General features: G+C 69.5%; 53 protein-coding genes (2 of these 53 only partly in view). 35 read left to right on the plus strand and 18 right to left on the minus strand.

Going from position 1 to position 56,235, the window contains the following annotated elements; genetic code table 11:
• The 3 genes from AC1RQF_RS00975 to AC1RQF_RS00985 all read right to left on the minus strand — a co-directional run.
• Nucleotides 1-425, minus strand: partial view of an IclR family transcriptional regulator gene (locus AC1RQF_RS00975; RefSeq protein WP_492871075.1) — the 5' portion only. Its footprint begins 319 nt before the window's first position; only the first 425 of its 744 coding nucleotides appear in the window; its start codon is at nt 423-425; its stop codon lies beyond the left edge, outside the window.
• A gap of 441 nt (nt 426-866) precedes the next feature.
• Entirely contained in the window at nt 867-2,180 is a 1,314-nt protein-coding gene (locus tag AC1RQF_RS00980; RefSeq protein WP_273995846.1) for an MFS transporter, read from the minus strand.
• Between the two features lie 141 nt (nt 2,181-2,321).
• Nucleotides 2,322-3,500, minus strand: a complete 1,179-nt coding sequence (locus AC1RQF_RS00985) for a M20 aminoacylase family protein (RefSeq protein ID WP_492871076.1) — start codon at nt 3,498-3,500, stop codon at nt 2,322-2,324.
• Nucleotides 3,501-3,664: 164 nt separating this feature from the next.
• Between AC1RQF_RS00985 and AC1RQF_RS00990 the strand changes: the two genes are divergently transcribed.
• Entirely contained in the window at nt 3,665-4,567 is a 903-nt protein-coding gene (locus AC1RQF_RS00990) for a LysR substrate-binding domain-containing protein (RefSeq protein WP_273995848.1), read from the plus strand.
• Here the strand turns inward: AC1RQF_RS00990 and AC1RQF_RS00995 are convergent.
• From AC1RQF_RS00995 to AC1RQF_RS01010, 4 genes are all read right to left on the minus strand, one after another.
• Entirely contained in the window at nt 4,500-5,444 is a 945-nt protein-coding gene (locus AC1RQF_RS00995; protein ID WP_492871077.1) for a LysR substrate-binding domain-containing protein, read from the minus strand. The genes AC1RQF_RS00990 and AC1RQF_RS00995 overlap by 68 nt on opposite strands.
• Nucleotides 5,445-5,523: 79 nt before the next feature.
• Nucleotides 5,524-7,653 (minus strand): phosphocholine-specific phospholipase C, encoded by a 2,130-nt coding sequence (locus AC1RQF_RS01000; RefSeq protein WP_273995850.1) that lies wholly within the window; start codon nt 7,651-7,653, stop codon nt 5,524-5,526.
• A gap of 33 nt (nt 7,654-7,686) precedes the next feature.
• Complete coding sequence (locus tag AC1RQF_RS01005) at nt 7,687-7,884, minus strand: hypothetical protein (RefSeq protein WP_273995851.1); 198 nt, start codon at nt 7,882-7,884, stop codon at nt 7,687-7,689.
• A 50-nt stretch (nt 7,885-7,934) separates the two neighbouring features.
• Entirely contained in the window at nt 7,935-9,941 is a 2,007-nt protein-coding gene (locus tag AC1RQF_RS01010) for a LamG-like jellyroll fold domain-containing protein (protein ID WP_492871078.1), read from the minus strand.
• A 217-nt stretch (nt 9,942-10,158) separates the two neighbouring features.
• Here AC1RQF_RS01010 and pepE point away from each other — a divergent pair, with 217 nt between their 5' ends.
• Nucleotides 10,159-10,890, plus strand: a complete 732-nt coding sequence (gene pepE, locus AC1RQF_RS01015; protein ID WP_273995853.1) for a dipeptidase PepE — start codon at nt 10,159-10,161, stop codon at nt 10,888-10,890.
• A 133-nt stretch (nt 10,891-11,023) separates the two neighbouring features.
• Nucleotides 11,024-11,317, plus strand: a complete 294-nt coding sequence (locus tag AC1RQF_RS01020) for a DUF4148 domain-containing protein (RefSeq protein WP_273995855.1) — start codon at nt 11,024-11,026, stop codon at nt 11,315-11,317.
• A gap of 129 nt (nt 11,318-11,446) precedes the next feature.
• On the opposite strand, the gene AC1RQF_RS01025 is transcribed toward AC1RQF_RS01020, so the two are convergent.
• Entirely contained in the window at nt 11,447-11,791 is a 345-nt protein-coding gene (locus tag AC1RQF_RS01025) for a hypothetical protein (protein ID WP_273995856.1), read from the minus strand.
• Between the two features lie 899 nt (nt 11,792-12,690).
• Here AC1RQF_RS01025 and AC1RQF_RS01030 point away from each other — a divergent pair.
• A complete protein-coding gene (locus AC1RQF_RS01030; protein ID WP_273995857.1) occupies nt 12,691-12,840 on the plus strand; it encodes a hypothetical protein in 150 nt (49 codons plus the stop codon).
• A gap of 80 nt (nt 12,841-12,920) precedes the next feature.
• On the opposite strand, the gene AC1RQF_RS01035 is transcribed toward AC1RQF_RS01030, so the two are convergent.
• The 4 genes from AC1RQF_RS01035 to AC1RQF_RS01050 form a co-directional block, all read right to left on the minus strand.
• The gene (locus AC1RQF_RS01035) at nt 12,921-14,720 is read right to left on the minus strand and encodes a chloride channel protein (RefSeq protein ID WP_492871079.1); all 1,800 of its coding nucleotides are present in this window, start codon (nt 14,718-14,720) and stop codon (nt 12,921-12,923) included.
• A gap of 7 nt (nt 14,721-14,727) precedes the next feature.
• Nucleotides 14,728-15,147 (minus strand): MarR family winged helix-turn-helix transcriptional regulator, encoded by a 420-nt coding sequence (locus AC1RQF_RS01040; protein ID WP_273995859.1) that lies wholly within the window; start codon nt 15,145-15,147, stop codon nt 14,728-14,730.
• A 347-nt stretch (nt 15,148-15,494) separates the two neighbouring features.
• Entirely contained in the window at nt 15,495-16,982 is a 1,488-nt protein-coding gene (locus tag AC1RQF_RS01045) for an aldehyde dehydrogenase (protein WP_273995860.1), read from the minus strand.
• 18 nt (nt 16,983-17,000) lie between these two features.
• Nucleotides 17,001-17,573 (minus strand): thioesterase family protein, encoded by a 573-nt coding sequence (locus AC1RQF_RS01050; protein ID WP_492871080.1) that lies wholly within the window; start codon nt 17,571-17,573, stop codon nt 17,001-17,003.
• A gap of 306 nt (nt 17,574-17,879) precedes the next feature.
• Between AC1RQF_RS01050 and AC1RQF_RS01055 the strand changes: the two genes are divergently transcribed.
• Complete coding sequence (locus tag AC1RQF_RS01055) at nt 17,880-19,010, plus strand: porin (RefSeq protein WP_492871081.1); 1,131 nt, start codon at nt 17,880-17,882, stop codon at nt 19,008-19,010.
• A 46-nt stretch (nt 19,011-19,056) separates the two neighbouring features.
• Nucleotides 19,057-20,457: an FAD-binding oxidoreductase gene (locus tag AC1RQF_RS01060; RefSeq protein WP_492871082.1), complete on the plus strand. Its 1,401-nt coding sequence runs from the start codon at nt 19,057-19,059 to the stop codon at nt 20,455-20,457.
• A 54-nt stretch (nt 20,458-20,511) separates the two neighbouring features.
• On the opposite strand, the gene AC1RQF_RS01065 is transcribed toward AC1RQF_RS01060, so the two are convergent.
• The 3 genes from AC1RQF_RS01065 to AC1RQF_RS01075 are packed head-to-tail and all read right to left on the minus strand — an operon-like array spanning nt 20,512 to nt 24,645.
• Nucleotides 20,512-22,644 carry an acetate--CoA ligase family protein gene (locus AC1RQF_RS01065; protein WP_492871083.1) on the minus strand — a complete coding sequence of 711 codons (2,133 nt, stop codon included), beginning with the start codon at nt 22,642-22,644 and terminating at the stop codon, nt 20,512-20,514.
• A gap of 51 nt (nt 22,645-22,695) precedes the next feature.
• Complete coding sequence (locus AC1RQF_RS01070; protein WP_273995865.1) at nt 22,696-23,853, minus strand: acyl-CoA dehydrogenase family protein; 1,158 nt, start codon at nt 23,851-23,853, stop codon at nt 22,696-22,698.
• A gap of 3 nt (nt 23,854-23,856) precedes the next feature.
• On the minus strand, nt 23,857-24,645 hold the full coding sequence (locus AC1RQF_RS01075; RefSeq protein ID WP_273995866.1) for an enoyl-CoA hydratase/isomerase family protein: 789 nt from the start codon (nt 24,643-24,645) through the stop codon (nt 23,857-23,859).
• A 145-nt stretch (nt 24,646-24,790) separates the two neighbouring features.
• On the opposite strand from AC1RQF_RS01075, the gene AC1RQF_RS01080 reads away from it, so the two are divergent.
• The 7 genes from AC1RQF_RS01080 to AC1RQF_RS01110 all read left to right on the plus strand — a co-directional run bounded on the left by AC1RQF_RS01080 (nt 24,791) and on the right by AC1RQF_RS01110 (nt 32,000).
• Nucleotides 24,791-25,960, plus strand: a complete 1,170-nt coding sequence (locus AC1RQF_RS01080; RefSeq protein ID WP_492871084.1) for an ABC transporter ATP-binding protein — start codon at nt 24,791-24,793, stop codon at nt 25,958-25,960.
• 101 nt (nt 25,961-26,061) lie between these two features.
• Nucleotides 26,062-27,171: an ABC transporter substrate-binding protein gene (locus AC1RQF_RS01085; protein WP_273995869.1), complete on the plus strand. Its 1,110-nt coding sequence runs from the start codon at nt 26,062-26,064 to the stop codon at nt 27,169-27,171.
• Between the two features lie 25 nt (nt 27,172-27,196).
• Complete coding sequence (locus AC1RQF_RS01090) at nt 27,197-28,075, plus strand: ABC transporter permease (protein WP_492871085.1); 879 nt, start codon at nt 27,197-27,199, stop codon at nt 28,073-28,075.
• 20 nt (nt 28,076-28,095) lie between these two features.
• Nucleotides 28,096-28,890 carry an ABC transporter permease gene (locus tag AC1RQF_RS01095; protein WP_492871086.1) on the plus strand — a complete coding sequence of 265 codons (795 nt, stop codon included), beginning with the start codon at nt 28,096-28,098 and terminating at the stop codon, nt 28,888-28,890.
• A 46-nt stretch (nt 28,891-28,936) separates the two neighbouring features.
• On the plus strand, nt 28,937-29,656 hold the full coding sequence (locus AC1RQF_RS01100; RefSeq protein ID WP_492871087.1) for an NAD(P)H-dependent oxidoreductase: 720 nt from the start codon (nt 28,937-28,939) through the stop codon (nt 29,654-29,656).
• Nucleotides 29,657-29,701: 45 nt separating this feature from the next.
• Nucleotides 29,702-30,340, plus strand: a complete 639-nt coding sequence (locus tag AC1RQF_RS01105; protein ID WP_273995873.1) for a MarC family protein — start codon at nt 29,702-29,704, stop codon at nt 30,338-30,340.
• Nucleotides 30,341-30,392: 52 nt separating this feature from the next.
• Nucleotides 30,393-32,000, plus strand: a complete 1,608-nt coding sequence (locus AC1RQF_RS01110) for a 5-guanidino-2-oxopentanoate decarboxylase (RefSeq protein ID WP_492871088.1) — start codon at nt 30,393-30,395, stop codon at nt 31,998-32,000.
• A gap of 74 nt (nt 32,001-32,074) precedes the next feature.
• On the opposite strand, the gene AC1RQF_RS01115 is transcribed toward AC1RQF_RS01110, so the two are convergent.
• A complete protein-coding gene (locus AC1RQF_RS01115; protein ID WP_273995876.1) occupies nt 32,075-32,731 on the minus strand; it encodes a TetR family transcriptional regulator C-terminal domain-containing protein in 657 nt (218 codons plus the stop codon).
• 259 nt (nt 32,732-32,990) lie between these two features.
• On the opposite strand from AC1RQF_RS01115, the gene AC1RQF_RS01120 reads away from it, so the two are divergent.
• The 6 genes from AC1RQF_RS01120 to AC1RQF_RS01145 all read left to right on the plus strand — a co-directional run bounded on the left by AC1RQF_RS01120 (nt 32,991) and on the right by AC1RQF_RS01145 (nt 38,412).
• Complete coding sequence (locus AC1RQF_RS01120) at nt 32,991-33,776, plus strand: ABC transporter ATP-binding protein (protein ID WP_443111506.1); 786 nt, start codon at nt 32,991-32,993, stop codon at nt 33,774-33,776.
• Nucleotides 33,777-33,841: 65 nt separating this feature from the next.
• The gene (locus AC1RQF_RS01125) at nt 33,842-34,639 is read left to right on the plus strand and encodes a transporter substrate-binding domain-containing protein (protein WP_492871089.1); all 798 of its coding nucleotides are present in this window, start codon (nt 33,842-33,844) and stop codon (nt 34,637-34,639) included.
• Between the two features lie 31 nt (nt 34,640-34,670).
• Nucleotides 34,671-35,387: an ABC transporter permease gene (locus AC1RQF_RS01130; RefSeq protein ID WP_492871090.1), complete on the plus strand. Its 717-nt coding sequence runs from the start codon at nt 34,671-34,673 to the stop codon at nt 35,385-35,387.
• Between the two features lie 37 nt (nt 35,388-35,424).
• A complete protein-coding gene (locus AC1RQF_RS01135) occupies nt 35,425-36,120 on the plus strand; it encodes an ABC transporter permease (RefSeq protein WP_273995882.1) in 696 nt (231 codons plus the stop codon).
• A gap of 61 nt (nt 36,121-36,181) precedes the next feature.
• Nucleotides 36,182-37,369: a pyridoxal phosphate-dependent aminotransferase gene (locus AC1RQF_RS01140; protein ID WP_492871091.1), complete on the plus strand. Its 1,188-nt coding sequence runs from the start codon at nt 36,182-36,184 to the stop codon at nt 37,367-37,369.
• A gap of 32 nt (nt 37,370-37,401) precedes the next feature.
• On the plus strand, nt 37,402-38,412 hold the full coding sequence (locus AC1RQF_RS01145; RefSeq protein WP_273995884.1) for a M14 family metallopeptidase: 1,011 nt from the start codon (nt 37,402-37,404) through the stop codon (nt 38,410-38,412).
• Nucleotides 38,413-38,502: 90 nt separating this feature from the next.
• Here the strand turns inward: AC1RQF_RS01145 and AC1RQF_RS01150 are convergent, their stop codons facing one another.
• A complete protein-coding gene (locus tag AC1RQF_RS01150; RefSeq protein ID WP_273995885.1) occupies nt 38,503-39,645 on the minus strand; it encodes an HPP family protein in 1,143 nt (380 codons plus the stop codon).
• A 347-nt stretch (nt 39,646-39,992) separates the two neighbouring features.
• On the opposite strand from AC1RQF_RS01150, the gene AC1RQF_RS01155 reads away from it, so the two are divergent.
• A complete protein-coding gene (locus tag AC1RQF_RS01155) occupies nt 39,993-40,928 on the plus strand; it encodes a LysR family transcriptional regulator (protein WP_492871092.1) in 936 nt (311 codons plus the stop codon).
• A gap of 260 nt (nt 40,929-41,188) precedes the next feature.
• Here AC1RQF_RS01155 and AC1RQF_RS01160 read toward each other — a convergent pair whose 3' ends face one another.
• The gene (locus tag AC1RQF_RS01160) at nt 41,189-41,539 is read right to left on the minus strand and encodes a VOC family protein (RefSeq protein WP_273995888.1); all 351 of its coding nucleotides are present in this window, start codon (nt 41,537-41,539) and stop codon (nt 41,189-41,191) included.
• A gap of 258 nt (nt 41,540-41,797) precedes the next feature.
• On the opposite strand from AC1RQF_RS01160, the gene AC1RQF_RS01165 reads away from it, so the two are divergent.
• The 15 genes from AC1RQF_RS01165 to AC1RQF_RS01235 form a co-directional block, all read left to right on the plus strand.
• Nucleotides 41,798-42,937 (plus strand): LLM class flavin-dependent oxidoreductase, encoded by a 1,140-nt coding sequence (locus AC1RQF_RS01165; protein WP_273995890.1) that lies wholly within the window; start codon nt 41,798-41,800, stop codon nt 42,935-42,937.
• A 70-nt stretch (nt 42,938-43,007) separates the two neighbouring features.
• Nucleotides 43,008-44,201 (plus strand): acyl-CoA dehydrogenase family protein, encoded by a 1,194-nt coding sequence (locus tag AC1RQF_RS01170; protein ID WP_273995891.1) that lies wholly within the window; start codon nt 43,008-43,010, stop codon nt 44,199-44,201.
• Between the two features lie 10 nt (nt 44,202-44,211).
• Entirely contained in the window at nt 44,212-45,972 is a 1,761-nt protein-coding gene (locus AC1RQF_RS01175) for an FAD-dependent oxidoreductase (RefSeq protein ID WP_492871093.1), read from the plus strand.
• Nucleotides 45,969-46,487, plus strand: a complete 519-nt coding sequence (locus AC1RQF_RS01180) for a flavin reductase family protein (RefSeq protein WP_492871094.1) — start codon at nt 45,969-45,971, stop codon at nt 46,485-46,487. Before AC1RQF_RS01175 ends, AC1RQF_RS01180 begins: the two co-directional genes overlap by 4 nt.
• Nucleotides 46,488-46,504: 17 nt before the next feature.
• Nucleotides 46,505-47,542: a 2Fe-2S iron-sulfur cluster-binding protein gene (locus AC1RQF_RS01185; protein ID WP_492871095.1), complete on the plus strand. Its 1,038-nt coding sequence runs from the start codon at nt 46,505-46,507 to the stop codon at nt 47,540-47,542.
• Nucleotides 47,543-47,594: 52 nt separating this feature from the next.
• A complete protein-coding gene (locus tag AC1RQF_RS01190; RefSeq protein ID WP_492871096.1) occupies nt 47,595-49,238 on the plus strand; it encodes a FadD3 family acyl-CoA ligase in 1,644 nt (547 codons plus the stop codon).
• A 72-nt stretch (nt 49,239-49,310) separates the two neighbouring features.
• On the plus strand, nt 49,311-49,538 hold the full coding sequence (locus tag AC1RQF_RS01195; RefSeq protein WP_492871097.1) for a hypothetical protein: 228 nt from the start codon (nt 49,311-49,313) through the stop codon (nt 49,536-49,538).
• A 408-nt stretch (nt 49,539-49,946) separates the two neighbouring features.
• Nucleotides 49,947-50,183, plus strand: a complete 237-nt coding sequence (locus AC1RQF_RS01200) for a FitA-like ribbon-helix-helix domain-containing protein (RefSeq protein ID WP_492871098.1) — start codon at nt 49,947-49,949, stop codon at nt 50,181-50,183.
• Nucleotides 50,170-50,586: a type II toxin-antitoxin system VapC family toxin gene (locus tag AC1RQF_RS01205; RefSeq protein WP_492871099.1), complete on the plus strand. Its 417-nt coding sequence runs from the start codon at nt 50,170-50,172 to the stop codon at nt 50,584-50,586. The genes AC1RQF_RS01200 and AC1RQF_RS01205 overlap by 14 nt, the downstream gene beginning before the upstream one ends.
• Nucleotides 50,587-50,810: 224 nt before the next feature.
• On the plus strand, nt 50,811-51,707 hold the full coding sequence (locus tag AC1RQF_RS01210) for a VOC family protein (RefSeq protein WP_273995898.1): 897 nt from the start codon (nt 50,811-50,813) through the stop codon (nt 51,705-51,707).
• A gap of 5 nt (nt 51,708-51,712) precedes the next feature.
• Nucleotides 51,713-52,603 (plus strand): CoA transferase subunit A, encoded by an 891-nt coding sequence (locus AC1RQF_RS01215; RefSeq protein ID WP_273995899.1) that lies wholly within the window; start codon nt 51,713-51,715, stop codon nt 52,601-52,603.
• Between the two features lie 10 nt (nt 52,604-52,613).
• Nucleotides 52,614-53,411 carry a CoA-transferase subunit beta gene (locus AC1RQF_RS01220; protein ID WP_273995901.1) on the plus strand — a complete coding sequence of 266 codons (798 nt, stop codon included), beginning with the start codon at nt 52,614-52,616 and terminating at the stop codon, nt 53,409-53,411.
• 8 nt (nt 53,412-53,419) lie between these two features.
• Nucleotides 53,420-54,340, plus strand: coding sequence for an enoyl-CoA hydratase (locus tag AC1RQF_RS01225; protein ID WP_492871100.1), 921 nt, complete (start codon nt 53,420-53,422; stop codon nt 54,338-54,340).
• Complete coding sequence (locus AC1RQF_RS01230; RefSeq protein WP_273995905.1) at nt 54,337-55,425, plus strand: NAD(P)H-dependent flavin oxidoreductase; 1,089 nt, start codon at nt 54,337-54,339, stop codon at nt 55,423-55,425. Before AC1RQF_RS01225 ends, AC1RQF_RS01230 begins: the two co-directional genes overlap by 4 nt.
• Before the next feature lie 25 nt (nt 55,426-55,450).
• Nucleotides 55,451-56,235, plus strand: partial view of an enoyl-CoA hydratase family protein gene (locus AC1RQF_RS01235; RefSeq protein WP_492871101.1) — the 5' portion only. Its footprint extends 31 nt past the window's final position; the window shows 785 of its 816 coding nt (coding positions 1-785); its start codon is at nt 55,451-55,453; the stop codon falls past the right edge of the window.

The raw sequence follows: 56,235 nt of genomic DNA on the forward strand, positions 1-56,235 counted from the left end.
AGCGCTTTGCCGGCCGCACTCGCATGCAGGAACATGAATCCGCCAGGCGCGTCGCTGTAGCGAATCTTCTGGCGCGACTCCATGACATCCAGATAGACCACGCGATGACCGGCCAGCGCGGCAAGCGCGGCTGTCTCGCCCGTTGCGTCGCGCAACGCGCTGAGCAGCGGTTGAAACTGCAGCGTCAACGGATCCTCGCTGCAGATATCGCGGGCGACATGCAGCAAGCGCTGCGTCGGGTAGTAGCCGGCCTTCACGCCAGGGGCGTACAGGTAGCCTTTTGCAACCATGGTCTGCAACAAGGCATGACAGCTCGACAACGGAATCCCGGTGCGCCGCGCGATCTCGCTGTAGATCATCGGTTGGCGCACTTCCGCAAAGAGATTGATCACGTCGAAGACGCGCACTGCTGTTTTCACATCCATGAGAGCATTATCGACAGGTTGATAAACTGATGACAAGAGTTCAAGGGTATACGCCTATCTGGGCATCGCCGGATAGTACGGGCTGCCCGCGGTGACAGCGAGTGTGTTCTGAGGGGGGATGACGCGCTGCGCGGCGTCTGGATGAGGCATTGGCGCAGCGTGTTGTTTCCACGGCGGCGGGCGAACGATACGACTCGTGCCGCTTGATGTGCTGGGCACGAGTGTTACTGCCCGAGGAAGCGGATGGTGTCGAGCCGCCGCGCCTCGATTCGCGGCGTGGCGCTCGCCAGCACGACGCGCCCGTGGTGTATCTGACGGATGATCACATCCATTCGCGCCCGGTAGGCCGACCGATGCGATTCGAATCCGCCAACTCCAGTATCAGGACGCCTGCCGTCAAGTATCAGGCAGGCGTCGAGCCGGGCATCACTCGGGCGCCGCTCAATCCAGCGCGCGCCCCGCATACTCCTTCAGCCCATGCAGCGCGACGAGCGTCAGCACCCCGCAGCCGATCGCATACCACGCCGGCGCGTTCGGATTGCCGGTCGCGGCGATCAGCCAGGTGACGAAGAACTGCGCGAAGCCGCCGAAGATCGCGACCCCGAGGCTGTACACGAGCGCGCCGCCCGTCGCGCGCACCCGGCGCGGAAACAATTCGCCGAGGATCGCGCCGCAGGCGCCGATGTTGATCGCATGGACGAGCGCGAGCGCCGCGACGATCGACAGCAGCGAGCCCGCGCCCGGCCAGCGGTTGAGCGCCACGAAGGCCGGGTAGATCGCGATCATCAGCACGATCCGCGTCCACCAGACGATCCGGTTGCGGCCGTGGAGGTCGGACAGGTAGCCGCCGAGCGGCGTCGCGAACGTGAGCACCGCGCCCGCGACGCAACCGGCCGTCATCGACAGCCAGACGGGCAGGTGCAGCACCTGCACGCCGTACAGCGCCATGTAGAACACGATGATGTAGTGGATCGAGGTGCCGCCGATCGTGATCCCGAGGCCGACCAGCACCGCGCGCCGATGGCCGCGCAGCACGTCGACGAGCGGCAGCGGCGCGGCGTCGGGCGTCGCCGCGCCCGGGATCGGGGCGGCGGGCACTTCCTCGACGGTGCGGCGCAGCCAGTAGCCGATCGGCACGAACAGCGTGCCGATCACGAACGGCACGCGCCAGCCCCAGCTTTCGAGCTGCGCGTTGCTCAGCAGCGTGGTCAGCGCGACGGCGGTCAGCGCGCCCGCGAGCGCGGCGAAGCCCTGGCTCGAATACTGGAACGACGCATACAGGCCGCGCCGGTGCTGCGGCGCCTGTTCGAGCAGCAGCGTGGTCGAGGCGCCGACCTCGCCGCCCGACGCGAAGCCCTGCAGCAGCCGCGCGACGACGAGCAGCACCGGCGCGGCGAGGCCGACCTGCGCGTAAGTGGGCGCGACGGCGATCAGCGCGGTGCCGAGCGCCATCAGCAGCAGCGTGACGATCATCGCGCGCTTGCGGCCCACGCGGTCCGCGTACATGCCGATCACGATGCCGCCGAGCGGGCGCGTGACGAAGCCGACGCCGAAGCTCGCGACCGCGAGCATCAGCTGGCCGAACGGCGAATGCACGGGAAAGAACAGCTTGCCGATCAGGATCGCGAAGAAGCTGTAGACGGTGAAGTCGTAGAACTCGAGCGCATTGCCGACGGCGGCGGCGGCGATCAGGCGGCGCCGGCGGGCGGCGGACGAGGCGGCGGGCGCGGCGGGCGTGCAGGCGGTGGTGTCCATGATTCCTCGCGGGGCGGGCAGGGGACGGGCCCGCGCAGCCCGATGCGGGCGCGCGGACATGACGCTAAAACGACGACGATGCGGGTGCGGGCCGCGCGACCCGGGGCCGGGCGGCGGGCGCGGAGGCTGCCGGAGGCAGGCTCAGGCGAGCCAGGCTTCGGTGAGCCGCACCCAGTAACTCGCGCCGATCGCGAGGATCTCGTCGTTGAAGTCGTAGCCGGGGTTGTGCACCATGCAGCCGCCGCGGCTGCCCGTGCCGTTGCCGATCAGCGCGTAGCAGCCGGGCCGGGCTTCGAGCATGTAGGCGAAGTCCTCGCTGCCCATGAGCGGCTCGGCTTCCGCCTCGACCCGCTCGGCGCCGAGCATCTGCCGCGCGATGTCGCGCGCGAACGCGGTCGGCTCGGGATGATTGACGAGCGCCGGATAGCCGTAGTCGTAGTCGACCTCGGCGCGCACGCCGAAGCTCTCGGCCTGCGCGCGCGCGAACGCGTCGATGCGGGCCGCGAGCAGCGCGCGCACGTCGGGATCGAGCGCGCGCACCGACAGCTTCATCACCACGGTGTCGGGGATCACGTTGAAGGTTTCGCCCGCCTGCACGCTGCCGACCGTGATCACGGCCGCCTGCTGCGCGTTCACCTCGCGCGCGACGATGGTTTGCAGGCCGATCATGATGCTGCCCGCCGCCGACATCGGATCGCGCGCCGCGTGCGGCATCGCGCCGTGTCCGCCGACGCCGCGCAGCGTGATCGTCACGCGGTCCGACGAGGCCATCGACGCGCCGGTGCGGAACGCCATGTCGCCCGCGGCGCGGCCGGGCATGTTGTGCATCGCGAAGATCGCGTCGCAGGGAAAGCGCTCGAACAGGCCGTCGTCCATCATCGCCTTCGCGCCGCCGAAATTCTCCTCGGCCGGCTGGAAGATCAGGTTGAGCGTGCCCGAGAACGCACGGGTCGCGGCGAGGTGGCGCGCGGCCGCGAGCAGCATCGCGGTGTGACCGTCATGGCCGCACGCATGCATGCGGCGCGGCACCTGGCTCGCATACGGCAGGCCGGTGGCCTCGCTGATCGGCAGGGCGTCCATGTCGGCGCGCAGCCCGAGCGTGCGCGCGCCCGCGCCGGCCCGCAGAACCCCGACCAGGCCGGTCTTGCCGAGCCCGCGATGCACCTCGTAGCCCCAGCCGTGGAGCAGGCCGGCGACGAGTTCGCTGGTGCGGGTCTCCTCGAACGCCAGTTCGGGATGCGCGTGGATGCGGCGGCGCACCTCGATCAGCTCGGGGGCGATGTCGGCGATGCCGGGAATCACGGGGTTGACGGACAGCATGCTTGTCTCCTTCGTTGTATCGGCGCGGTTGAAATCCGACGCACGTGTCGACGAAGCATATAAAGTTCTGTCGCGCACCATAAGCTGATAAATTCCGATGGTGCCAACCCTGGGTTGCCTCCCCATGAACGCCGCGCGCGGCGTTCGCCACCGCGATTCGTCCGATGAAATACCACCAGCTCAAGGCTTTCGTGACGGTTGCCGAGGAAGGCAGCATCCGCGCCGCCGCGCGCGCGCTCAATCTGTCGCCGGCCGCGCTGACCAAGGCGATCAAGGAGCTGGAGCAGGCGCTCGGCGTGTCGCTCGTGGTGCGCACCGCGCGCGGCGTGCAGCTGACCGCGTTCGGGCAGCAGCTGCAGGTGCGCGCGCGTCTGATCGTCGCCGAGATGCAGCGTGCGCGCGACGACATCGAGCAGGCGCAGGGCGCGGCGACGGGCGCGGTCGCGGCGGCGATCACGCCGGCCGCCGCCGTCTCGATCCTGCCCGACGCCTATCAGGCGTTCCGCCGCCGCTTCCCGCTGACACAGGTCAGTTTCTTCGAAGGTTTTCCGGGCGTCGCGCTGCCGCGCCTGCACGACGGCACGCTCGATTTCGCGGTCGCCGTGGTGATGCCGGAGCGGCTCGCCGCCGAGTTCGACCACGCGCAACTGTACGCGAGCCGGCTGCGCATCGTCGCGCGGCGCGCGCATCCGCTCGCGCGCTGCACCTCGCTTGCCGATCTCGTCGACGCCGACTGGCTGCTCAATCCGTCGCCCGAAAGCTCCTCGCAGATGCTGTGCCAATGCTTCGAACAGCACGGGCTGCGGCCGCCGCATCGGGTGGTGGAATGCCCGAGCTTCGCGGTCGCGCACAGCCTGCTGCTCGGCTCCGATCTGATCGCGGCGGTGCCGGAGCAATTGCTGTCGATCGAGTGGGCGCGCGGGCAGCTCGCGGTCATGCCGATCCGGGAAGCGATCCCGCCCTTGTCGGTGCAGGTGGTGACGCGGCGCGACAGCCCGCTCACGCCGGCCGCGGCGATGCTGCTCGACTGTCTGCGCGACGCGGCGCGCCGGCACGGCTTGGCGTGAACGGCGCGCGCGGCGCATTCGCGCTGGGCACGCAGGCGAGGAACGTGTCGATGAGCCGGGCGGCGCGGCGCGCGTCGAGGCAGTACAGATACTCGTGCAGCATCGGCGCCGGCGGCGCGAGCGGCACGGCGCGCAAGGCCGGATCGCCGGGCACCTCGCCGCGCGGCAGCACGCTGACGCCGAGATTCAGGCGGATCGCCTCGTAGATCGCCTCGCGGCTGCCGATCACGGTGTGCGGCGGCAGTTCGAGGCCGACGCGCGCGAGCGCGGTCTCGAACACGTGCCGCGTCATCGAGCCGGGCTCGCGCAGCAGCAGCGCGCAGCCGACCAGTTGCGCGAGATCGACCTGCGCATGACGCGCGAGCGCATGATCCGGGTGCATCACCGCGACGAGCGGATCCGAGGCCACGAGCCGGCGCGTCACGCGCGGGTCCTCTTCGAGCCGCGACGACACCGCGAGATCGATCCGGTATTCGAACAGCGCCTGCAGGATCTGCTGCGAATTGCCGATCTCGAGGCTCAGCTCGACGGCCGGGAAGCGCTCGCGGAACGCGGCGATGCTGCGCAGGATGTAGTAGGGGCCGGTCGCGCCGATCCGCAGGTTGCCGCTTTGCAGGCTGCCCGCGTTGCGCAGCAGGAAGTCGACGTCGCTGCCTTGCTGCGCGAAGCGCTCGGCGTGCGGCATCAGCGCGACGCCGACGTCGCTCAGCTCGAGCCGGCTGCCGCGCCGATGGAACAGTTCGACGCCGTAGCTTTCCTCGAGCTGGCGGATCCGGCCGGTGACGGTCGGCTGGCTGAGCTTCAGCTGGCGCGCGGCGGTGGTCACGCTGCCCTGGCGCGCCACCGCGAAGAAGGTGATCAACAGGTCGCCGAGCATGGGCGATCACGGCCTCTCGCGTGGATAAACCGCCAGTGTGACGCCCGTTTGTGACAGCCGATCGCGACCGGCCGCGTCCTCAACTGCCGAGCGCCGGATCGGAGCGGCCGTCCTTGCCGGTTTCCAGGCGACCGGCGAAGCGCCGCGAGAAGCCGCCCTGCGGCGCCGTGACGGTGAAGTCGTACCAGTTGTCCTGGCCGGCCAGCGGCCAATGCTGGTCGAGCTGCCGCCCGGCCGGCACCGTGAAGCGCCACGGGCCGTCCTTGCGGTACGCGTTCGGCGTGACCGTGAAGGCGGCGTCCGCGGCGCCGGTGTTGAGCATCGTCAGGTACAGGTGCGCGTTCGCGATGTCGTAGCAGACGCGGATTTCCGGCCCGCTCGCACCCGCCGCCGAGCTGGCCGACAGGTCGCCGCGAAACGCGCGATGGAAGCCGTTCGGCCCCAGCACCCACAGGTCGTAGCGGCCGCGATCGCTCGCGAACGCCTCCCAGCGATCGGCCAGTTCCTTGCCCGGCTCGACCGCGTAGCGGCGCGGCACCCGGTCCAGGTGTAGGCGGTCGTACACGTGGAACACGGCGGCCGCCTGCCCGGTGTTGCGGAAGATCAGCCACAGCGCGCGGCCCGGCGCATCCTCGCGGCTGCTCACGTGCAGCTCGTAGGGCAGCGCGCGCGACGGGCGCTGGCCGTCGTTCTGCGCGGGCAGGCGTTGCGCGGCGGTCGACGGCAGCGGCACCGGGTTTTTCGCCTCCTGGCTCTTGCGGATGTCGTCGGCCGCCTTGCGCGGGCGGTTCGGCAGCGTCGCGAGGCCCTCGTTCGGCGTCACGAAATTGAAGGCGGACATCAGGTCGCCGCAGATCGCGCGGCGATACGCGCTGATGTTGGTCTCGGCGACGTCGAAGCGCTTTTCGAGGAAGCGCAGCACCGAGGTGTGGTCGAACACCTGCGAGTTGACCCAGCCGCCGCGGCTCCACGGCGACACCACGTACATCGGCACGCGCGGGCCGGGGCCGTACGGGCGGCGGTCGACGTGATACTCGCCGCGCGTGTCGACGGTCGATTTGCCGGCGAGCGTATCGCCGTCGTAGGCGGGCGCGCAGGGCGGCGGCGCGTGATCGAAGAAGCCGTCGTTCTCGTCGAAGTTGACGAGCAGCACGGTCTTGCTCCACACCGTCGGGTTCGCGGTCAGCGCGTTCAATACTTCCTGCGTGTACCACGCGCCCTGCACCGGGCTCGACGGCCCGGGATGCTCGGAATAGGTTGCGGGTGCAACGATCCACGATACCTGCGGCAGCAGGCCCGACGCGATGTCGTCCTTCAGCGCCTGCAGGAAGCCGCCGTCCGGCATGGTGTTCGACACGCCCTTGAGCAGCGGGCTGACGGTCTCGTCGTTCGGCGTGTACGGCGGATACGGCGAACCGTTGGCCTGGTTGCCGCGCCTGCGGTTCGCGTCGCGGTAGGCCTGGAAGCCGGCGAGCGGATTGTCGGTGTAGTTGTCCGGCATGTTCTGGTACACCTTCCAGCCGATCCCCTTGGCCTGCAGGCGTTCGGGATAGGTGGTCCAGGTGTAGTTGGCCTTGCCGTCCAGCGATTCGCCGATGTTGTCGATCGACGGCCCGCCGCGCGCGCCGCCCGGGTCGTTGGTGCCGGTCCAGTGGAACAGCCGGTTGGTGTTGGTGCCGCCGTGGAACGAGCAGTGATAGGCGTCGCAGAGCGTGAACGCGTCGGCGAGCGCGAACTGGAAGTCGAGTTCCGTTTTGGTGTAATGGCCCATCGACTGCGGCTGCTTGTAGGTCGGCCACTGGTTCATCCGGCCAAGATCCCACGCGCTCTGCGCATCCGGGTAGCTGTGCGGCGTGCCGCTGACCCGTTGTGCGTTGCCGATGTTGCTGTCGAGGTAGTAGGGCAGCACGACGCGGCTCGCGCCCTTGCTGTCGGTATAGGTCTGCTGCCATACGTCGCGGCCGCCCGCGAGCGGGATCGGGAAACGGTCGCCGAAGCCGCGCACGCCGTTGAGCGTGCCGAAGTAATGGTCGAACGAACGGTTCTCCTGCATCAGGATCACCACGTGCTCGACGTCGCGGATGCTGCCGGTCGCGTTGTTCGCGGGGATCGCGAGCGCGCGGCGGATCGAATCGGGGAACGCGGCGAGCGCCGCCGTGGCGGCGGCGCTCGTGCCCGCCAGCTTGAGGAAATTGCGTCGGCTGTTCATGTCGGAGTCTCGGTGCGGTTCGGGACGGCGCGATCAGGGCGCGCAGCGCAGGTTCGGCGTGCTCGCGGGCGTTTCGCCGGGGGCGGTGGGCTGCTGCGGGGACGCATCGCCGTTCGGCTTGCCGGGCGGCGCGGTGTCGTCGTCGCCGCCGCAGGCGGCCAGCGCCGCGCAGACGAGCGCCGCCGCGTACCAGCGCGTGCCGCGCGGCGTCAGGGAAAGCAGGGAAGGCATCGGTCGGGACCTTTCTCGATGAAGTCGGAGGGCGGAAGTCATGGCGGGTGTCACGGGTTCAGCGACGACAGCGGCTGGCGCGACGCATTGATCGACGTCAGCTCGGCGAGCGACAGGCGGCGCGTCCACATCGCGAGATCGTTCAGTTCCATCACGCCGCGCAGTGCGTCGGGGTTGTTGCCGTAGTAGTTGTGAGTGGCGTCGTCGTTGATGCCCCAGGTGCCGGTGCCGAGCCCCGCGAGCTTCGTGACGTCGGTGTTCGCGATCGCGCGGTTCTCGACCTTCTGTGCGCCGAGCACCGGATCGAGCACGTAGGCGCTGAACAGCCGGGCCCGCGCGTCGATCGACAGCGCGACGTAGACCCATTGGTTCGCGCTGAACTTCAGGCCGTTGATGTCGTCGCGCCGGCCGCCGCTGCCGAGGTTGAAGCGCAGCTCGCACGCGCCGAACAGGCCGATCGCGATGCCCGCGTTCGCGCCGGACGTGTAGTTCTTGTTCGCGATGACGGGTTCGCCGCTGCCGTTGCCCTGCGTGCAGTCCGAGCGGAACCAGAAACCGAGCGTGAATTGCGGCTGCTGCGCGAGATCCGGGCCGGTATGCGTGAGCTTGTACGAGTCGATGCGCGAATCGACGCGCAAGGACTGGCCCGCGAAATTGTCCGCGCCGGCGCTGCCGCCGTCGGACGCCGCGCTCCAGGGGCCGAGCGTCGATGCCCGGCGCAGGTCGGCCGGCGGCCACGCGTCGAAGCTGTAGTAGAGCGCGAGCGCGTCGCGCAGCGTCGGCGCGAGCGGCACGGGGGCGACATAGTCGATGCGCGCCTGGTAGGCGACCGGCACGCCGTCGCGCACCAGCACGTAGTCGAAGCTGTGAGGGCCGTCCTCGATGCCGAAGTGGCCGTCCGTGTAGCGGGTGGTCGCGGGATCGAGCGTGGCGAGCCGCTTGCCGTCGCGCCACAGCGTCATCGGCGTGTTCGTGGCGGCGGGATTGCGCCAGCTCAGGTCGAGCGTGTCGCGGTAGCGGCTGACGGTGCTGGCGAAGCCGCGCGCGCCGAGCGCCGCGCCGATCAGCGGCGTGCCGGCGAAGCGCGCTTGCGCCGGGTCCGCCGCGATGCCGAAGTGCGCGAGCACGGTGGGGGTGATGTCGGTTTCGCTCGGCAGTGCGCTCAGCGCCGCCTCGGTCACGGGCGCGGGCGCGCCGGGCGAGGCGAGCGGATTGAAGGCGGTGCCGAGCGCGATGAAGGCGGTGCGGTTGTCGACCGAGGCGATCGGCGTGGCCGAGCCGGTCGCGTCGAGCCCGTGCGCGGTGGTGACCACCACGAGCCAGGTTTCGCCGGGCGTCGCGGCGCGGCGTGCGGCCACCTCCGCGAGCAGGTCGCCGAGCGCCGTGTCGACGCGTTGCAGCGCGAGCGCATAGCGGCCGTCCTGGAACCCGGCGGCGGCCGCCGCGACGGCGGGCGCCGCGTAGTGCGCGAACACGAGGTCGTAGCCGCCGCGGATCAGCTTCGTTGCGTTTTGCGTCACGCAGGCTTCGGCCTGCGCGCAATCGACCTGCGTGCTCAGGTCGCCGCGCCGCGCATCGGCTTGCAGCAGCGCGGCCAGCGTCGCGGTGCTCGTCACGGCGCCCAGCCGGCGCGTCGCGCCGCCGTCGGCCGTGCGCAATGCATGGAACAGGGTCGGCGCGGCGAGCGAGCCCGCCGACGCATCGTCGGCGACGCCGTGCCGATCCTGCCAGGTTCCGCTCAGCACGCTCGCCCAGCTCGGCCCGTCGACGGGCGCCTGCTCGGTCGGCGTGCCGGGCGCGCCGCCCGTCGCGCTGGGCGTCAGCGACAGCGTGGCGAGGTTCGGCAGTGTGCGCTGCACCAACGCGCGCTGCACTGCCGTGTAGGTCGCGCCGTCGACGCCGACCAGCAACACTTTCGCGCGCGGCGGCGTGGAGACGGGCGGCTGCGCGTCGGTGCGCGCGCCGCTTGTCACGCCGTCGTCGCCGCTGCCGCACGCCGCGACGAGCACGCTCATCGCGAGGCAGCCTGCGAGCCCCATCCATCGTATCCGGGCCATGTCCCCATCCTGTTGGAATCCGCGGCCGGACGGAGATCGCCCGGCTTACAGAGCAGCGAGGATAAGCATGCGGAGCGTCATGAAAATGACAGGAAGCAGAAAGAAATCGATGGATGGGTCGGAATTTTTTACGCGCGAGCCCGGCAAAGGCGCCGGCGCGCGCAAGCACGGGGTGATTCGATGCGATGATGCGGGCCGTTACTTTGTGGAGACAGACATGTCGCAGCGAGTGGTGTTGATGAGCAGTTCCCGTACCGATGCGCGGGGGTATCTCGAACACGCGGCCGAGCCGCTGCATGCGGTGCTGCGGCACGAAGCGCGCGAGGTGCTGTTCGTGCCGTACGCGGACGTCGCGCTCGATTTCGATGCCTACGAGGCGAAGGTGCGGGAGGCGCTGGCGGCGTTCGGCTATCGCGTCACGTCGATTCACCACGCGGCGGATCCGCTGGCCGCGCTCGAACGGGCCGAGGCGATCGCCGTGGGCGGCGGCAACACGTTCGCGCTGCTCAAGCGCCTGTACGACGCGGGGCTGGTCGAGGCGATGCGCGCGAAGGTCCGCGCGGGCACGCCCTACATCGGCTGGAGCGCGGGCAGCAATGTCGCGTGCCCGACGATCCGCACCACCAACGACATGCCGATCGTCGCGCCGCCGACGCTGGACGCGCTGGGCCTCGTGCCGTTCCAGATCAATCCGCATTTCATCAGCGGCAAGCCGGCCGGCCATCATGGGGAGAGCCGAGAGGAGCGGCTGGGCGAGTTTCTCGAGATCAATGCGCCCGAGGCGGTGCTCGCGTTGCCCGAAGGCTCGGCGCTGCTGAGCGACGGGGTGCGCGGCACGGTGCTGGGCGCGCGCGGCGCGCTGCATTTCCGGCGCGCGACGCCGCCGGCGGCGCTGGCCGAGCATCACAGCTTCGACCTGGCGGACATCGTCGGCCCGGCCGCGCGCTGAAGGTGCCCGGCGCGCGCCGGGGGGCGCCGATCATTGCAAATTTGTCATCGTGGGCTCATCGGACCGTGTCGATCGCCAGCCAGAATGGCCTCACTCGCACAACGAAGCGAGGAACCCACCAGGAGAAATCGCCATGCAAAAATCGGCAAAACTGATCGCGCTCGCCGCTTCGCTCATGCTGTCCGCCGCGGCGTTCGCCGAGCTTCCGCCTTCCGCGCAGCCGGGCCCGAACGGCTCGAAGACCCGCGCGCAGGTACGCGCCGAACTCGTCGACGCGCAGCACCACGGCGTGATTCCCGCCAAGAAGACCGACTATCCGCCGAGCGCGGACACGATTCAGCAGAACCGCCGCAACCACGCGATCGCGAAACATGACGGACAACTGATCAAGGAGCCGACCGGCCAGGAATTGAACGCGTCGAAGTGATGCGTGTTGATGCGGTGCGCAAAACCCGTTGGGGAATCGTTGCCGGAAACGAAACGGGCCCCGCGATGCGGAGCCCGTCGGGGCGGGGCGGAGGGCGTGTCGAGACCCGTCCGCCACCGGCGAGGCGGCTTACAGACAGGCGTTGATGTCGCTCGTCGCGCCGCCTGCGCCGCCGCCCGTGGCGCGGAAGCCGACCCAGGTCGCGGCATTGCCCGAGCGGGCGGGGCGCACCAGCGCGGCCGAGCCGTTAGGCGGCTGCTGGCCCGGCACGTAGACGTCCTTGGCGAGATCGTTGGCCAGGACTTCCTGCGAGATCACCTGCTGCTGGGACTTGTCGGCCCACGACTTCGCGATGCAGGCAGCCACGTCCTTGGCGGGCTTTTGGCTTTGTCCCACGCTCTGAACGTCTGCGGGCGGCTGCGCGGCGCATGCGGAAAGCGCCACAGTCAATGCGATAAGCGGTAGATATTTCACGTTATCTCCCTAGGGTTGTGGTTCGTGAGTGGGATTCAATCGGTGCTGCGATATGGTCTGATCGCGAACGACAAACGATGTTCCGGACAATCGGAAACAAGTTGTTAGCGCGCTTGCCAGGCAAGAAGACCTGTGTGCCCTGATCGCTGGTCCGGCGACGTGGCATGGTGGACGATCGTGCCGTGTGCAACGGCCGTGTCGATTGATGTGACGGATGCGACGAAACGGGCTGGAACCGTCAGCCTACGCCATGTGGACTCTATGGCCGCTTGGCGTAGGGAGCGTGCTGAACGGTGGCCCCGTCGCGTTGTCAGAATCCATCATGGCAAAAAATAACGCGCCTGACTGTTAAGCAGGTTTAAATACTGCCCGCACATTGTCATAGATTGTTTGACGCGGTAGCGAATCCGAACTTAAACTCGGACTATTACGAATTAGGGGCATTTGCCTTGGACAGCAGCAGTCGTCGATTTCCGAACAGTTTCCCCGCCTGACCGGCAGAACGCCCGCCTATCGCCGCCGTTCCGCCAGCAGGCAGACGGTGCGCGCCGAAGTTCGAACTTCCCGTTTTTGCACCCGAGTATCGCCAGACGCCGGACATGCGCTCGCGCATCCGGCGCGTTGTCGCGCAAGCCCGATCCTTGCGCGGCGAGCTGCGCCCGCCTGCCGCGCCGCCGAGCGTGGACAGTCGATCCGATCGGACCATACAACCTGGAAGGAGCCGCCATGCCCGGTAGTGACAGTGACCCTTATCCCTTACGCCGCTTGAACCCTTTGCGCGCGTAACGGCGCCCCACGGTTTCCGCCCGTCATCTGTCCAGCCTGCCTGGCGATGTGTGTCGTGATCCCGCCGGGTTGCCGGCCGCGCGATCCATCCGTTCGAATCACGGAGGTCTACGATGCACTTCGCTCTTCTCGTTTCCGATCTGCCGCACGTCGCCGAATCGCGTGCCTACTACGATTCCCTGCTGTCGCTCGACGGCGGCGCGCCGCGGCGCCGGAGCCTGTTCGCGGCATGCCGCGACGCGCTCAAGGCGCTGTTCCACTGATCCCGCAGTACGCTGATTGACCCGGGCCCGCCGGTGTTGCCGCCGGCAGGCCGTTTGCCTTTGGTCGCGGCGCGCCGCGTTCAGCCGCGGCCCGGGTCCGATGGCGTCGTCGCGCGTCGTCTCATGAGGCCGGGCGTGAACGCGCGCAGCCGCTCGCGCTTCAGTTCGTCGTCGAAATGCAGGCGCGCGGGCTTGACGAGGTCGCTGCGCGACACCATGCCGACGAGCCGCATCGAGGTCGCATCGGCGACCACCGGCAGGCGTTCGAGGCCATCCACCGCCAGCCGCGTCGCGACGAGCCGGCAACTCTCGGCCGGCAGGGCGAAAGCGGGCGCGGTCCCGATCAGCGCCTCGCTGACGCGGGCGTCCGGCGCGAGCGTCGCGCAGGCGCGCATCAGGCCGTCGCGCGCCAGCATGCCGAGCAGCACGCCGTCGCGTTGCACCGGATAGGCGCGATGCATCTGGTCCGCGCCGAAGAAGCGCTCGCGCGCGTCGTTCACCGGCAGATCCGCGTCGATCGCGGTGATCGCGTGCGACATCACTTCGGCGACGTCATGGCGTTCGAGCGGATCGACGCCATATTCCCGATAGATATGATGGCCGCGCCGCGCGATCTTCTCGGTCATGATCGAGCGCTTCATCACGGCGGTCGCGAAACCGTGGGCGGCCAGCGTGGCCGTCAGCAGCGGCAGCAGCGCCTGGGTGTCGTGCGTGAGGCCGAAGGCGAACACGATCGCGGTCAGCGGCGCGCCGAGCGTGGCGCCCAGCGTCGCCGCCATGCACACGAGCGGCCACAGCGCGGGATCGCCGCCCGGCAGCCACGGGGCGAGCAGGGTGCCGAGCCCGGCGCCGAGCATCAGCAGCGGCGCGAGCACGCCGCCCGAGGTGCCCGAGCCCAGCGCGAAGACCCAGATCACCGCCTTGACGACGAGGATCGCGAGCGCGATCCGCAAGGCGAGGTGCTGATGCAGCAGGTCGCCGATCACGTCGTAGCCGACGCCGAGCGCGCGCGGCGCGATCCATCCGCCGACGCCGACCACGAGGCCGCCCAGCGCGGGCCACCACATCCAATGCACGGGCAGTTTGGCGAAGCCGTCCTCGATCCGGTACAGCGCGGCGGACAGCCCGCTCGCGAGCGCGCCCGACAGCACGCCCGCGATCAGGCATGAGCCGAGCGCGAGCGCGGTGGGCGGCGCGGTTTCGAGCGGGAACAGCGGACCGGCGCCGAAATAGAGCGTGCGCGCGAAGCCGGCGACGGCGCACGCGAGTGCGACGGGCAGGAAACTGCGCGGCCGCCATTCGAACAGCAGCAGCTCGACGGCGAGCAGCACCGCCGCCACCGGGGTGCCGAACACGGCGGTCATGCCGGCCGTCGCGCCGGCGACGAGCAGCGTCTTGCGTTCGGCCGCGGTGACGGAGAAGAACTGCGCGCTCAGCGAGCCGAGCGCGCCGCCCGTCATGATGATCGGGCCTTCCGCGCCGAACGGCCCGCCGCTGCCGATCGCGATGCCGGACGCCAGCGGCTTCAGGATCGCGACCTTGGGCGACATCCGGCTCTTGCCGAACAGGATCGCCTCGATCGCTTCGGGAATGCCGTGGCCGCGGATCCTGTCCGAGCCGAAACGCGCGATCAGGCCGACCACGAGGCCGCCCAGCACCGGCACGACGATCACCCACGCGCCGAGGGTGTGGCCGGCGGGCGAGCGCTCGGCGAACGACCATTGCTGGAAGAAGAACAGGTTCGTGAACAGGCGGATCAGGTTGAGCAGCACGATGGCCGCGGCGGTGCTGAGCAGGCCGATGCCGGCGGCGAGCAGGGCGACGCGCGGCAGCGCGGCGTTGGTGGCGTAATCGCGCCGATGGGAATGAGCGGGGTTCATGGACGCATCAGAAATCGATCTGGGGAACCTGGAATGCGCCGCGCAGCGACTTCAGCTCCGCGCGATGCAGTTCGGCCAGGCGGGCGAGGAGCTTCTCGCCGGCTTTTTGCAGGTGGACCTCGACCTGCCGGCGGTCGGTCTCGCTCGGCCGGCGGCGCACGAGCCCCAGCGCCTCGCAGCGCGAGACCAGCGCGACCACGCCGTGATGCTGCGCCTGCAGGCGCTCGGCCAGTTCGCCGACGGTGGCCCACTCCCGCTCCGGATAGCCCTTGATGTGCAGCAGCAGCAGGTATTGCAGCGGCGTCACGCCTTCGCTTTGCGCGGCGCGCTCGGAGAAGCGCTCGAAGCGGCGCATCTGGTAGCGGAATTCCGACAACTGCTCGAAATCCGTCTTGCGAAGCTCACGCGCGGAGGGGGGAGACGTCATGATGGCGCAACCTGTCCTGAACCGGAAACCGCGAATATATCATGATTTGATATATTGACTCAGGCGGGTTGCGCGGCGTGCCGCTGGGCGTCCGGTGTGGGCGGATGCGTCGAGATGCGGCGATACAGGTCGGTCGCGATACCCGCCAGGCGTTCGTCGTCGTTCACGACCGGATCGTCGGGGCGGTGATGCGTGATCGGCGGACCGATCCCGGGCGCGTCGGGCCGGCACCGCGCGGCGAACACGACGCCATCGCCCGGCAAAGCCCCGCGATGCCGCCTTGGCCGAAGCCCGCATGACGGTCGGTGATGCAAGGCCCGCGCCCTCGCGTTCGCGGAACGCATGCCTTATCGCAGCCGGATGATCGTCGACTTCAACTCCGTGTACTTCTCGAGCGCATGCAGGGAATTGTCGCGGCCGTTGCCCGATTCCTTGAAGCCGCCGAACGGGAAATTCATGTCGTCGGTTTCCTCGTAGCCGTTCACCCATACCGTACCGGCCCGCAGCCGGCGCGCGGTTTCATGCGCGGTCGCGAGGTCGGCCGTCCATACCGACGCCGCGAGCCCGTAGCACGTATCGTTCGCAAGCGTGACGGCCTCGTCGAGATCGTCGAATGCCGTCACCGCGAGCACGGGGCCGAAAATCTCCTCGCGCACGATGCGCGCGTCGGCGCGCGGACAATCGAACACGGTCGGTTCGATATACAGCCCGCCGCTCGCCGTGCGCACGCGTTCGCCGCCCGCGAGCAACGTTGCCTCGCCGCGCCCCGCATCGATGTATTCGAGGACGCGGTCGACTTGTGCGGCGTCGATCAGGCTGCCCATCCGCGTCATGGGCGAGAGCGGATCGCCGGGCGCGTACTCGGGCGCGATCGCGAGCACGCGCGCGAGGAAGGCGTCGCGGATCGCGCGATGGACGAGCAGCCGGGAGCCGGCGGTGCACATCTGCCCGGTGTTGTAGAACACCGCGTGCGCGACGGTGCGCGCCGCGCGTTCGAGATCGGCGCAGTCGGGCAGCACGATCTGCGGCGACTTGCCGCCGAGCTCGAGCCACGCGCGCTTCAGGTTTGAATCGGCCGCGCAGCGCGCGACCTGGCGGCCGACCGCGGTTGATCCGGTAAACGCGATGCAGTCGACATCGGGATGGCGCGCGAGCGCCTCGCCCGCGTCGCCGAAGCCCGGCAGCACATTGAGCACGCCGGCCGGCAGGCCGGCTTGCGCCGCGAGCGCGGCGAGCCGCAGCGCACTCAGCGGCGATTTCTCCGACGGCTTCAGCACGACGCTGTTGCCGGCCGCGAGCGCGGGCGCGCATTTCCACATCGCGATCATCGCCGGGAAATTCCACGGCACGATCGCCGCGACCACGCCGACCGGCTCGCGCGTGACGAGGCCGACGAGATGCGGGTCGGTTGGCGCGACTTCGCCGCCGATCTTGTCGATCGCCTCCGCGAACCATTCGATGCAATACGCGCTGGCGGGGATGTCGACCGCGGTCGTGTCGCCGATCGGCTTGCCGGTGTCGAGCGTTTCGAGCAGCGCGAGGTCGCCCGCATGCTCGCGCACGAGTGCGGCCCAGCGCAGCAGCACACGCTTGCGCTCGCGCGGCGTTGCGCAGCGCCACGCGCCGGCGTCGAACGCGCGCCGAGCAGCGTGCACCGCGACGTCGGCGTCGGCTTGCCGACAGCGTGCGACTTGCGCGAGCGTCCGGCCGTCGACCGGGCTCACGCTCGCGAAGGTCGCGCCGTCGTGGGCATCGCGGAACGCGCCGTCGATGAACGCGCGGGATTCGATCTCGAGATAGTCGGCGCGGATGCGCCAGGCGTCGTGGGTCTGCATGGCGGGCTCCGGGAGCGATCAGCGGGATGCGGTGCGGCGGATCGCGATCGCGCGACCCGCGTGAGGTTCGCGCGGCGTGCGCGCATGCTCGGCATGAATGGCGGCGAGATGGCGGCGAAGCGGCTCGGGAAACGGCGTCGACCGCTTCGCGCGCCGATCGACGTGCGTCAGCAACTGTTCGCCGGTCGCGAGCAGCGCGCCCGTCGTTGCGTGATGCATCGAATGGAACACGTGCAGGCGCCGGTCGTCGAGGTCCAGCAGCTGCAGCGTGAGCCTGAGCGGCTCGCCGAGCATCGCCTCGCCGAGATGCCGGAGATGCGTTTCGGCCGAATAGATCGAGCAGCCGGCCTCGCGATAGTCGTCGTCGACGCCGAAGTAGCGGAAGAACGCATCGCTGTTGTCGCCGAACACGAGCAGGTAGCAGGATTCGCTCATGTGGCCGTTGTAGTCGACCCATTCGGGCTGCACGACGCAGCGGTGCAGTTCGAGCGGCGTCGCGATCGGCGCGTCCGGGTCGTACGGGCGCGCCTTTTGTCCTTCGTAAGCCGAGCGCAGGCGCGGCTCGGCGTCGGGGCTGAGTGGGTTCGTCATCCAGTGCACTCCGAAGTTCGGGGCGCCCGCGCATCGTTCGTACGCTGCGCACGAAATAGGCGGTTCGCGGGTTGCCGGATGATGGTATTCCGGGTTGAACGTTTTTTCAATAAAGACGTGACCCATGCAGGTAAACACCTGTGCCGATTCACGATCCATCGGATTGAACATTCATTCAACAAAATCTATACTCGCCAGCGCCGCGATGCCGTTTCCGATCTGGATGCGAATGGGGATGCGAAGCAGGCGGGCGGCATTTCCCGAACGACGAAATCGATCCGCCCCGCGGGGCCTGGAGACACCGGAATGAAGAAACGCTTCCTGCTGGCCGGCATGATGTCGGTGATGGGCTATGTTTCAGCGCACGCGCAGGGCAGCGTGACGCTGTACGGGATCATCGACGGCGGCATCACCTACGTGAACAACGCGGGCGGGGCGCGTGCCTACCTGTTCGACGACGGCGTGTCGTACGGCAACCGGCTCGGCTTGATGGGCACCGAGGACCTCGGCGGCGGCAACAAGGCGGTGTTCAAGCTCGAGAACGGCTTCCGGCTCGGCACGGGCAAGCTGAACCAGGGCGGTGCGCTGTTCGGCCGCCAGGCCTACGTCGGCCTCGGCAATGACTGGGGGACGCTGACCTTCGGCAACCAGTACGACTTCGCGTTCGATTTCACGGCTGCGTTCAACGTCAGCGCGTTCGGGAGCGGCTACGGCGTGCACCTTGGCGATGTCGACCGGCAGAGCGGGGACCGCCTCGCGAACGCGGTGAAATTCGTCAGCAACAGTTATCACGGGCTCGTGGTCGGCGGCCTGTACTCGTTCAGCAACGACGCAGGCAGCTTCCACGACGGCAGCGCCTGGAGCGTCGGCGCGACCTACACGCACGGCGATTTTTCGGCGGGCGGCAACTACACGCGGCTCAATGCGCCGCGCGGGCTCGCCGGGCTCGACCCCTATGCGCAGATCGGCGTGACGACGATGCTGGGCCGGACGGTCGCCACGGTCGATCCGGCGACGGGCGCCGTCACCGATCTGCATGCTTCGACGCCGTTCTCGATCGATTCGCAGTCGATCTTCGGGATCGGCGCGTCATACGTGTTCGGCAAGCTGACGATGAGCGCCGACTTCAGCAACACGATATTCAAGGGCTACGGCCAGTCGTCGACAATGCGCGTGTACGAGGCGGGCGGCGTCTACCAGGCAAGCGCGCCGCTGTCGCTCGTCGCGGGCTACCAGTACACGACATTCGAGGGCCATCACTGGCACGAGGTCGCGCTGGGCACGCATTACACGTTGTCGAAGCGCACCGACGTCTATGCCGCCGTCGACTGGATGCGGGCGTCGAACGGCGTCGACGCGGTGATCGGCTACAGTTTCACGCCATCGGCGAGCCGTACGCAGGCTGCGGCACGCGTCGGCATGCGCCATAATTTCTGATCCATTTTTCTTTCTCACGGGCCGGGTCCGGCCGGCCCCGCCGATCATGTCCGATCTGTCCTCCAACGGCGACGTCCTCGTCGCGCTGCGCGCCGCGTTGGGCGCCGATTGCGTGAGCGAGGGCGAGGCGATCGCCGAACGCTATTTCACGAACTACGGCGAAGCGCCGGGCGAGCGGCCGCGTGCGGTGCTGCGTCCGCGCGGCGTCGACGGCGTGAGCCGGGCGCTCGCGATCTGCACCGCGTACCGGCAGACGATCGTGCCGCAGGGCGGGATGACGGGGCTCGCGGCCGGCGCGGCGCCGGGCGCGCGCGAGATGGTGCTGTCGCTCGAACGACTGGCGGGCGTCGTCGAGATCGACGCCGACGCGGCGACCCTCACCGCCTGGGCCGGCACGACGCTGCAGGACCTGCAGCAGGCCGCGGACGACGCGGGCTTCACGCTCGGCATCGACCTCGGTGCGCGCGGCTCGTGCCAGATCGGCGGCAACGTCGCGACCAACGCGGGCGGCAATCGCGTGATCCGCTACGGCACGACGCGCGAGCAGGTGCTCGGCCTCGAAGTCGTGCTGGCGGACGGCACCGTGTTGAGCGCGCTGAACAAGATGCTGAAGAACAATGCGGGCTACGACCTGCGGCAGATCTTCGTCGGCAGCGAAGGGACGCTCGGCGTCGTCACGCGCGTCGTGCTGAGGCTGCATCCGCGGCTTGCCGAGGCGTCCACCGCGCTGTGCGCGGTGCGCGACACGGCCGCCGCGCTCGCGCTGCTGCGCGAGGCGCGCGCCGCATGCGCGGATCTGCTGAGCTTCGAGGCGATGTGGCCGGCGTTCTACGGCTTCGTGTCCGCGCATACGCCGGGTGTCGGCGCGCCGCTGCCGGTCGACGGCGGTGTCAAGGTGCTGATCGAATGCGCGGGCGCCGCCCCGGCATGCAGCGGGCAAGCAGCGGGGCGTTTCGAGGGCTTGCTGGGCGACTGGCTCGAACGCGGGCTGATCGACGATGCCGCGCTCGCGCAGAGCGCGGCCGACGCGCGGGCGTTCTGGACCCTGCGCGAAGGGCTGGCGATCGACGCGCTGCCGGGCCTCGTGAATTTCGACGTCGGCATTCCGCCGCGCGAGACGGCGGCCTTCATCGACGCGTGTCACGGCGCGCTGACAACACGCTGGCCGGGCGCGCAGGTGTTCTTCTTCGGCCATCTCGGCGACAGCAACCTGCACGTGTGCGTATCGGCGCCCTATGCCGCGGGCGAGGGTGCGCACGACGTCGATGCGATCCTCTATCCGCTCGTCCGCGACGCGGGCGGCTCCGTGTCGGCCGAGCACGGGATCGGTCGCTACAAGCGCGACTGGCTCGGCTGCTCGCGCAGCGACGCCGAGATCGCCGCGATGCGCCGGCTCAAGCAGGCATTCGATCCGCTCGGACTGCTCAATCCCGGCAAGGTGATCTGAGCGGTCCGGGTTGTAGCGGTGGTCCGTGCGGCATGCCGCACGGACCTTGGCGCGTCAGGCGTCGAGCCGCACCAGCGCGTCGACGGCTACCGCGCCGCGCTCCATCGCCAGCAGCGGGTTGACGTCGAGCTCGATGAGCGTGTCCGCATGCGCTTCGGCGAACCGCGCGATCGCCATCACGTTCGCGACGACGGCATCGAGATCAGCCTTCGCGCGGCCGCGATAGCCGTTCAGCAGCGGCCCGAGCTGCAGGCCGAGCAGTGCGTCGCGCACCTCGCTTTCACGTACCGGCAGCAGCAGCGTGGCCGTGTCGCGGATCAACTCGACCAGTACGCCGCCCGCGCCGAGCACGAGCGCGAGCCCGAAATTCGGTTCGCGCCGCACGCCGACGATCAGTTCGAGCAGCGGCGCATCGGCCATCCGTTCGACGAGGATGCGCTCGACGCTCACCTGCGGCGCATGGCGCGCAACCTGCGCGATCATGCGCTCGACGGCGTCGGCGACGGCTTCGGGCGAGGTGAGCTTCAGCGTGACAGCGCCGGCCTCGGTCTTGTGCGGCAATTGATCGCTGACGACCTTCGCGCAAACGGGAAAACCGAGCCGCCGCGCGGCGGCCGGCGCATCGGCGGGCGCGACGCACTCGGCGGCCGGCACCGCGAGCCCGTGCGCGGCCAGCATCCGTTTGCTCGCCCATTCGTCGTGGAGACGCGCGGCGCCGCCAACTCGGGGCCCGTTGCCGGCCCGCAGCACGGGCAGCGCGTTCAGCCCGTCGGCATCGAGCACGCGGCGGCGCGTGTCGCCGTAGCGCATCGCCGCGCCGAGCGCGTCGATACCGTCGGCCAGGCCCTGCAGTGGCGCGATGCCGGCCGCGGCCAGACGCGCCGCATGGTCGGGCGGCGTCAGTTCGGGAAACACCGAGATCACCGCGCCGACGACGCCGTGCTGACGCGCCGAGGCCGCGAAGGCGTTCGCCGCGATATCGCACAGCGGCCGTTCGCCGGTCGCTTCCTGCGGATAGTCGAGGATCAGCGCGGCGGCGCCCGGACGCCCGGCGAGCAGTGCGTCGCAGCACGCGCGCATCTTGCCGGGATCGCCCCAGGGCGTCGTCGTGAAGTCGAGCGGATTCGCGATCGTCGCGTATGGCGGCAGCACCGTGCCGAGCAGGTCGCGGCCCGCCGCGGCGACGGGCGGAAAGGCGATGTCCCGCGCCTCGCCGAGATCGGCGACGAGCCCCGCGTCGCCGCCCGAGGTGGCAAGCGCGGCGAGCGTGCGCCGCTCGGGCACGCCGGCGATGGCGAGCAGCTTCAGCGTCTCGACGAGGCCGACCGGGTCCTTCACGCGGATCACGCCAAGCCGGCGGAACAGTGCGTCGTACAGCGCGTCCGAACCGGCGAGCGAACTCGTATGACTGAGCGCGAGTTGCGCGCCGAGCGTCGACGCGCCGCTCTTCAGCGCAACGATCGGCACGCCGCGCGCGAGCGCGCGCGTCGCGGCCTCGCTGAATGCGCGCACGTCCTTCAGCCCTTCGAGATGCACGCCGATCGCGCGGATGCGCGGATCGTCGACGAACGCGTCGACGAGGCGCGCGATGTCGACCGACGCCTGGTTGCCGACGCTCGCCAGATACGCGAACGGCACCGATCGCGCGCTCATCGACAGGTTGTACGCGAGATTGCCGCTTTGGGTGATCACGGCGACGCCCGATGCGACGCGGGGCGCGCCGTGCGCGACGGGCCACAGCGCGCTGCCGTTCAGGCCGTTGATCAGCCCGTAGCAGTTCGGGCCGAGCACGGCCATGTCGCCGGCCGCGTCGACGAGCGCCTGTTGCAGCGTGGCGCCGGCGTCGCCCGATTCGGAGAAACCCGACGCATAGACGATCGCGCCGCCCGCGCCGCGCTCGGCGAGCGCGCGCACGACGTCGAGCGCCGGTCGTGCGGGCACCGCGACGAACGCCGCGTCGGGCGGCGCGGGCAGGCCGGCGACGCTTGCATGGCAGGGCACGCCGTCGATGTCGGCGTGATGCGGGTTGACGAGCCAGATGTCGCCGGCATAGCCGAAGTCGCGGCAGCGCTTCACGGCGCCCGCGATGCCGCGCCCGCCGATGAACGCGAGGCTGGCCGGTTCGAGCAGGCGGCGCAGGTTGGCCGCGGCGGCGCGGCGGTCCCGGAGTGCGGGAGTGGAGGTCATGTTGGTCCTTTCGGAACGCGCGCGGGCCGGCGGCGGGCGCGACGTTCCGCGTCAGCTGTAGCGTCGGAGGATTTCCTTGGACAGGATGTGCCGCTGGATCTCGGACGTGCCTTCCCAGATGCGCTCGATGCGCGCATCGCGCCAGAAGCGCTCGATCGGCAGCTCGTCCATCAGCCCCATGCCGCCGTAGATCTGCACCGCGTGATCGGTCACGCGGCCGAGCGTCTCGGTTGCCAGCAGCTTCGCGAGCGCGGCGTCGCCGTCGGTCATCGTGCCCTGGTCGAGCTTTTGCGCGGTGTAGAGCGTGACGAGCTCGGCCGCGCGGATCTCGGCCTGCATGTCCGCGAGCTTGAACGACGTGCCCTGGAATTCGCCGATGCGCTTGCCGAACTGCTGGCGCGTCGCGGCCCATTCGGCGGCCATCTCGAACGCGCGCTGCGCGCGCCCGACGTTGTTCGCGGCAACCATCACGCGGCCGGCCGTCAGCCATTCGTTTGCAAGCTCGAAGCCGCGATGCTCGTCACCGAGGATCTGTGCGGCGCTGACGCGGCAGTCGGTGAAGAAGATCTCCGACTGGTGGTAGCCGCGCAGGCTCGTGCAATGCGGGCCGCGCCGCACGGTCATGCCCGGCGTGTCCTTGTCGATCAGGAAGCAGGTCACGCGCTTGCGCGGGTGGCCGCGCACTTCCTCCGTGCCGGTGACGGCGAACAGGATCACGAAATCGGCCGTGTCCGCGTGGCTGATGAAGTGCTTGCTGCCGTTGATCACGTAGTCGTCGCCGTCGCGCACAGCGCGCGTGCGGATGCCCATCGCGTCGGAGCCGGCGCCGGGCTCGGTCAGCGCGAAGCAGTCGACGCGCTCGCCGCGCACGCTCGGCTTCAGGTAACGCTCGATCTGTTCGCCCCGGCAGGCCATCAGGATCTTGCTCGGCCGCGCGACGAACACATGCAGCGCCCAGCTCGTGCGGCCGAGCTCGCGCTCGACGAGCGCCTGCGTCACGTAGTCGAGGCCCGCGCCGCCGACGCTCTCGGGCATGTTGAACGCGTAGAAGCCGAGTTCGATCGCCTTGCGGCGGATCGAATCGGCCAGCTCGGGCGGTACGTCGTCCGCGCGGTCGACCGCGAATTCATGGGGCTGCAGTTCCTTTTCGACGAACTGACGCAGCGTCGACACCAGCATTTCCTGCTCTTGGGTCAGCGAAAAATCCATGAATCATCTCCCTGAAAAATGGGGTGCGCGGCCCTCGACCGACGCGCGCAGGGCTTCCTGTCCGTCTTCGCTGTGCCCGCAGGCGACGCCGGCGGCGAGTTCGGCGCGCAGCTGCTCGGCAAGCGGCTGCATGAGCGACCGCGCGAGCAGTGCCTTCGTCTGTTCGAAGGCGACGCTCGGCCCTTGCGCGAGGCGCTCGGCGAAGGCGGCGACATGTTGCGCGAAATGCGCGTCGTCGACGACTTCGGATACGAGCCCCGCCGCCAGCGCATCATGTGCGGCCCAGCGTTCGTTCAGGAAGATGAAGCGGCGCACGACGTCGGGCCGTGCGATGCGCGGCAGGAACCAGCTTCCGCCCATGTCGGGGCTGTAGCCCATGCCGGTATACCCGCAGCGCAGCGCGGCGGCCGTGCTCGCGATGCGGAAGTCGCACGCGAAGCCGATGTCGGCGCCCGCGCCGACCGTCGAACCGTTCAGCGCCGCGACGGTGGGGCGCGGGAACGCGGCCAGCACCTGCACGAAGCGGTGCGCGCGCTCGGTCCACCCGTAGGTGTCGAGCTCGCCGTTGCGCTCGGCTTCGGCCCACTCGTCGACGTCGGCGCCCGCGCAGAACGCGCTGCCGGAGCCGGTCAGCACGAGGCAGCGCACGGCCGGATCGGCCGCGAGCGCGCCGAGCGTCTCGCGCAGGAAGTCGAGATGCGGACGGGCGAGCGAATTGCGCTTCGCGGCCCGGTTCAGGCGAAGGGTCACGACGCCGCCGTGCCGTTCGATTTGGATGTCCTCAACGTTCATGCTGGTCACTGTCTCCTGGATGTTTTGTGTCGGGGGTGAAGCGGAGCCGGCAGGGTCGTCGCTACTTGCGGACCGTATTTCGGCATAGTATAAGTTTTGTTAAATGAACGTTCAACCCAATTATGAGTCGGCCAGGAGACACGCGATGACCACGGTGATTGAGGCGACGTCTGCCGGTTTGCAGGAACGACGGCCCGGCGCGCAGGCGCTTCGCGCGCAAGCGGCGGGGCGCGCGGCAAGCGGCGCGGGGTTGCAGATCGAACGCGTATCGAAGCGCTACGGCAGCGTGCAGGCGCTCGGGGAAACCACGATCGACGTCCCGCGCGGCGAGTTCCTGACGATCCTCGGTCCGTCGGGGTCGGGCAAGACGACGCTGCTGACGATCGTCGCGGGCTTCGAGCATCCGACCACCGGCGACCTGCGCGTCGGCGGCCGCAGCATCGTGGCGCTGCCGCCCGAGAAGCGCAATTTCGGGATGGTGTTCCAGGGCTACGCGCTGTTTCCCCACATGACGGTCGAGCAGAACGTCGCGTATCCGCTGATGGTGCGCAGGCAGAAAGGGCCCGACGCGGTGCGGCGAGTGAAGGCCGCGCTCGATCTGGTGCGGCTCGGCCATCTCGCCGGCCGGCTGCCGCGCCAGCTGTCGGGCGGCCAGCAGCAGCGCGTCGCGATCGCCCGCGCGCTGGTGTTCGATCCCGATCTGGTGCTGCTCGACGAGCCGCTCGGCGCGCTCGACCGGAAGCTGCGCGGCGAAGTGCAGGTCGAACTGAAGGCGCTGCACGAACGGCTCGGCGCAACCTTCCTGTTCGTCACGCACGATCAGGAGGAGGCGCTGTCGATGTCCGACCGGATCGCGATCATGCGCGACGGGCGGCTCGAACAGATCGGCTCGCCCGGCACGCTCTATGAGCAACCGGCGAACCGTTTCGTCGCCGATTTCCTCGGCAAGAGCAACTTCATCGAAGGCGTGGCGCTCGGCGGCGACGCGGATGCCACGCACTATCGCGTCGGCGCCGCACGCTTCGTCGCGCCGGCATGTGGCGCGCGCGCGGACGAGACGCTGCTGTTCGCGCTGCGGCCGGAGAAGGTCGAGGTATCCGCCACGTCGCGCGGCGGCGTGCACAACGAAGTGGCCGGCCGCATCCGTCATTGGAGCTACTTCGGTTCGTCGTACCGCTTTGAGATCGACACCGCGGCGCTCGGCTGCGTGACGGCCGACGTGCCCGCGTGGCGCGGGCTCGCGTCGCCGCATACAGGGATGGACGTGTTCGTGCGGTGGGAGCGCGACGCGACGTGCAGGATCGCGCGCGACTGACGCGCTGAACGACGCGGCCAGCGCCGTCGTCGCCGGCCGATTCACGGGCGCCCGGAAACAACGAGACGCATGCGGGCGCCGCCCAGCCAGGAGGAGACACCATGACAAACGGATACCTGCAAGACCTGATCGATCAAGCGCGCGACCTGGGCCCCGTCGCGTCGCGGCGCCGCCGCGAGTTCCTGCGGCTGTGCGCGGCCGCGGGCATCGCGCCGACCCTGCTGTCGCTCGGTGCGAAGGATGCGCACGCGGCCGCCCCGAAGGAAATCGTGCTGAGCGCGTGGGGCGGGGAAGCGCGCATGGCGTTCCGTTCGGCGTTCATGGACCCGTTCTCGAAGGCGAGCGGGATCAAGATGGGTTACGACTCGTCGCCGGAGGACGGCAGGATCAAGGCGATGGTCGAGAACAGGAACGTGATCTGGGACGTGATGGATCTCGACGCATTCGAGGCGATCAAGCTCGGCCGGCAGGGTTTCCTGCGGCCGATCGATTATTCGGTGGTCGGCCGCGACGCGCTGCCGGGGCTCGCGTCGGATTTCGGCGCGCCGGCCTACCTGCTGAGCTATGTGCTCGCGTACGACGCGCGCAAGTTCGGCGCGAATCCGCCGAAGAACTGGGCCGACTTCTGGAACGTCGGCAGGTTTCCGGGCAAGCGCGGGCTGTGGAAGTGGATGGGCGGCGCGCTCGAAGCCGCGCTGATGGCCGATGGCGTCGACAAGGACAAGGTTTATCCGCTCGACGTGCCGCGCGCGATGAAGCAGTTGAAGGCGTTGCGCTCGAACGTGCTGCTGTGGGATTCGGGCGCGGACAGCCTGCAGCTGCTGCGCAGCGGCGAAGTGAGCATGGCGTGCATCTGGCATACGCGCGCGAACGTGATCCAGCGCGAAACGGGCGGGCGGTTCCGTTATACGTGGGAGCAGGGGCTCGCGTCGTGCGACGTGTGGGGCGTGCCGAAGAACAACCCGTCGGGCGATGCCGTGTGGCGGTTCATCAAGTTTGCGCAGGGCGTCGAACCTCAGGTGAGCCTGCTGTCGATGCTCGGCAACGGGCCCGTGACGCCTGCCGCGACGGCCGCGGTGCCGGCGGCGCTGCGCGCCGACAATCCCGGCACGCCCGGGAACTGGGCGAAGCAGTGCAAGGTGGATCCGGCATGGTGGGCGCAGCACTACGAGGCGACGCTCGCGCAGTACACCGACCTGATGTCGTCCTGAACGGCCCCTTTGCGAGCATGACGCCATGACTACCCTGACTTCTCCCGCCGCGGGCGCCGTCCTCCCGCTCGGTCGAGCGAAAGCCGACCGCTACTGGCTGCTCGTCGCACCGCTGCTCGCGGTGTTGATCGTGCTGTATGTCTACCCGCTGGTACGCGTGCTGTGGCTCGGCATCGCCGTGCCGGAAGCCGGGCTGCACAACTATGCGCGGCTGCTCGAAAACCGTGGCGTGCACCGCGTGCTGTGGACCACGCTGCGCGTCTGCGCGATCACGACCGTGTGCGCGGTCGGGTTCGGCTATGCGCTCGCCTATGCGATGGCGCACGTCGGCCCGCGCCAGCGCACCGCGCTGCTGTTCGGGCTGCTCGTGCCGTTCTGGGCATCGGTGCTGGTGCGTGCGTTCTCGTGGCTGTTCCTGCTCGGCGAGCAGGGGCTCGTCAACACGCTGCTGATGCGCATCGGGCTGATCGATTCGCCGCTGCCGCTGATGCGCAACGAGGTCGGCGTCGTGATCGGGATGATCCATTTCATGATCCCGTATGCGGTGCTGCCGCTGTACGCGAACATGAAGGGCCTCGATCCGCAACTCGTGCGGGCGTCGCAGGGGCTTGGCGCGGGCGCGTTCGTCACGTTCCGCAAGGTGTATTTCCCGCAGACCCGCCCGGGCATCGTCGGCGCGGCGATCCTCGTGTTCATCTTCTCGCTTGGTTTCTACGTGACGCCGGTGATCCTCGGCGGCGGCCGCACCGTGATGATCGCCGAGTACATCAGCACGCAGATCCTGCAACTCATGAACTGGGGCAGCGGGGCGGCGCTTGCATCGCTGCTGCTGGCGTCGATCCTGGCCGCGCTCGCGCTGCTGGCGCGTTTCGTCGACCTGCGCGAGCTGTTCGGCGCGCGCTGAACCCGATGGAGGAAACAAGGATGAAGACCAGACTGACGGCCGGGCGCGCGCTGGTGATCGGGCTCGCGTGGAGCGTGATCCTGTTCCTGCTGCTGCCGCTGCTCGTGTCGGTGCCCGTGTCGCTGACGCCGAACGACTACCTGTCGATGCCGGACGGCGCGCTGTCGCTCCGGCACTACCGCGTGCTGTTCGACGACGCCGCCTGGGCGTCGAGCTTCCTGCAGAGCGGCATGATCGCGCTGGTGTCGTCCGCGCTCTCGGTGACGCTCGGCACGCTGTGCGCGATCGGTCTGTGGAAGATCGCGTCGCGGCGCGGCGAACTCGTGCGCGGCGTCATCCTGTTTCCGCTGATCGTGCCGCCGATCGTGTCGGCGCTCGCGTTCTACCGGCTGTGGGGCGAGTTCGGGATGCTCGACAGCTATCCGGCCGTGATCCTGTCGCACGTCGTGCTGTCGGTGCCTTACGTGGTCGTCGCGGTATCGGCGTCGCTCGCGACGCTCGGCCTGCGGATCGAACAGGCGTCGCGCAGCCTCGGCGCGAGCCTCGCGCAGACGCTGCGCTACGTGATCCTGCCGTCGATCCGGCCGGGCGTGATGTCGGCCGCCGTGTTCGCGTTCATCCTGTCGTGGGACGAGCTTGTCGTCACGCTGTTCATTTCGAGCCGGAGCGTATACACGATGCCGCGCCGCATGTGGGACGGGATGCGTGAAAACGTCGATCCGGCGATCGCGTCGGTGTCCACGCTGTTGCTCGCGGCGACCTGCGCCGCGATCGTTGTGTCGCTGTTGCGCAAGCGCGCGGCCGGATCTGTCTGATTCAATTCGATGTCAGTTATGCCTCATAGTGGAGACGAAGCGCACCATGAATGTCCTGATCGTTCACGCCCATCCCGAACCGCAGTCGTTCACGACGTCGATGTTGCGCCGCGCGGTGCAGACGCTCGAAGCGCAGGGCCACGCCGTCACGGTGTCCGATCTGTACGCGATGCAGTGGAACCCGGTCGCGAGCGCGGCCGATTTCGACGTGCGGAGGAATCCCGACTACCTTGTCTATGCGCTGGAGCAGCGTGAGAACGTCGCGGCGCGCACGATCGCGCCCGACATCGCGGCGGAGCTCGACAAACTGGTCGCGTGCGACCTGCTGATCCTGAGCTTTCCGCTGTTCTGGTGCTCGGTGCCCGCGATCATGAAAGGCTGGATGGATCGCGTGCTCGTATCGGGGAAGGTGTACGGCGGCGTGCGTTTCTACGATCGCGGCGGGATGCGCGGCAAGCGCGCGCTGCTCGCGTACACCTGCGGCGGGCGCGACCATATGTTCGGCGCGGACGGCGTGCACGGCGAAATGGATCTGATGCTGCGCCACGTCCTGCGCGGCACGCTCGGGTACGCGGGCTTCGACGTGCTGCCGTCGTTCGTCGGCTATCACGTGCCGTACATCGGCGACGCCGACCGCGCGGCCGTGCTGGCGCGGTACGGCGACTATCTGGCGGGGCTCGACGGACTCGCGCCGATGCCGTTTCCGACGCTCGACGATTTCGACGGTGACATGCGGCCGCGCGCGCAGGCCGCCGCGCAGGAATGAACAACCGGGCTGTTTCCCGACCCCCTCCGCATGTGAGTGCGTGCGATGACCTTGACGTCGAGCGACGTGTTGCTGTTCCTGACGGGCCTGTTGACGCTGTTCTGTCCGCCCGTCGCGATCCCGATGTACGCGGCGGTGACGGGACATTTCCCGGACGCGACGCAGCGGCAGATCGCGCGCCGGCTGTTCGCGTGGATCGCCGTGTCGATGGTCGGCGCCGTGTGGGGCGGCCCGTTCCTGCTGCGCATGCTCGGCTTGACGCTCGGCGCGCTGACGCTGACGGGCGGCCTCGTGCTGTGCCTGTGGTCGATCCCGATGATGCGCGGCACGGCCAACGACGAGCGCAGCGGCGGCGCGGGCAAGCTCGAATACGCGCAATGGCGCAACTTCGTCGCGGTGCCGCTGATCTTTCCGCTGTCGATCGGCAGCGCGGCGATCTCGCTCGTGATCACGACCGCGACGCGCTTTCATACGCTGGCCGATCTGTGCGTGCTGAGCGCCGCGTGCGTGCTGCATGCGGGCGTGATCGGCCTCACGTATGCGTGCTCGGCGTCGTGGTGCCGCCGGCTCGGCGAGATCGGCAGGGCGCTCGTCGAGCGGCTGTCGGGCATCGTGCTGACCGCGATCGCATTCCAGATGCTCGCGCAGGGGATCCGCGAACTGCTGCCGGGACTCGCGCACTGACGTCTGCGCCGTGGCGCGCAGGCAACTTTTTCTGATGGAAGGAACGACACCCATGAAAACGGTAGGCATGTATCTCGTCGAGCTGTTGGCCGCCTATGGCGTCGACACCGTGTTCGGCATTCCTGGCGTGCATACGATCGAGCTGTACCGCGGCCTCGCCGGCAGCGCGCTGCGTCACGTGAGCGCGCGCCACGAGCAGGGCCTCGGTTTCATGGCGGACGGCTACGCGCGCGCGACCGGCAAGCCCGGCGTGTGCTTTGTGATTACCGGGCCGGGCATGACGAACATCGCGACGTCGATGGCGCAGGCCTACGCCGACTCGATCCCGATGCTGGTGATCTCGAGCGTCAACGCATCGGGCGACATCGGTTCCGGCAACGGCCACCTGCACGAGCTGCCCGACCAGCAAGCATTCGCGGGCAACGTCGCGGCGTTCAGCTACACGGTGCCGCGCGCCGATGCGCTGCCGCAGGCGATCGCGCGCGCATTCGCGGTGTTTTCCGGGGGGCGGCCTCGGCCCGTGCACATCGCGATCCCGCTCGACGTGCTCGCCGCGTCGGCCGAAGCGCTGCCGCCGCGGCCGGCCGTGCCGCCTCGCATCGCGGCGGGCCCCGCATCGGCCGACGGCGTCGATGCCTTGCGCGCGCGCGCGGTCGCGGCGCGCGCGCCGCTGATCCTTGCGGGAGGCGGCGCGCTCGATGCCGCCGCCGACGTGCGCTGGCTCGCCGAGACGCTCGCGGCGCCGGTCGTGATGACGATCAATGGCCGGGGAGTATTGCCGCACGCGCATCCGCTCGGGATTGCATGGTCGGCGTCGAGCGATGCCGTGCGCGCGCTGATGGGCGACAGCGATCTGATCGTCGCGCTGGGCACCGAGCTGGGGCCGACCGATTACGACCTGTATGCGACGCGCAGCTTCAGGATGCCCGCGCCGCTGGTTCGGATCGACATCGATCCGCAGCAACTGTGCCGCGGCGCAACATCGGCGCTGCCGCTGCTCGGCGATGTCGGCGAGACGCTGCGCGCGCTGCGGCGCGTGTGGCCGGCCGATGCCGGGCAGCCGCGCGGCGAGCTCCAAGACGGCGCCGCGCGCGCCGCGATGTGCCGCGCGGCGGCATGCCGCGAACTGAACGACGAGATGCTGCGCGACCTCGTGTTGCTCGACAGCGTGCGCGATGCGCTGCCCGACGCGGCGATCGTCGGCGATTCGACCCGCATCGTCTATGCGGGCAACGTCGGCTTCGCGGCGCCGCGGCCGCGCAGCTGGTTCAATGCATCGGTGGGGTTCGGCTCGCTCGGCTACGGGCTGCCGGCCGCCGTCGGCGCGAGCCTCGGCGACCTGTCGCGGCCCGTGGTCTGCATGGCCGGCGACGGCGGCTTCCAGTACACGCTGGCGGAACTCGGTACGGCGGTGCAGCATGGTGCGCGCGTGATCGTCGTGCTGCTGAACAACGGCGGGTATGGGGAAATCAAGCGGGCGATGGTCGACGGCGGCGTCGAGCCGGTCGGCGTCGATCTGCATACGCCCGATTTCGTCGCGATCGCGCGGGCGTATGGCTGGGGCGCGCAACGGATCGACGAGGGCGCGCCGCTGGCGGATGCGCTGCGCGAAGCAGCCGGTCACGGCGCGCCGTACCTGATCGAGATCCGCGCGGCCTGATGGCGCGAACATTCTCGCTTCGCGCGGGCATGCGCGGGGTGACGCCGTCGGGCGTTACCGGCGCCCGCGGCGCGTCACGCGCGCTTGCGCGCCGTTTTCGGCGGCGGCAGGAACGTATCGACGACGCGCAGGCAGCTCGTCAGCGCTTCGTCGGCGGAAAACGACGTCGGGTCGCGCGCGAGTTCCAGCCAGAAGCCGTCGATCACGGCGGTGAGCGTCAGCGCCGCGAGATCGCTGTCGACGCTGCCGCCGCGGCCTTCGGCGATCTGCTCGAACAGCTTCTTCAGCGCTTGCCGGTAGCTGCTGTACAACTCCTTGTGCGCCTTGCGGATCACGGGGTCGCTATGCGCGACGCTCCAGAAGCCGAGCCAGACCTTCACGTTCTTCGGCGCGAACACGGGCGCGGCAAAGCATACGCGGATGATCGCGTCGAGCTTTTCCTCTGGGCCGGCCGCGTTCGCGGCGGCCGCGCGGGACACGTCGAGCAGGTCGGCTGCCAGCCGCTTGTAGGTCTGCGCCATCAGTTCGTCTTTCGACTGGAAATGATGGTTGATCAGCCCGCGCGACACCTTCGCTTCCGCGCAGATGCGGTCGATCGTGGTTTCGGAATAGCTGTAGCGCGCGATGCAGCGCATCGTTGCATCGATGATCGACTGCTGGCGCACCGCGGGCGTTTCCCGGATGCCGCGGCTGTGGGTCGGAACCGGCACCGTGTCAGGTGTTTTTCTCATGGAGTGACCTTACGAAATCGTCCTGGCACAGATTATAGGGGAGTGTCGGACGTTTGTTCAATTGCAATGGGTCGGCCCATGGCAGACCCGCGAAAACCCTCGTTCCGGGTTTTTTGAAAACTGTTGAAAATCTGTTCAACAGGGCCTATGCTCGAACCCGCATGAGGTTGGTCGGCCATTCAATGAAACGCCGCAATTTCACATGGAACGGGCGCGAGAGTTCGACACAGGAGACAGCATGTTGGCGCGGGTGGAGAGTGTGAAGTCGACCGTCGAGGCGCGTGTGCAGGTGAGCGGCCTGCACAAGCGGTTCGGCGAGCTGGAAATATTGAAGGGCGTGTCGTTGAGCGCGCGGGAGGGCGAGGTGATCTCGCTGATCGGCGCAAGCGGATCGGGCAAAAGCACGCTGCTCCGCTGCATCAACCTCCTTGAAACGCCGACGCAAGGGCGGATCGTCGTCGACGGCGAGGAGATCGGGTTGAAGCTCGATCGCAAGGGGCGCATGACGCCCGCGGATCCCCGCCAGGTCGAGCGGGTCCGCACGCGGCTCGGCATGGTCTTCCAGAGCTTCAATCTGTGGGCGCACCGCACGGTGCTCGAAAACGTGATCGAGATGCCCGTGCATGTGCTGCGCGAAGCGCGCGCCGATGCCGTCGCGCGTGCCGAGCAACTGCTCGAACGCGTCGGCCTCGCCGACAAGCGCAACGTCTATCCGGCCTTTCTGTCCGGCGGACAGCAGCAGCGCGTCGCGATCGCGCGCGCGCTCGCGATGCGTCCGACCGTCATGTTGTTCGACGAACCGACGTCCGCGCTCGATCCGGAGCGCGTCGGCGAAGTGCTGAAGGTGATCCGCGATCTTGCCTGCGAAGGTCGCACGATGATCCTCGTCACGCATGAGATGGCGTTCGCACGCGACGTATCGAGCAAGGTGCTGTTTCTGCACGACGGCCGGGTCGAGGAGAGCGGCACGCCGGCCGAGATCTTCGACACGCCGCAGAGCGAACGTTGTCGCCAGTTCGTCAACGCGCACCGGCAACGCCACTGAGCCACGGGTGTGGCCCGCACAGCCGACCTGATCGATCCGTACTGTTCCCCCGAAGGAGTTCGACCATGAAACGTGTCGTCCGCAGTTTGCTGTGCCTCGCCGGTTTCGCCCTCGCGACATTGACCCCGCTCGGTTCCGCCCACGCGGCATCCGGCGTGTTGCGCTTCGGCGTCGCCGCCGAACCTTATCCGCCGTTCCTGATGAAAAGCCCGACCGGTCAGTGGAGCGGCTTCGAGGCCGACCTGATCCGCGCGTTGTGCGACCAGATGAAGGCCAAATGCGAGATCAAGGAGGTGGCGTGGGACGGCATCATCCCGGCGCTGCTCAGCGACAAGATCGATGTGATCTTCAACTCGATGTCGATCACGCCCGAGCGCGAGAAGGTGATTGCGTTCTCGCGGCCGTATTACGAGACGCCGGGCACCTTCGTCGCGCAGAAGGGCACGAAGCTCACGCTGACGCCCGACGGCCTGAAAGGCAAGGTGATCGGCGTGCAGGGCTCGACCGCGAACGCCGAATTCATCAAGCAGGCGTACGGCAATGCCGCGGCGGTGCGGCTCTACAACACGCAGGACGACTGCAACGCGGATCTCGTGGCGGGCCGGATCGACGCGACGTATCTCGACCGGCTCGGCATCCTCGATTTCCTCAAGACGAAGGACGGCTCGGCGTTCGAGCTGAAGGGCCCCGGCAGCGTGAAGATGGATCCCGCGATCTTCGGCAGCGGCGTGGGCGCGGGCCTGCGCAAGGCCGATGCGCCGCTCAAGCGGCAGATGGATCAGGCGCTCGACCAGTTGCATGCGTCGGGGAAGTACGCGCAGATCTCGAAGAAGTACTTCCCGATCGATCTCTGGCCGCACTGACGCGCACGCGGCGCACGAACGAGGAGGCGGCATGGACGGTTGGGGATGGGTGAGCGATCTCGGCATGGACCCGGACGGCTGGGGCGTCGCGCTGTTGCGGGGCGCAGGCGTGACGCTGCAGATTTCAGTCGGCGCATTCATCGTCGGCATCGTGCTCGGGCTGCTGGGCGCGGCGGCGAAGCTGTCCGGCGTGCGCGCGCTCGAACGGATTGCGCAGGGCTACACGACGCTGTGCCGCGCGGTGCCCGAGCTGCTGCTGATCCTGCTGCTCTATTACGCGGGGACCGACGCGATCAATCTCGCGCTGACGGCGCTCGGCGGCGGCTCCGTCTCGGTCAACGGCTTCGCGGCCGCCGTGATCGTGCTGGGCATCGTGCAGGGCGCGTATGCGGCGGAGATCATCCGCGGCGCGATCCTCGCGATCCCGTACGGCCAGATCGAGGCCGGCCGCGCGTTCGGCGCGCCGCCGGCCCTCGTGTTCCGGCGCGTGACGCTGCCGGCGATGGCGCCGTACGCGCTCGCGGGCTTCGCGAACCTGTGGCTGATCCTCGTGAAGGACAGCGCGCTGGTCAGCGTGGTCGGCTACAACGAGCTGCTTTACACAGCGAAGCAGGCGGCCGGATCGACGCGCGAGTATCTGCACTACTACCTGGTGGTCGCGGCCGTGTACTTCGTGATCACATCGCTGTCCGGCGTGCTGTTTCGCGAAATCGAGCGCCGCTTCGGCCGCTGGATGCCCGCGTCCTGAGCCGCGCCGCTTCCCTTCATCGATTCGGGCCAAGATCATGGATCTGAGCGTAGTGTCATCGTATGCGTCGCTGCTGTTGCTCGGCGTGCTGACCACCGTCGAGCTGCTCGTCATCTCGGCCGTGTTCGGCTTCGGGCTCGCGATTGCGGTCGCGTTCGCGCGGCTGTCGCCGAATCCCGTCGTCGCGCGGCTCAGCAAGGGCTTCACCGAGCTGATTCGCGGGACGCCGCTGCTCGTGCAGATCTACCTGATCTACTACGGGCTCGGTTCGTTGTTCGCGGGCTGGCCCGCGCTGCGCGACAGCGTGCTGTGGCCGTTCCTGCGGGACGGCTTCTGGTATGTCGCGGCCGCGCTCGTGATCAGCGTCGGCGCGTATGTCGGCGAAGTGCTGCGCGCGGGTTTGCGCGGCGTGCCGAAGGGCGAGATCGAGGCCGCGCGCGCGATGGGGATGCGGCCATCGATGATCGCGCGGCGCGTGTGGCTGCCGCGCGCGATCCAGATCCTGCTGCCGACGCTGGCCGGCGAGACCGTGATGCTGCTGAAATCGACGGCGCTCGCGTCGACCGTCGCGGTGATGGACGTACTCGGCGCCGCGAACTACATCCGCGCGCAAACCTTGCGGACCTACGAGCCGCTGCTCACGATCGCGGTGATCTACGTGGCGCTCGCATTCGTGATCGAGCGTGCGTTCGGGCGGCTCGAGCGGCGCGTGCCCGCGCGCATGCCGCGCTGAGGCAAGGACGCGAAGACATGAACCAGGCGGCGGCCGGGCGGCCCCGCTCGAAGGAGGACGCATGAACTATTCGGCGCGGGTCGACCGCCTGCAGGGCAGGCGCACGACGGCCTGGGACATCCACTACGCGGCGCAGAAGGCGCTGGCGGCCGGCGAGCCGGCGATCGTGCTGAGCGTCGGCGACCCGGATTTCCCGACGCCCGACGTGATCGTCGAGCGCGCGGTGGCCGCGCTGCGCGGCGGCGATACGCACTACAGCGAAGTGCGCGGCCGCGCCGAACTGCGCGCGGCGATCGCGCGCGAGCACGTGAAGGCGGCGGGCCAGACGGTCGGCCCGGAGCAGGTGATCGTGACGGCCGGCGCGCAGAACGCGCTGTTCGCCATGTCGATGTGCCTGTGCGAGGCCGGCGACGAGGTGATCGTGCCCGAGCCGATGTATCTGACCTACGAGGCGAGCGTGCGCGCATCGGGCGCGACGCTCGTGCCGGTGCCGGTCGACGCGTCGGCCGGCTTCAGGCTCGACGGTGATGCGCTGGAAGCCGCCGTGACGCCGCGCACGAAGGCGATTTTCTTCGCGACGCCGTGCAATCCGACCGGCGTCGTGATGACGCGCGACGACCTGCAGCGGATCGCGCGCATCGCGTGCGAGCACGATCTATGGGTCGTCTCGGACGAAGTGTACGGCGAGCTGACGTTCGAGCGCGAGATGATCAGCATCGCATCGCTGCCCGGCATGGCCGCGCGCACGGTGACGATCGGCAGCCTGTCGAAGTCGCATGCGATGCCGGGCTGGCGGGTCGGCTGGGCGATCGGGCCGACCGAACTGATCGATCACGCGGAGCGGCTCGCGTTGTGCATGCTGTACGGGCTGCCGGGCTTCATCCAGCAGGCGGCGATCACGGCGCTCGACAACAAGGCCGCGATCGTCGCGGACATGCGGGCGTGCTATCGCCGCCGCCGCGACCTCGTATGCGGCCGCCTGGGCGATGTGCCCGGCCTGCGCTGCCTGGTGCCGGAGGCGGGGATGTTCGCGATGGTCGACGTGCGCGGCACGGGGCTCGACGCGCACGCGTTCACGTGGCAGTTGTTCCGCGCGAAGCAGGTCGCGCTGCTCGACGCGAGCGCGTTCGGCGAAGCGGCCTCGGGCTTCGTCCGGTTCGGTTTCGTCGTCGACGAGGCGCAATTGGCCGACGCGTGCGATCGCGTCGCGGCATTCGTCGCGAGCCTCGACGTCCGCGCGCGGCGCTGAGCGGCGGCGCCGGACTGGACGCGCGAAGCACGATGGTCGAAACGTTGACGTGGCAGGTGCCAGGCGATGCGGGGCAGCCGCTCGCGATCCGCGCATGGCGCCTGAGGGGCGGCGACGGGCCGCGCGTGCATTTGCAGGCCGGCGTGCATGCGGATGAGATCGCGGGGATGCTCGTGCTGCACCGGCTGCTGCCGCAGCTGAGGGCGGCGCACGATCGCGGCGTGCTGCGCGGTACGGTGACGGTGGTGCCGCAGGCCAACCCGCTCGGGCTCGCGCAGTTCCGGCAGGGGCGCCTGCTCGGCCGCTTCCACGACGCGACGCATCGCAACTTCAACCGGCATTTCCACGAATCGGCCGCGTCGCGGCGGCCGGCAACGACATTCGCCGCGTGGCAGCGCGTGCTGCTCGGCGCGGCGTGCGACGCAGACATCGTGCTCGACCTCCATACCGATTCGGAAGCGTTGCCCTACGTCTACCTGCATCGCAGCCTGTGGCCGGCCGGCCGCGATCTCGCGGCGTCGCTCGGGGCTGAGATCGCGATCCTGTGGGACCGGGACGACGACGGCGCGTTCGAAGGAGCGGTCGCCGCGCACTGGGCGCGCGAGGGCGGGATGCGCGACCGGCTCGTCGCCACGGTCGAGCTGCGCGGCCAGTCCGACGTATCCGACGCGCTCGCGGAGCGCGATGCCGACGGCCTTCTGGCGTTCCTGCGCGGGCGCGGCGTGATCGCCGGGCTGTCCGACGCCGGCGACTGGCGGGGCGAGGCAGTGCCGATCGCGCACATGGAGACCGTGCTCGCGCCCGCCTCGGGCGTGCTCGTCCATGAACGCGCGCTGGGCGCGACAGTCGATGCCGGCGAGCGCATCGCGCGCATCGTCGCGCATCCGGGCGTGCCCGGCAGCGAGCACGTGCTGATCGCGCCTCAGGCAGGGCGCATCGTCACGCGTAGCCGGGAACGGCTGGTCGCGCAGGGCGACGTCGTGGCGAAGCTGACGGGCGCACGCGTGTCGGCAGGGTGGTCGGGCGGTGTGCTGGATCCCTGAGCGGCGCAATCACAGCGCGGCGGTTGGTCCGGATACCCGGTGGGAAATTAAAAATACCAACCGGCAGCCGAGCGCTTTCGTGCCCGCGTTTCAGGCGGCGGGCCTGAGCTGCGCCTGGCGGTACAGGCCGGTAATCAGATCGGCCGGGGTCACGATGCCCGCGAGGCGCTGCTCGGTGTCCACGATCGGAATGTGATGGTGGCCCTGATCCGCGAACAGCGGCACGAGTTCGGCGATCGGCGTGGTGAGCGGCATGGTTCGCACGGGACGGCTCATGACGTCGCGAGCGGCCGGCGCGGCCCGTTTGTCCGCGCGGGGCCGACCCGGCGGCGTGCCGGATGCGCCGAACGCAGCGGACCTCGACAGATCGGCGCGCGTCACGATCCCGATTACCCGGCGAGCGGCATCGAGCACCGGCAGCGCCTTGATGCGATGCCGGTTCAACAGCTTCAGCGCGGCGGCCGCGGACGTGTCGGCGGCGATGCCGAGCGCGGGGCGCGACATGATGTCGGCGCACGACAGTTGGCTGAACGTGCGGGCATACGCCTGCAGTTCGACGTCCCGCAGCAGCGCCTCCAAATCGTCGGGGGCGGCGTCGATCCACTCGGTGCGGCGTTGCAGGACCGCATGGAGGTCGGCCCGGGTGAACGCGGCGCCTGCCGGGGCGGGGCGGGATGCCGCCGCGGCATGAGGATAGCGATGGCCGGTGAGCGCGTGATAGAGGAGCGCCGCGCACAGCAGCACGGCCGACTGCAACGCGATCGGTTCGAGCACGAAGCGAAAGCCGAGCGCGTGCACCGCGGGGCCGCCCAGGACGGCGGTCAGCGCGACCGCGCCGGACGGCGGATGCACGCAGCGCAATGCGAACATCGCGCCGATCGCGACGGCGACCGCAAGCGCCGCCGCCGCGACAGGATCGCCGATCCAGCGCGCGCAAGCGACGCCCACCAGCGCCGCGACCAGGTTGCCGCCGATGATCGACCAGGGTTGCGCGAGCGGGCTGGCGGGAACGGCGAACAGCAGCACCGCGGAGGCGCCCATCGGGGCGACGAGCAGGGGCACGCTGCTCGGGATGCCGGGCAGCCAGCGCATCAGGAGGCCGACACAGGCGATGCCGGCGAACGCGCCGACACACGAGCGCAGGCGTTCGCGCCCGCTGAGGGTGACCGGTGTCGGCGCGAAGCCGCGGAGCCAGGGTGGGAGGCGATGCGGAGCGAACGGGGAGCGAGACAAGGCTGACGGTCGGCTGACGACGAAGCGCGGACGAGCCGCAGGAAGCGCGAATTATATGCGATTGTGATATACCTCGCCGCGTCCGGGTTCGAGTCGACCTTCAAGCGCGCACTGTTCGGGCGCCGAAGCGGTGCGAGGAAACGGGCCGAGGGGGCCTGACGGTGAGCGTTCCGGCCCGCATCGGCGTACAATTCCGGCCTACCGATTTTTACAAATTGATGAATTGCCGCCCCCGATGCCTATTCTCCGCCCGTGTCCGCGCCCCGGCCCCGGCATCCGCTCGGCGATTCCATCCCTCTGCCGCGCCGCGCGCGCCGCTTTCCCCACTTGATTCCTCAGCTTAATTCATGGACATGCTCGAAAACATGCGCCTGTTCGTGCGCGTCGTCGAAGCCGGCAGTTTCACCGCGGTGGCGAAGGAGATCGATGCGACCACCGCCCAGGTGTCGCGCGCGGTCTCGAACCTCGAAGCGCATGTGCAGACCCGCCTGCTGCATCGGACCACGCGCCACCTCGGCTTGACCGAGAGCGGCCAGCGCTACTTCGAGCGGGCCAAGTCGATCCTGGCCGAGATCGACTATGCGAATGCCGAGGCGCGCAACGCGCTGCTGCGGCCGAGCGGGAAGCTGCGCATCCATGCGATGACGGGGCTTGGGCAAAGCCACGTGGTGTCGGCGATCGTGCGCTACCAGGAAGACAATCCCGACGTCTCGGTCGAGCTGACGCTCGCGCAGCGGATGCCGAACCTGATCGAGGAGGGCTACGACGTCTCGATCGTGTCGGCGTCGCAGCTGCCCGACTCCGGCTACGTCGCGCAGACCTGCGGCACCAGCTGCAGCGTGCTGGTCGCCTCGCGCGAGTATCTGGCGCGCCACGGCACGCCGACCTCGCCCGAGGATCTGCCGAAGCACGTGTGCCTGCGTCTCGATACGCCGGCTTCGCCGGGCGGCGAATGGCGGCTCGAACGCAGCGACGGCGAGGAAATGCTGTACGAGCTGCCGAACGGGCCGTTCCAGGTGAACGTGCCGGACGCGCTGGCCGTCGCGGTGCGCGCCGGGCGCGGCATCGGTTCGATCGCGTTGTACAGCGCGATCGACGACATTCGCGCGGGTCGCCTGATCCGCGTGCTGCCCAACTACCGGCTGCATACGCTGAGCGTCTACGCGGTGTACGCGACGCGCCGTTATCTGGATGCGAAGATCCGGACGTTCCTCGATCACCTGCGTACGACCTTGACGCCCGCGCTCGAGGCCGACCTGCGCGAACTCGAGCGGCTCAAGTAGGCTATCGCCGCACGCGTGGCGAGGCGGCTTCCGGGATGGCCGGGCCGGTCCGGCAACCGCGTTCGCCGGCGTCACATCGATGCGATCGCGGTGAGCCGCGGCCGGCGGCCGTGAACCTTGCGCGCGGGCTTGCCGGCGCGGCCGGGCTTCGAATGCGTCGCGCGGGCGGCCGCGCGGCTCGCTCGTCCGGCGCGCCTGCGCGGCCTTCGCACGTCTCAGGCAGTCCGGCATGACGCGCGGGCGGCCGCGCGCCTCCGCACTCAAGCGCTGCGTTTCTGCGCAATCACGAGCAGCGCGCCATTGCGATCCTCCAGCACCGCGCGGGTTTCGTGCGGCCCTGCCTGCACGGGCACGCGCACCGATGCGCCGGCCTCGACGATCCGCGCGACGGCCAGCCCGAGATCGTCTCCGTCGTCGACGCGCAGCACCAGGGCCGCGCGCTCGACGATGCGCTCCGCGCCGGCCACCAGCGCGATCGTGAGCGGGCCGCCGTCGAGCGCGCAATAGCGGCCGCCGTCGCGAAGCCTCACGCTCAGGCCCAGCCCGTCGACGAACAGGGGAAGCGCCGTGTCGATGTCGTCGACCGGATACAGCAGCATCGAAATCCTCATCCGTTGCCTCCATTGCCGCGACGCGTCCGACGCGGACCGCCGGACGCCGCCGATCGATGCTGGCGCACCGTCCGCTCCATCGCACGATCCAGGCGGACGAGGGGAAAAGCCCTCTGTCTCCGCATGCGCGTCCTTACTCCAAACAGACGATGCCGCTCCGGGGCCGCGCGCCGACACTCCCATCCGTGGAATGTCCCATTCGTCCGCATCGAGCGGGCGGCCCGCGCGCCCCGCCCATCCTATCTGGAGACGCACGCAATGAAGTTTTCCCTCATCTACGAAGCCCAGACGACCGACGCCTCGCGCGAAGGCGACCATCGTGTATTCAAGGAGACGGTCGAACAGGCACTGCTCGCCGAGCAGGTCGGCTTCGACACGATCTGGTGCGTCGAGCACACGTCGTTGACCCACTATGCGCACATGAGCGCGCCGGAAACCTTCCTCGCGTACCTGGCCGGGCGGACGACGCGCATCGGTCTCGGTCACGGCGTCGTGTGTCTGCCGCCCGCGATGAATCATCCGATCAAGGTGGCCGAGCGGGTCGCGATGCTCGACATCCTGTCGGGCGGCCGCGTGCATTTCGGCGTCGGCAAGGGCGGCAGCCAGCAGGAGGCCGGCGCGTTCGGCTACGCGCTGGATCAGCTGCAGCCGATGATCGACGAATCGATGTACCTCGTGCCGAAGATGTTCGTGCAGGACGAGATCGAACACGACGGCGCGTACATCAAGATCCCGAAGCGCCCGATCCACCCGAAGCCGTTCCAGGATCCGCATCCGCCGATGTATCTCGCCTGCACCAACACGGACACGCTGCGGCGCGCGGGCCAGCGCGGCATGGGCGCGCTCGTGCTCGGCTTCGGCGGCCCCGACGAGGTCGCGAAGAAGAACGCGGTCTATCGCGAAGCGTGGGCGAGCCGCCGCCCGGAAGATCAGGTCGGCTTCCGCCCGACCCGGCACCTCGCCGCGCTGTGCCCGACCATCGTGCTCACGGACGGCCAGCAGGCGCGCAAGATCGGCATTCGCGGCCAGCGCTATTTCATGGAGTCGCTCGCGTACTGGTACACGGGCGGCGAGCGCCCCGATCCGGCGACCTGGGGGGACGACCTGGTGCGGGCCGACACGGGCGAGATGGTGATCCGCTCGCGCTTCGCATCGGAGGAGGTGGTGGTGAACTTCGCCGATCCCGCGCTCGCGTTGATGAACCCGAATCACGCCTACGGCACGGTGGACGACTGCATCGGCTACGTCGGCCGCCTCCAGGAAGCCGGCGTCGACGAGGTGCTGTTCCTGTGCCAGATGGGCACGGTGCCGCACGAAGCGCAGATGGAGACGATCCGCAATATCGGCGCGCACGTGATTCCGTTCTTCGCCGGCAAGGAACAGCGCGCGTACGCGTGACGCGCCGGGTCGCCCCGAGCGGGGCGGCGTCGAACCTCGACCGTCGATCCAACCGCAACAGGAGACATCCGTGCATCGCGACAACGATTCGAACGCGCTGACCGCCGTGCTGACCGCGCGCGCCGATGTGCTCGCGCCAGTGCTGGCCGGCCGCGCCGCGCAGGCCGAAGCACAGGGGCGCTTATCCGCCGAGACGATCGCCGACCTGCAGGCCGCCGGCTTCTTCAAGGTGCTGCAACCGAAGCGCTACGGCGGCCATGAACTCGATCCGCAGGTCTTCTTCGACATCCAGATGCGGCTCGCGCGCGGCTGCATGTCGACGGCGTGGGTGTACGGCGTCGTCGGCGTGCACAACTGGCAGCTCGCGCTGTTCGATCCGCGCGCGCAACAGGAGGTCTGGGGCGACGCTCCGGCCACGCTGATCGCGTCGACCTACATGCCGGTCGGCCGCGTGACGCCCGTTGACGGCGGGTTCAGACTGTCCGGCCACTGGAAGTTCTCGAGCGGCAGCGAGTGGTGCGAATGGGTGTTTCTCGGCGCGCTGACGCCGTCCGAGAAGGAGGGCGGGCCGCCCGAATACCGGACCTTCCTGCTGCCGAAGGCCGACTACCGGATCGAGCGGAACTGGGACGTGCTCGGCTTGCGCGCGACGGGCAGCCACGACATCGTGGTCGAGGATGTATTCGTGCCGGCCTACCGCACGCACAAGGCGATCGACGGGATGATGGCGACGAGCCCGGGCCTCGCCGTCAACGACGCGCCGCTTTACCGGCTGCCGTTCGCGCAGATTTTCGTGCGGGCGGTGGGCACGTCGTGCATCGGCGCGTTGCAGGGGGCGCTCGACGCGTTCGTCGCCGACGCGGCGACGCGCGTCTCGGCGAACAGCGGCGCGAAGACGGCCGACGATCCGGGCGCGCAGCATGCGTGCGCGAATGCCGCCGTCGCGATCGACGAGATGCAGGTGCTGTTGCAGCGCAACTTCGCCGAGCTGATGGCGTCGGTCAGCGGCGGTCCGGCGGTCTCGATCGAACGTCGCGTGCATTTCCGCTATCAGGCCGCGCAGGTCGCCGAGCGCTGCGCGCAGGCCGCCAACGCGCTGCTGCGCTATGCAGGCGGCAACGGCATCTATCACCGTCATCCGCTGGCGCGCCGCTTCCTCGACCTGCACGCGGCCCGCGCGCACTACGCGAACAACGTCGACCGCTTCGGCCAGAATCTCGGCGCGGTGACGCTCGGCCGCGAGAACGTGGATTTCTTCATCTGACGAGGCCGCGATGAACGATGCGCAAGCGCAACCCAACCTGTTCGACGTCGTGATCGTCGGCTCCGGCGCGGGGGCGCTGCTCGCGGCCTGCCGCGCGGCCGATCGCGGCCTCTCGGTCGTCGTGATCGAGAAGACGGGGCTGTACGGCGGCACCTCGGCGGTATCGGGCGGCGGCGTGTGGATCCCGTGCAACCACCATATCGACGAACTCGGCGCGACCGACTCGCGGGCGGCCGCGCGCCGCTATCTCGACGCCTGCACGACCGGCGCGACGCCCGCCGCCAAGCTCGACGCCTACCTCGACCGCGCGCCCGAGATGCTGCGCTACCTCGAGGCGGAAACGCCGGTCCGCTACCAGTCGATGCCGAAGTATGCGGACTATTACCAGAAGCTGCCGGGCGCGATGCCGGGCTACCGCTCGCTCGATCCGCTGCCGTTCGACGGCGCGCTGCTCGGCGACGAATTCGAGCGGCTGCGGCCGCCGTCACCCGGCACGCTGATCGGCGGACGGGTCGCGGTGACGGCGAAGGAAGCGCATGTGCTGTTCTCGCGCGGCTCGGGGTTCATGACGCTCGCGCTGGGCCAGTTCGGCCGCTACTGGCTCGACCTCGGGGCGCGACGCCGCTCGCGGCGCGATCGACGCCTGACGCTTGGCAACGCGCTGATCGGCGGGCTGCGCCGCGCGCTGCTCGACCGCCGCGTGCCGATCTGGCTCGACACGCCGATGCGCGACCTGCTCGACGCCGACGGCCGCGTGACGGGCGTGCGCGTCGAGCGGGCGGGCCGGCCGGTGACGATCGTCGCGCGGCGCGGCGTGATCCTGGCCGCGGGCGGCTTCGAGCGCAGCCAGCCGATGCGCGAGCGCTACCTGCCGCAGCCGACCCGCGTGCATTGGAGCGCGACGCCGCCCGCCAACACGGGCGACGCGATCGCCGAGGGCCATCGGCTCGGGGGGGCGCTCGCGCTGATGGAGCATGTATGGGGCGCGCCGACGCTCGGCGTCGCGGGCGAGGAAAACCCGCGCGCGCTGTTCGTCGAGCGCAATCTGCCGGGCTGCGTGATCGTCAACGGGCGCGGCAGGCGCTTCGTCAACGAGGCGGCGCCGTATTCCGAGCTGGTGCCGGCGATGTATCGCGACCACGCGAGGACGGGCGCGAGCGTGCCCGCGTGGATGGTGTTCGACGCGCGCTTTCGCCGCAAGTACCCCTGCGGGCCGATCATGCCGGCCTCGATGATGCCCGATGCGCGGATTCCCGAAGCGTTTCGCGACGTGCTCGTGAAGGCCGACACGATCGGTGCGCTCGCCGAGCGGATCGGCGTCGATGCCGCCGGCTTGCGCGAGACGCTGCGCGACATGGCCCGCTTTGCCGCGACCGGCATCGACGAAGCCTTCGGCAAGGGCGACAACCTGTTCGACACGTATTACGGCGACCCGCGGGTCAAGCCGAATCCGTGCCTCGCGCCGCTCGATGAAGCGCCGTTCTATGCGGTGCGGCTCGATGCGGGCGACATCGGCACGAAGGGCGGGCTCGTCACCGACGCCCAGGCCCGCGTGCTGCGCGACGACGGCATGCCGATCGACGGCCTCTACGCGATCGGCAACACGAGCGCATCGGTGATGGGCGCGAGCTATCCCGGCGCGGGCTCGACGCTCGGCCCGGCGATGACCTTCGGCATGATCGCCGCCGATCACCTGGCCGCGCAGGCGGCCGACACCGGCGGCCGCTCGGAGCGGCCGGCCGCAACGGAACTCGACGGAGCACGATCATGACCGATCTCACCAGCCATCCCCTGCGAGCGGACATGCTGCTCGCGATGCGGCGCGTCGCGCGTTCCGTCACGGTCATCAGCAGCGCGCACGACGGCCGGCGCTACTCGATGTCCGCGACGGCGGTCGATTCGCTGTCGACCGATCCGCCGTCGCTGCTGATCTGCGTCAATCGCGACGCGTCGCTGCACCCGCCGCTCGACGCGGGCGCGGCATTCTGCGTGAACGTGCTGTCCGCGCGCCATGAAGACCTCGCGATCGATTGCGGCGGGCGCTTGAAGGGCGAGGCGCGTTTCAGCAGCGGCGACTGGCAGGTGTCGTCGCATGGCGTGCCGTATCTGCGCGATGCGCAGGCGAGCCTCGTCTGCGAGCAGGACGGCCGCTTCGTGTACGGCACGCATACGGTGTTCATCGGGCGGATCCGCGAGGTGCGAATGAGTGGCGACGTCGATCCGCTCGTTTATCTCGATGGTGTGTATACGGCCCCCGGCGGGCCCGTCAGCCGCGCGGCCGCGTGAAGGGCGGCGAGCCGTCCATGAGCGAGGTCCGTTTTCACCGGTTGACCGTCGCGGAGGTGATCGTCGAGAGCGACGATGCGCGGTCGTTCGTGTTCGAGGTGCCCGCCGCGTCGCGCGACGCGTTCGCTTATCGGCCGGGCCAGTTCCTGACGCTGAACGTGCCGTGCGGCGAGCCGGGCGTCGCGCGCTGCTATTCGCTGTCGAGCGCACCGGGCGTCGACGCGGCGCTGAAGATCACGGTCAAGCGCGTGCGGGGCGGGCGCGCGTCGAACTGGCTGTGCGATCGCGTGCGCGCGGGCGACGGGCTCGACGTCCTGCCGCCGGCGGGGGTGTTCACGCCGCGCGTGCTCGACGGCGATCTGCTGCTGCTTGCGGCCGGCAGCGGCATCACGCCCGTGCTGTCGATTCTGAAGGCGGCGCTCGTGCACGGGCGCGGGATGCTGACGCTGATCTACGCGAACCGCGACGAGCGCTCGGTGATCTTCCGCGACCCACTGCAGCGGCTTGCCCAGCGTCATCCGGGCCGGCTGCGCGTGATCCACTGGCTCGACAGCGTGCAGGGCGTGCCGCAGCAGCGGCATCTCGAGGAGCTGGTTCGTCCGTTCAGCCTGCAGGAGACGTTCATCTGCGGGCCCCCGCTGTTCATGGAGAGCGCGCTGGCCGCGATGCTCGGACACGGGCTGCCGCGGGCGCGCGTGCACGTCGAGCGCTTCGCGTCGCTGCCCGATGCGTCGGCCCGGGCCGATACCGGCGCGACGGCCGCGCCGCGCGACGGCGCGGGCGCGGCGGTCGAGGCGCTGCTCGACGGCGAGTCGTTCGCGTTCGGCTGCGCGCCTGGCGAAACGCTGCTCGAGGCGATGTTGCGCGAGGGGGTGCCGGCGCCCCATTCGTGCCGCCAGGGGCAGTGCGGCGCGTGCATGTGCCGGGTCGAGCGCGGCGCGGTCGCGCTCGACGGCAATCAGGTGCTCGACGAAGACGAGCTGGCGGGCGGCTGGACGCTGGCCTGCTGCGCGCGGCCCGCAAGCGATGTGCTGCGCGTGGTGTTTCCCGATTGAGCCGCGGCGCGCCGAGGGCGCGCGCGGCATTCCTGCGGCGACGCACGAGACGATGGACAACGACATCCTGACGACGCCCGCGCTGATTGCGCGGGCCGCCGCGCGCCACGGCGCGCATCCGGCGATCGAATCGGAGCACGGCCGGCTGACTTACGCGGCGCTCGACGCGGCCCGCCGCGAGGCGGCGCGCGCGCTGATCGCACACGGCATCGAGGCGGGCGACCGGATCGCGATCTGGGCGCCGAATCTGCCGCGCTGGATCGTCGCCGCGCTGGCTGTCCATACGGTCGGCGCGACCCTCGTGCCGGTCAATACGCGGCTGAGGGGGCGGGAAGTCGGCGGCATCCTGGGCGACAGCGGCGCGCGGCTGCTGTTTTGCTGCGGCATGTTCCTCGGCGAATCGTATCCGGAGATGCTGGAACCGTATCGGCCCGCGGCGCTCGAACGCATCGTCGTGTTCGACCATGCCCCGCCGGCCGGTGCGCTCGACGAAACCTGGGACGCGTTCATCGCGCGCGCCGCGGACACGCCGCCCGAGGCGGTGCATGCACGCGAAGCGAGGGTGACCCCCGACACCGAGATGGACCTGATTTTCACGTCGGGCACGACGGGCCGTCCGAAGGGCGTGGTGACCGCGCACGGCCAGAATCTGCGCGCCGTGCAGGCCTGGGCGCGGATCGCGGGCCTGCGCCGCGAGGACCGCTACCTGATCGTCAATCCGTTCTTCCACACGTTCGGCTACAAGGCCGGCTGGCTCGCCGCGCTGGCGAGCGGCGCGACGGTGCTGCCGCACCCCGCGTTCCAGCCCGGCGAGGTGCTGCGCCGGATCGCCGAGGCGCGCGTATCGGTGCTGCCCGGGCCGCCGACGCTGTACTACGCGCTGCTCGACGCGCCCGAGCGCGATGCGCACGATCTGTCGTCGCTGCGGATCGCGGTGACGGGGGCGGCGGCGATCGCGCCGAGCCTGATCGAGCGGATGCGCACGGAACTCGGTTTCGAGACGGTGCTGACGGGCTACGGCCTGACCGAATCGTGCGGTTTCGCGACGCTGTGCCGGCGCGACGACGACGTGCAGACGGTTGCCGCCACGTCGGGCCGGCCGATGCCGGGCGTCGAGCTGCGCATCGCGGGGCCGGGCGGGGTCGTGCGCGCGGCAGGCGAGACGGGGGAGATCTGGCTGCGCGGCTACAACGTGATGCGCGGCTACGAGAACCAGCCGGCCGCCACGCGCGAGACGATCGACGCCGACGGCTGGCTGCACACGGGCGATCTGGGCTGCGTCGATCCGAACGGCAATCTGAAGATCACCGACCGGATCAAGGACATGTTCATCGTCGGCGGCTTCAACTGCTACCCGGCGGAGATCGAGCGGCTGCTGGCCGCGCATCCGGCGATCGCGCAGGTCGCGCTGGTCGGCGCGCCGGACGCGCGGCTGGGCGAGGTCGGGCATGCGTACGTCGTGCTGCGGCCGGGTTCGTCGGCGAGCGCGGACGAATTGACCGGCTGGGCGCGGCGCAACATGGCGAACTACAAGGTGCCGCGCCGCTTCACGTTCGTCGAGCGGCTGCCGACGAGCGCGGCGGGGAAGGTGCTCAAGTACCGGCTGCGCGCGCTGGACGGCGCGGCGGCGGACGGCGATCCGGCGGACGGCGATCCGGCGGAAGACGCGGCGCGGGCGCGCGATCGAACGGGATGAGGGTAGGAGCGGGCGGACGGCGGTGGCTTCGCGCCGGGCGCGGCATGGGCCTTGGGCGGCAGCGGCGCGGGCTTGACGGTCGCGCTCGGTCATCACCCGGGGCCGGGGAGCCGTGGGATTCGCGGCGAAGGTGTCGAGGTCACCACGCATGGCCTCGAGGTGGGCGATCCCGCGCAGGTTGGTGCCGCGCTTGCGGCTGTGATCGGGGCGCATGACCGCGCCCATGCGCTCGCATGGGCCGCCCGCATCAGCGGGCAGCGGTTGAATGTGCCGGGCGGGCGTGGGTTGCAGCGCGCCTGATCGCGATGTGCCCATGCTTGCGGCTTTCCCGGGCGCGAGGCCGTCCCTTGCACATCGGCCATTTCTGAACGCGCCACCCATCGAAGGCGGGACTTGCCGCATGATGCGGCGCGCATGGCATCCGTCGGGTTTCGACTTCATCGTCGGCGATCCCGGTGCGCGGGACCGATCCGCGCGCTGCGCTCGGCGTTGGCCGATCGGCAGTCTTTCCTGGGCCGTGGCCGAAGCTTACCTTCGTGATTGGACAGCAACCTGATGTGTCCGGGGTGAAGGGTTCCAGCCGCTGCATGTGACATGCCGTGATGCGTGCGCCGACCGACGCGTGCGTTGTTACGACACCGATGATATCAATGCTTGCATTTCATCGGCACATCGATATCATTGATATCAATCTGGCTGGGAGGGCTTATGGCAAATCTACTGGTGCGTAATGTGGACGACGATATTGTTCAGAGCCTGCGTGAGCAGGCGGCGGCGAATGGCCGGAGCGCGGAAGCCGAACATCGGGCCATTCTCGCGAATGCGCTTCGCGGGCCGAAGCGGAGGACGTTCGCGCAAGTGCTGGCGAGCATGCCCAAGGTTGGCGAGGACGCGGATTTCGCGCGCGTGCAGGATTCGGGCGAGGGCGGGCATGTTTTTACTTGACACGAACATCATCAGCGAAATCAGAAAGGGCAAGCGAAGCGATCCGGGCGTGCGGGCATTCTTCCGGGAAGCCGAGCGTGATGCGAGCGCCCTTTATCTTTCGGTCGTGACGGTGTCCGAGTTGCGGCGCGGTGTCGACATGATCCGCCATCGCGGCGATCACCGGCAGCCTTCGACGCTCGAGACCTGGCTGACGGCGATGCTGGCCGACTACGCGTCGAACATCCTGCCGGTCGATTCGGAGGTTGCCCAGCTGTGGGGGAAACTGCGCTCGCGGCATCCGGAGAACGCACTCGACAAGCTGATTGCCGCCACGGCGTTGATCAACGATCTCACCGTCGTCACGCGCGACACCGCCGATTTCGAGGCGACCGGCGTCAGGCTGCTGAATCCGTTCGCGTAGCGTTGCGACGGCGCGCCTGTCCGGCGCGCCGCCGTGCGCATGCCGCGCCATGCCCGCCCAGGGCGTCCGGCCGCTCGCCCCACCGTGTCCCGGCTCTTCCGGATCACGCACGCGGTTCGTCCCGCTCCCCCTCCGCGCCTCGTCCCAACAGACGATGTGACGCCTTCCCCGACCGGCCAGAATCCTTTCACGAACACCGGATTCCGAACGAGGAGGAGGTAGACATGATCGATGTCCGAGCGCTCGGCTATGTCGTCGTCGAGGCGACGCGCGTCGACGCGTGGCGGCGCTACGCGGAAGACGTGCTGGGCATGCAGGCGCTCGACGCACCCGACGGCGCGCTGTACCTGAAGATGGACGAACGCGATTTCCGCTATCTGATCGTGCCGGGCCCGGTCGACCGCTACCAGGCGTCGGGCTGGGAACTGCCCGACGGCGCCGCCTTCGACGCCGCCTGCGCGGCGTTGCAGCGAGCGGGCGTCGAGGTCGGGCGCGCGTCCCGCGCAGAAGCCGCGCTGCGCCGCGTGCAGGCGATGGCGTGGTGCGCGGATCCGTCCGGCAATCGTCATGAGCTGTACTGGGGCGCGCGCTGCGATTTCCGCCGCTTCGCATCGCCGCTCGGCGTGTCGCGCTTCGTCACGGGCGACATGGGGCTCGGCCACGCGGTGCTGCCCGCGCCGCAGTTCGACGCGACCGACGCGTTCGTGCGCGGCGTGCTCGGCTTCGAATTGTCCGACCTCTATCGTGTGAAATTCACCACCGATCCGGCCGAACCGGAGAAACGCATCCATTTCATGCACTGCCGCAACGCACGCCACCACAGCCTCGGGCTGTTCGAGATGGCCGTGCCGTCCGGCTGCGTGCACGTGATGGCAGAAGTCGATTCGGTGGACGAGGTCGGTCGCGCGCTCGACCGGGTGGCCGCGCACGCGGTGAAGCTGTCCGCGACGCTCGGGCGGCACTGCAACGACCAGATGATCTCGTTCTACATGAAGACGCCCGGCGGCTTCGATCTCGAGTACGGCTTCGGCGGCCTGACGGTCGACTGGCCTCGGCATTCGGTGTTCGAAGCGACCAAGGTGAGCCAGTGGGGCCACGACTTCAGCATCGGATACCGGTGACGCGCATGATGAAACCTCTCGACAAGACGATGTCCGCGCGCGACGTGGTCGCGCAGCTTGCCGACGGCATGACGATCGGCATCGGCGGATGGGGGCCGCGGCGCAAGCCGATGGCGCTGGTGCGCGAGATCGCGCGCTCGGGGCTGAAGGCGCTGACGATCGTTGCCTACGGCGGGCCCGACGTCGGCCTGCTGTGCGCGGCGGACAAGATCCGCAAGGTCGTATTCGGCTTCGTGTCGCTCGACGCGATCCCGCTCGAACCGCATTTCCGCCGCGCCCGCGAGCAGGGTCGCATCGACGTGTTCGAACTCGACGAGGGCATGCTGCAACTCGGCCTGCGCGCGGCGGCGGCGCGGTTGCCGTTCCTGCCGACGCGCGTGGGGCTTGGCACCGCGCTGCTCGATCACGCGCCGCGGCTGCGCACGATACGGTCGCCCTATGACGACGGCGAGACGCTCATCGCGATGCCGGCCATCGAACTCGACGTCGCGCTGCTGCACGTGAACGCGGCCGACCGGATGGGCAACACGCGCATCGACGGCCCCGATCCGTTCTTCGATGCCTGGATGGCGCGCGCCGCGACGCGCTGCTACGTCTCGACCGAGGTGCTCGACGCGTCGCTCGCGAGCGACGATCTCGACGGCGCGCGCCGCAGCCCGTTCGAGCGCTCGCTCGTCTCGGGCGTGGTTCACGCGCCGGGCGGCGCGCATCCGACGTCGTGCGGGCCGGCCTACGGCTGGGATCTGCCGCACCTGCGCGCGTACTGCGCGAGCGCGGAGGACGACGCGCGGGCCGCCGCTTATGTGCGCGACGTGGTGGGCCGGGACGAACGAGCGTACCTGGACGGTGTAGGCGGCTTGTCGCACGTGACGGCGCTGCCGTTGCCGATTCTGTAAAGGAGCGTCTGTGAGCGATTCTCTCGACCTTTCCCTCGCGGAACTGATGATCGTCGCCGCCGCGCGGCTCTGGCGCGGCGACGGCGAAGTACTGGCGACGGGGATCGGCACGGGGCCCCGGCTGGCGGCCGGCCTCGCGCGCCTCGCGTACAACGGCGGCCTGATGCTGACCGACGGCGAGGCTTATCTGGTCGAGGCTCCCGTGCCGCTCGGCCCGCGCCCGGACGGCTACCGCGTACAGGCGAGCGGCTGGATGCCCTACGAGCGCGTGTTCGACTGCCTGTGGCACGGGCGCCGCCATGCGCTCGTGATGCCGACGCAGATCGACCGCTTCGGCCAGGCGAACATCTCGCGGCTCGGCGGCGACCCCGCCCGCCCGGCCACCCAACTGCTCGGCGCACGCGGCTTCCCCGGCAATTCGACGAGCCATGCGAATTCGTTCTTCGTCAGCGGTCATGGCAAGCGCACGTTCGTGGCGGGGGAGGTCGACATGGTCTGCACGATCGGCTACAACCCGGCGCGCCGCCTGCCCGGCATGAGGACCTTCGTCGACCTGCGCGGCATCGTCACCGATCTGTGCGTGATGGATTTCGGCGGCCCCGACCACGCGATCCGCGTGTGCTCGCTGCATCCGGGCGTGAGCTTCGACGAGGTGCAGGACGCGACGGGCTTCGAACTCGCCGCGCATCCGGAACTGGGCGCGACGGCCGCGCCGGATGCGGAGGATCTGCGCATCGTCCGCGCGCTCGATCCGCACAACCTGCGCGCGGCGATCGTGCGCGGCAATCCGGCGCCGCGCCGGGGATGAGGTCCGACATGGAAGGCGCGCAATCCCGGTTCGCCGACGGTGTGGTCGGCTACGCGCTCGAGGAGGGCATCGCGACGATCACGATGAACCGCCCCGAGTATCACAACGCGCAGAACGCGAAGATGACCTATGCGCTCGACGCCGCGTTCCGGCGCGCCGCGCACGACGACGCGGTGAAGGCGATCGTGCTCGCGGGCGCGGGCAAGCATTTCTCGGCCGGCCACGACATCGGCACGCCCGGCCGCGACATCGACGAATCGTTCGAACGCACGTCGCTGTGGTACGACCACGTCGGCAAGGAGGGCGGCGAGTTCCTCTATGCGCGCGAACAGGAGGTCTACCTCGGCATGTGCCGCCGCTGGCGCGATCTGCCGAAGCCGACCATCGCGATGGTCCAGGGCGCATGCATCGCGGGCGGACTGATGCTGGCGTGGGTGTGCGACCTGATCGTCGCGTCGGAAGACGCATTCTTTGCCGATCCCGTCGTGCGGATGGGGATTCCGGGCGTCGAGTATTTCGCGCACGCCTATGAGTTGAATCCGCGCATCGCGAAGGAATTCCTGTTCCTCGGCGAGCGGATGCCGGCCGAGCGCGCCTACCAGATGGGGATGGTCAATCGCGTGGTGCCGCGCGAGCGTCTGCGCGACGCGACCCATGCGATTGCGGCGCGGATCGCGACGATGCCGCGCCTCGGGCTCGCGCTGACGAAGCAAGCGTTGAACCACGTCGAGGAACTGCAGGGCAAGCGCGCGGCGATGGATGCCGCGTTCGCCTGGCATCACTTCGCCCACGCGCACAACGAGCTGGTCAGCGGCGATCGCCTCGGCGGCCACGACGCGCGCAGCATGGCCCGCTCGCAGCGCGAACCGGGCGGCGCGTCCGAGGGCGAGGCGCGCGCGCCGGCCGCGATCGGGCCGGCCGCCGTATGAGCCTGACGCTCCACACGCCGCTCTGCGACCTGCTCGGCTGCCGCCATCCGGTCGTGCAGACTGCGATGGGCTGGGTTGCCGACGCACGGCTCGTCGCGGCCACGAGCAACGCGGGCGGCTTCGGCTTCCTGGCCGGCGCGACGCTCGAACCCGAACATGTCGAGGCCGAGATCCTGAAGGTCAAGTCGCTGACCGAGCAGCCGTTCGGCATCAACTTCCACCTGTTCCAGAAGAACGCGGAGCAGCTCGTCGATCTGGCGATCAAGCACCGGCTGCGCGCGGTGAGCTATGGCCGGGGCCCGGACGCGAACACGATCCGCCGCTTCAAGCGCGCGGGCATCGTCTGCATGCCGACCGTCGGCGCGCCGAAGCACGCGGCGAAGGCGGTCGAACTCGGCGCGGACATCGTGACCGTGCAGGGCGCGGAAGGCGGCGGCCACACCGGCCCGGTGCCGACCACGCTGCTGCTGCCGACGGTGCTCGACGCCGTGCAGGTGCCCGTCGTCGCGGCCGGCGGCTTCTTCGACGGGCGCGGGCTCGCGGCGGCGCTCGCGTACGGTGCGGCCGGCATCGCGATGGGCACGCGTTTCCTGATGAGCGCGGATTCGCCGGTGCCGCGCGCGACGCTCGAGCGCTACCTCGCGGTCGGCGATCCGGCGCGCATCCGCGTGTCCGACGCGCTCGACGGCCTGCCGCAACGCATGATCGACAACCCGTGCCTGTCGACGCTCGAACGCTTCGGCCCGCTGCGCCGCGCGCTGTACGCGCTGCGGACGGCGCAGGCATGGAGGCGGCAGAGCGGTCTGGGTGCAGGCCAGATGCTCGGCCTGGCGCTCAAGGCGCTGCGCGAGCACGACTATACGGTGAGCCAGACGCTGATGGCGGCGAATGCGCCGTTCCTGATCCGGCGCGCCATCGTCGAGGGCGTGCCCGACGAAGGCGTGCTGCCGAGCGGCCAGGCGGCGGCGATGATCGGCGCGCTCGAATCGTGCGATGCGCTGATCGCGAGGATCGTCGCGGACGCTGCCGCACGGCTCGATGCGCTGGCCGTGCTGCGCGGTTCGGCGGCGACACAGGACACTTGAACGACCTGACCGGGAGACGGAACAGATGACGGAGTCCAAGCACGCGGCCGGCGCTACGCCGTTCCGGATCGACCGCGCCGACGGCATCGCCGAGCTCGTGATCGCGCATCCGCCCGTCAACGCGCTCGACGCGCAGGGCTGGCACGCGCTCGCGCAGGCGCTCGACGCGCTCGGCGCCGACGACGAGGTGCATGTGATCGTCGTGCGGGCCGAGGGGCGAGGGTTTTGCGCGGGAGTCGATATCAAGGAGCTGGCCGCGCATCCGGGCCGGATCGTGGCGGTCAACGCGGGCAACCACCGGACCTTCCGCGCGCTGCACCGCAATCCGAAGCCGGTGATAGCGGCCGTCCACGGCTTCGTGCTCGGCGGCGGGATCGGCATCTGCGGCGCGGCCGACATCATCGTCGCGGCGGACTGCGCGCGCTTCGGCGTCCCGGAGATCGACCGCGGCGCGATGGGCGGCGGCGCCCACCTGCAGCGCCTGTTCGGCATCCAGAAGACGCGGGCCCTGTATTTCACGGGCGGCATGATCGATGCGGCCGAGGCGTATCGGCTCGGCGCGATCGAGCAGGTCGTGGCGCGCGACGCGCTGCGCGACGCGGCGCTCGCGCTCGCCCGCAGGATCGGCGCGAAGAGCCCCGCGATGTTGCGGCTCGCGAAGGAGGCGTTGAACGGCGTCGAGGACGGCGATCTCGAAGACAAGTACCGCTGGGAGCAGGGCTTCACGTTGCAGGCGTACCTGACGCAGGACTCGGCCGAAGCGCGCGCGGCATTCGTCGAGAAGCGCGATGCGCGCTTCGGCGAGCCGGC

It is taken from the genome of Burkholderia sp. GW821-FHT14F03, from assembly GCF_058803765.1.

Coding starts and splice junctions, on each gene's coding strand:
- AC1RQF_RS00980 (WP_273995846.1), bottom strand. CDS start 2,180: ATGGACACCACCGCCTGCACGCCCGCCGCGCCCGCCGCCTCGTCCGCC.
- AC1RQF_RS00985 (WP_492871076.1), bottom strand. CDS start 3,500: ATGCTGTCCGTCAACCCCGTGATTCCCGGCATCGCCGACATCGCCCCC.
- AC1RQF_RS00990 (WP_273995848.1), top strand. CDS start 3,665: ATGAAATACCACCAGCTCAAGGCTTTCGTGACGGTTGCCGAGGAAGGC.
- AC1RQF_RS00995 (WP_492871077.1), bottom strand. CDS start 5,444: ATGCTCGGCGACCTGTTGATCACCTTCTTCGCGGTGGCGCGCCAGGGC.
- AC1RQF_RS01000 (WP_273995850.1), bottom strand. CDS start 7,653: ATGAACAGCCGACGCAATTTCCTCAAGCTGGCGGGCACGAGCGCCGCC.
- AC1RQF_RS01005 (WP_273995851.1), bottom strand. CDS start 7,884: ATGCCTTCCCTGCTTTCCCTGACGCCGCGCGGCACGCGCTGGTACGCG.
- AC1RQF_RS01010 (WP_492871078.1), bottom strand. CDS start 9,941: ATGGCCCGGATACGATGGATGGGGCTCGCAGGCTGCCTCGCGATGAGC.
- pepE (WP_273995853.1), top strand. CDS start 10,159: ATGTCGCAGCGAGTGGTGTTGATGAGCAGTTCCCGTACCGATGCGCGG.
- AC1RQF_RS01020 (WP_273995855.1), top strand. CDS start 11,024: ATGCAAAAATCGGCAAAACTGATCGCGCTCGCCGCTTCGCTCATGCTG.
- AC1RQF_RS01030 (WP_273995857.1), top strand. CDS start 12,691: ATGCACTTCGCTCTTCTCGTTTCCGATCTGCCGCACGTCGCCGAATCG.
- AC1RQF_RS01035 (WP_492871079.1), bottom strand. CDS start 14,720: ATGAACCCCGCTCATTCCCATCGGCGCGATTACGCCACCAACGCCGCG.
- AC1RQF_RS01040 (WP_273995859.1), bottom strand. CDS start 15,147: ATGACGTCTCCCCCCTCCGCGCGTGAGCTTCGCAAGACGGATTTCGAG.
- AC1RQF_RS01045 (WP_273995860.1), bottom strand. CDS start 16,982: ATGCAGACCCACGACGCCTGGCGCATCCGCGCCGACTATCTCGAGATC.
- AC1RQF_RS01050 (WP_492871080.1), bottom strand. CDS start 17,573: ATGACGAACCCACTCAGCCCCGACGCCGAGCCGCGCCTGCGCTCGGCT.
- AC1RQF_RS01055 (WP_492871081.1), top strand. CDS start 17,880: ATGAAGAAACGCTTCCTGCTGGCCGGCATGATGTCGGTGATGGGCTAT.
- AC1RQF_RS01060 (WP_492871082.1), top strand. CDS start 19,057: ATGTCCGATCTGTCCTCCAACGGCGACGTCCTCGTCGCGCTGCGCGCC.
- AC1RQF_RS01065 (WP_492871083.1), bottom strand. CDS start 22,644: ATGACCTCCACTCCCGCACTCCGGGACCGCCGCGCCGCCGCGGCCAAC.
- AC1RQF_RS01070 (WP_273995865.1), bottom strand. CDS start 23,853: ATGGATTTTTCGCTGACCCAAGAGCAGGAAATGCTGGTGTCGACGCTG.
- AC1RQF_RS01075 (WP_273995866.1), bottom strand. CDS start 24,645: ATGAACGTTGAGGACATCCAAATCGAACGGCACGGCGGCGTCGTGACC.
- AC1RQF_RS01080 (WP_492871084.1), top strand. CDS start 24,791: ATGACCACGGTGATTGAGGCGACGTCTGCCGGTTTGCAGGAACGACGG.
- AC1RQF_RS01085 (WP_273995869.1), top strand. CDS start 26,062: ATGACAAACGGATACCTGCAAGACCTGATCGATCAAGCGCGCGACCTG.
- AC1RQF_RS01090 (WP_492871085.1), top strand. CDS start 27,197: ATGACTACCCTGACTTCTCCCGCCGCGGGCGCCGTCCTCCCGCTCGGT.
- AC1RQF_RS01095 (WP_492871086.1), top strand. CDS start 28,096: ATGAAGACCAGACTGACGGCCGGGCGCGCGCTGGTGATCGGGCTCGCG.
- AC1RQF_RS01100 (WP_492871087.1), top strand. CDS start 28,937: ATGAATGTCCTGATCGTTCACGCCCATCCCGAACCGCAGTCGTTCACG.
- AC1RQF_RS01105 (WP_273995873.1), top strand. CDS start 29,702: ATGACCTTGACGTCGAGCGACGTGTTGCTGTTCCTGACGGGCCTGTTG.
- AC1RQF_RS01110 (WP_492871088.1), top strand. CDS start 30,393: ATGAAAACGGTAGGCATGTATCTCGTCGAGCTGTTGGCCGCCTATGGC.
- AC1RQF_RS01115 (WP_273995876.1), bottom strand. CDS start 32,731: ATGAGAAAAACACCTGACACGGTGCCGGTTCCGACCCACAGCCGCGGC.
- AC1RQF_RS01125 (WP_492871089.1), top strand. CDS start 33,842: ATGAAACGTGTCGTCCGCAGTTTGCTGTGCCTCGCCGGTTTCGCCCTC.
- AC1RQF_RS01130 (WP_492871090.1), top strand. CDS start 34,671: ATGGACGGTTGGGGATGGGTGAGCGATCTCGGCATGGACCCGGACGGC.
- AC1RQF_RS01135 (WP_273995882.1), top strand. CDS start 35,425: ATGGATCTGAGCGTAGTGTCATCGTATGCGTCGCTGCTGTTGCTCGGC.
- AC1RQF_RS01140 (WP_492871091.1), top strand. CDS start 36,182: ATGAACTATTCGGCGCGGGTCGACCGCCTGCAGGGCAGGCGCACGACG.
- AC1RQF_RS01145 (WP_273995884.1), top strand. CDS start 37,402: ATGGTCGAAACGTTGACGTGGCAGGTGCCAGGCGATGCGGGGCAGCCG.
- AC1RQF_RS01155 (WP_492871092.1), top strand. CDS start 39,993: ATGGACATGCTCGAAAACATGCGCCTGTTCGTGCGCGTCGTCGAAGCC.
- AC1RQF_RS01160 (WP_273995888.1), bottom strand. CDS start 41,539: ATGAGGATTTCGATGCTGCTGTATCCGGTCGACGACATCGACACGGCG.
- AC1RQF_RS01165 (WP_273995890.1), top strand. CDS start 41,798: ATGAAGTTTTCCCTCATCTACGAAGCCCAGACGACCGACGCCTCGCGC.
- AC1RQF_RS01175 (WP_492871093.1), top strand. CDS start 44,212: ATGAACGATGCGCAAGCGCAACCCAACCTGTTCGACGTCGTGATCGTC.
- AC1RQF_RS01180 (WP_492871094.1), top strand. CDS start 45,969: ATGACCGATCTCACCAGCCATCCCCTGCGAGCGGACATGCTGCTCGCG.
- AC1RQF_RS01185 (WP_492871095.1), top strand. CDS start 46,505: ATGAGCGAGGTCCGTTTTCACCGGTTGACCGTCGCGGAGGTGATCGTC.
- AC1RQF_RS01190 (WP_492871096.1), top strand. CDS start 47,595: ATGGACAACGACATCCTGACGACGCCCGCGCTGATTGCGCGGGCCGCC.
- AC1RQF_RS01200 (WP_492871098.1), top strand. CDS start 49,947: ATGGCAAATCTACTGGTGCGTAATGTGGACGACGATATTGTTCAGAGC.
- AC1RQF_RS01205 (WP_492871099.1), top strand. CDS start 50,170: ATGTTTTTACTTGACACGAACATCATCAGCGAAATCAGAAAGGGCAAG.
- AC1RQF_RS01210 (WP_273995898.1), top strand. CDS start 50,811: ATGATCGATGTCCGAGCGCTCGGCTATGTCGTCGTCGAGGCGACGCGC.
- AC1RQF_RS01215 (WP_273995899.1), top strand. CDS start 51,713: ATGATGAAACCTCTCGACAAGACGATGTCCGCGCGCGACGTGGTCGCG.
- AC1RQF_RS01225 (WP_492871100.1), top strand. CDS start 53,420: ATGGAAGGCGCGCAATCCCGGTTCGCCGACGGTGTGGTCGGCTACGCG.
- AC1RQF_RS01230 (WP_273995905.1), top strand. CDS start 54,337: ATGAGCCTGACGCTCCACACGCCGCTCTGCGACCTGCTCGGCTGCCGC.